Origin of the sequence: Gracilibacillus ureilyticus (assembly GCF_900111195.1) — a bacterium.
Classification (GTDB): Bacteria; Bacillota; Bacilli; order Bacillales; family Amphibacillaceae; genus Gracilibacillus; species Gracilibacillus ureilyticus.
Window position 1 is genome coordinate 115343 of record NZ_FOGL01000002.1, and the last position, 57671, is coordinate 173013.

Annotated in this window: 50 protein-coding genes and 1 riboswitch (1 of these 51 cut by a window edge); of the genes, 24 read left to right on the forward strand and 26 right to left on the reverse strand. The window is 38.8% G+C overall.

The annotated features are described in order from the left end of the window. Positions 1–525 precede the first annotated feature (525 nt). From BMW36_RS03585 to BMW36_RS03595, 3 genes are read right to left on the reverse strand one after another with little or no spacing between them, the layout of a single operon-like run. On the reverse strand, positions 526–1536 hold the full coding sequence (locus BMW36_RS03585) for an LTA glycolipid anchor biosynthesis glycosyltransferase, IagA/BgsA family (RefSeq protein WP_089739123.1): 1011 nt from the start codon (positions 1534–1536) through the stop codon (positions 526–528). Between the two features lie 41 nt (positions 1537–1577). Further along, positions 1578–2189 (reverse strand): TVP38/TMEM64 family protein, encoded by a 612-nt coding sequence (locus BMW36_RS03590; RefSeq protein ID WP_089739126.1) that lies wholly within the window; start codon positions 2187–2189, stop codon positions 1578–1580. Further along, on the reverse strand, positions 2186–3388 hold the full coding sequence (locus tag BMW36_RS03595; RefSeq protein WP_089739128.1) for a glycosyltransferase family 4 protein: 1203 nt from the start codon (positions 3386–3388) through the stop codon (positions 2186–2188). Before BMW36_RS03595 ends, BMW36_RS03590 begins: the two co-directional genes overlap by 4 nt. 300 nt (positions 3389–3688) lie before the next feature. Between BMW36_RS03595 and BMW36_RS03600 the strand changes: the two genes are divergently transcribed. After that, positions 3689–4600, forward strand: coding sequence for a glycerophosphodiester phosphodiesterase (locus tag BMW36_RS03600; protein ID WP_089739130.1), 912 nt, complete (start codon positions 3689–3691; stop codon positions 4598–4600). 277 nt (positions 4601–4877) lie between these two features. Here the strand turns inward: BMW36_RS03600 and BMW36_RS03605 are convergent, their stop codons facing one another. Further along, positions 4878–5318, reverse strand: coding sequence for a VOC family protein (locus BMW36_RS03605; RefSeq protein WP_089739132.1), 441 nt, complete (start codon positions 5316–5318; stop codon positions 4878–4880). Positions 5319–5494: 176 nt separating this feature from the next. Between BMW36_RS03605 and BMW36_RS03610 the strand changes: the two genes are divergently transcribed. The 3 genes from BMW36_RS03610 to BMW36_RS03620 all read left to right on the forward strand — a co-directional run bounded on the left by BMW36_RS03610 (position 5495) and on the right by BMW36_RS03620 (position 9754). After that, the gene (locus tag BMW36_RS03610) at positions 5495–5791 is read left to right on the forward strand and encodes a phasin family protein (protein ID WP_089739134.1); all 297 of its coding nucleotides are present in this window, start codon (positions 5495–5497) and stop codon (positions 5789–5791) included. 57 nt (positions 5792–5848) lie between these two features. Next, positions 5849–7504 (forward strand): ABC1 kinase family protein, encoded by a 1656-nt coding sequence (locus tag BMW36_RS03615; protein ID WP_089739136.1) that lies wholly within the window; start codon positions 5849–5851, stop codon positions 7502–7504. 198 nt (positions 7505–7702) lie between these two features. Then, positions 7703–9754 carry a catalase gene (locus tag BMW36_RS03620; RefSeq protein ID WP_089739138.1) on the forward strand — a complete coding sequence of 684 codons (2052 nt, stop codon included), beginning with the start codon at positions 7703–7705 and terminating at the stop codon, positions 9752–9754. Positions 9755–9819: 65 nt separating this feature from the next. Here the strand turns inward: BMW36_RS03620 and BMW36_RS20145 are convergent, their stop codons facing one another. The 5 genes from BMW36_RS20145 to BMW36_RS03645 form a co-directional block, all read right to left on the reverse strand. After that, complete coding sequence (locus BMW36_RS20145) at positions 9820–10002, reverse strand: hypothetical protein (protein WP_139180286.1); 183 nt, start codon at positions 10000–10002, stop codon at positions 9820–9822. A 168-nt stretch (positions 10003–10170) separates the two neighbouring features. Continuing rightward, the gene (locus tag BMW36_RS03630) at positions 10171–11037 is read right to left on the reverse strand and encodes an SDR family oxidoreductase (protein WP_089739141.1); all 867 of its coding nucleotides are present in this window, start codon (positions 11035–11037) and stop codon (positions 10171–10173) included. Positions 11038–11055: 18 nt separating this feature from the next. Continuing rightward, a complete protein-coding gene (locus BMW36_RS03635) occupies positions 11056–11235 on the reverse strand; it encodes a small, acid-soluble spore protein, H family (RefSeq protein WP_089739143.1) in 180 nt (59 codons plus the stop codon). A gap of 173 nt (positions 11236–11408) precedes the next feature. Continuing rightward, complete coding sequence (locus tag BMW36_RS03640; protein WP_175480345.1) at positions 11409–12029, reverse strand: SIMPL domain-containing protein; 621 nt, start codon at positions 12027–12029, stop codon at positions 11409–11411. A gap of 84 nt (positions 12030–12113) precedes the next feature. Further along, positions 12114–12827: a DUF421 domain-containing protein gene (locus tag BMW36_RS03645; protein ID WP_089739147.1), complete on the reverse strand. Its 714-nt coding sequence runs from the start codon at positions 12825–12827 to the stop codon at positions 12114–12116. Positions 12828–13114: 287 nt separating this feature from the next. On the opposite strand from BMW36_RS03645, the gene BMW36_RS03650 reads away from it, so the two are divergent. The 5 genes from BMW36_RS03650 (at position 13115) to BMW36_RS03670 (ending at position 19963) form a co-directional block, all read left to right on the forward strand. Further along, positions 13115–14158 (forward strand): TAXI family TRAP transporter solute-binding subunit, encoded by a 1044-nt coding sequence (locus BMW36_RS03650; RefSeq protein WP_089739149.1) that lies wholly within the window; start codon positions 13115–13117, stop codon positions 14156–14158. A 29-nt stretch (positions 14159–14187) separates the two neighbouring features. Then, complete coding sequence (locus tag BMW36_RS03655; RefSeq protein ID WP_089739150.1) at positions 14188–16062, forward strand: TRAP transporter permease; 1875 nt, start codon at positions 14188–14190, stop codon at positions 16060–16062. A gap of 37 nt (positions 16063–16099) precedes the next feature. Next, positions 16100–17578 (forward strand): class I adenylate-forming enzyme family protein, encoded by a 1479-nt coding sequence (locus tag BMW36_RS03660; RefSeq protein ID WP_175480346.1) that lies wholly within the window; start codon positions 16100–16102, stop codon positions 17576–17578. Between the two features lies 1 nt (position 17579). Continuing rightward, positions 17580–19169 carry a sensor histidine kinase gene (locus tag BMW36_RS03665; RefSeq protein WP_089739155.1) on the forward strand — a complete coding sequence of 530 codons (1590 nt, stop codon included), beginning with the start codon at positions 17580–17582 and terminating at the stop codon, positions 19167–19169. Between the two features lie 86 nt (positions 19170–19255). After that, positions 19256–19963: an EcsC family protein gene (locus BMW36_RS03670; protein WP_089739157.1), complete on the forward strand. Its 708-nt coding sequence runs from the start codon at positions 19256–19258 to the stop codon at positions 19961–19963. 356 nt (positions 19964–20319) lie between these two features. On the opposite strand, the gene BMW36_RS03680 is transcribed toward BMW36_RS03670, so the two are convergent. The 4 genes from BMW36_RS03680 to BMW36_RS03695 all read right to left on the reverse strand — a co-directional run bounded on the left by BMW36_RS03680 (position 20320) and on the right by BMW36_RS03695 (position 23104). Next, the gene (locus BMW36_RS03680) at positions 20320–20733 is read right to left on the reverse strand and encodes a DUF4395 domain-containing protein (protein ID WP_089739161.1); all 414 of its coding nucleotides are present in this window, start codon (positions 20731–20733) and stop codon (positions 20320–20322) included. Between the two features lie 84 nt (positions 20734–20817). Then, complete coding sequence (locus tag BMW36_RS03685) at positions 20818–21978, reverse strand: MFS transporter (RefSeq protein WP_089739163.1); 1161 nt, start codon at positions 21976–21978, stop codon at positions 20818–20820. Positions 21979–22017: 39 nt separating this feature from the next. Further along, positions 22018–22395, reverse strand: a complete 378-nt coding sequence (locus tag BMW36_RS03690) for a PilZ domain-containing protein (RefSeq protein WP_089739165.1) — start codon at positions 22393–22395, stop codon at positions 22018–22020. A 13-nt stretch (positions 22396–22408) separates the two neighbouring features. Beyond that, positions 22409–23104 carry an HAD family hydrolase gene (locus BMW36_RS03695; RefSeq protein ID WP_089739167.1) on the reverse strand — a complete coding sequence of 232 codons (696 nt, stop codon included), beginning with the start codon at positions 23102–23104 and terminating at the stop codon, positions 22409–22411. A 173-nt stretch (positions 23105–23277) separates the two neighbouring features. Further along, a riboswitch (ZMP/ZTP riboswitch) is annotated at positions 23278–23357 on the forward strand. A gap of 53 nt (positions 23358–23410) precedes the next feature. Here BMW36_RS03695 and serC point away from each other — a divergent pair. Beyond that, positions 23411–24490 carry a 3-phosphoserine/phosphohydroxythreonine transaminase gene (gene serC, locus BMW36_RS03700; protein ID WP_089739169.1) on the forward strand — a complete coding sequence of 360 codons (1080 nt, stop codon included), beginning with the start codon at positions 23411–23413 and terminating at the stop codon, positions 24488–24490. 167 nt (positions 24491–24657) lie between these two features. Next, positions 24658–25065 carry a preQ(1) synthase gene (gene queF / locus BMW36_RS03705; RefSeq protein WP_089739172.1) on the forward strand — a complete coding sequence of 136 codons (408 nt, stop codon included), beginning with the start codon at positions 24658–24660 and terminating at the stop codon, positions 25063–25065. Between the two features lie 693 nt (positions 25066–25758). On the opposite strand, the gene BMW36_RS03710 is transcribed toward queF, so the two are convergent. The 3 genes from BMW36_RS03710 to BMW36_RS03720 are packed head-to-tail and all read right to left on the reverse strand — an operon-like array spanning position 25759 to position 28311. Then, positions 25759–26232: a DinB family protein gene (locus BMW36_RS03710; protein WP_089739174.1), complete on the reverse strand. Its 474-nt coding sequence runs from the start codon at positions 26230–26232 to the stop codon at positions 25759–25761. A gap of 52 nt (positions 26233–26284) precedes the next feature. Then, positions 26285–27280, reverse strand: a complete 996-nt coding sequence (locus BMW36_RS03715) for a FecCD family ABC transporter permease (protein WP_089739176.1) — start codon at positions 27278–27280, stop codon at positions 26285–26287. After that, positions 27280–28311 carry a FecCD family ABC transporter permease gene (locus tag BMW36_RS03720; RefSeq protein ID WP_089739178.1) on the reverse strand — a complete coding sequence of 344 codons (1032 nt, stop codon included), beginning with the start codon at positions 28309–28311 and terminating at the stop codon, positions 27280–27282. Before BMW36_RS03720 ends, BMW36_RS03715 begins: the two co-directional genes overlap by 1 nt. 163 nt (positions 28312–28474) lie before the next feature. On the opposite strand from BMW36_RS03720, the gene BMW36_RS03725 reads away from it, so the two are divergent. From BMW36_RS03725 to BMW36_RS03750, 6 genes are all read left to right on the forward strand, one after another. Next, entirely contained in the window at positions 28475–29476 is a 1002-nt protein-coding gene (locus BMW36_RS03725) for an iron-hydroxamate ABC transporter substrate-binding protein (RefSeq protein ID WP_089739180.1), read from the forward strand. A gap of 97 nt (positions 29477–29573) precedes the next feature. After that, complete coding sequence (locus BMW36_RS03730) at positions 29574–31160, forward strand: AraC family transcriptional regulator (RefSeq protein WP_089739182.1); 1587 nt, start codon at positions 29574–29576, stop codon at positions 31158–31160. Between the two features lie 78 nt (positions 31161–31238). Then, positions 31239–32264, forward strand: a complete 1026-nt coding sequence (locus BMW36_RS03735; RefSeq protein ID WP_089739184.1) for an iron-hydroxamate ABC transporter substrate-binding protein — start codon at positions 31239–31241, stop codon at positions 32262–32264. A gap of 18 nt (positions 32265–32282) precedes the next feature. After that, entirely contained in the window at positions 32283–33305 is a 1023-nt protein-coding gene (locus BMW36_RS03740; RefSeq protein WP_089739186.1) for a FecCD family ABC transporter permease, read from the forward strand. Beyond that, positions 33286–34317 carry a FecCD family ABC transporter permease gene (locus tag BMW36_RS03745; protein ID WP_089739188.1) on the forward strand — a complete coding sequence of 344 codons (1032 nt, stop codon included), beginning with the start codon at positions 33286–33288 and terminating at the stop codon, positions 34315–34317. The genes BMW36_RS03740 and BMW36_RS03745 overlap by 20 nt, the downstream gene beginning before the upstream one ends. Positions 34318–34328: 11 nt before the next feature. Next, on the forward strand, positions 34329–35132 hold the full coding sequence (locus BMW36_RS03750; protein WP_245711573.1) for an alpha/beta hydrolase: 804 nt from the start codon (positions 34329–34331) through the stop codon (positions 35130–35132). An 87-nt stretch (positions 35133–35219) separates the two neighbouring features. On the opposite strand, the gene BMW36_RS03755 is transcribed toward BMW36_RS03750, so the two are convergent. Next, positions 35220–36572: a hypothetical protein gene (locus BMW36_RS03755; RefSeq protein ID WP_089739193.1), complete on the reverse strand. Its 1353-nt coding sequence runs from the start codon at positions 36570–36572 to the stop codon at positions 35220–35222. 170 nt (positions 36573–36742) lie between these two features. Between BMW36_RS03755 and BMW36_RS03760 the strand changes: the two genes are divergently transcribed. From BMW36_RS03760 to BMW36_RS03770, 3 genes are all read left to right on the forward strand, one after another. Further along, positions 36743–37498, forward strand: coding sequence for a DeoR/GlpR family DNA-binding transcription regulator (locus BMW36_RS03760; RefSeq protein WP_089739195.1), 756 nt, complete (start codon positions 36743–36745; stop codon positions 37496–37498). Beyond that, positions 37495–38412: a 1-phosphofructokinase gene (pfkB, locus tag BMW36_RS03765; RefSeq protein ID WP_089739197.1), complete on the forward strand. Its 918-nt coding sequence runs from the start codon at positions 37495–37497 to the stop codon at positions 38410–38412. The genes BMW36_RS03760 and pfkB overlap by 4 nt, the downstream gene beginning before the upstream one ends. A 63-nt stretch (positions 38413–38475) precedes the next feature. Beyond that, on the forward strand, positions 38476–40350 hold the full coding sequence (locus BMW36_RS03770) for a PTS fructose transporter subunit IIABC (protein ID WP_089739199.1): 1875 nt from the start codon (positions 38476–38478) through the stop codon (positions 40348–40350). 154 nt (positions 40351–40504) lie between these two features. On the opposite strand, the gene BMW36_RS03775 is transcribed toward BMW36_RS03770, so the two are convergent. Next, positions 40505–41260 (reverse strand): prepilin peptidase, encoded by a 756-nt coding sequence (locus BMW36_RS03775; RefSeq protein ID WP_089739201.1) that lies wholly within the window; start codon positions 41258–41260, stop codon positions 40505–40507. Between the two features lie 402 nt (positions 41261–41662). On the opposite strand from BMW36_RS03775, the gene BMW36_RS03780 reads away from it, so the two are divergent. The 3 genes from BMW36_RS03780 (at position 41663) to BMW36_RS03790 (ending at position 47882) form a co-directional block, all read left to right on the forward strand. Beyond that, positions 41663–42238, forward strand: a complete 576-nt coding sequence (locus tag BMW36_RS03780) for a Maf family protein (protein WP_089739203.1) — start codon at positions 41663–41665, stop codon at positions 42236–42238. 153 nt (positions 42239–42391) lie between these two features. Beyond that, positions 42392–44578, forward strand: a complete 2187-nt coding sequence (locus BMW36_RS03785) for a choice-of-anchor I family protein (protein ID WP_089739206.1) — start codon at positions 42392–42394, stop codon at positions 44576–44578. Between the two features lie 346 nt (positions 44579–44924). Beyond that, positions 44925–47882 carry an S-layer homology domain-containing protein gene (locus BMW36_RS03790; protein WP_089739209.1) on the forward strand — a complete coding sequence of 986 codons (2958 nt, stop codon included), beginning with the start codon at positions 44925–44927 and terminating at the stop codon, positions 47880–47882. A 122-nt stretch (positions 47883–48004) separates the two neighbouring features. On the opposite strand, the gene BMW36_RS03795 is transcribed toward BMW36_RS03790, so the two are convergent. From BMW36_RS03795 to BMW36_RS03810, 4 genes are read right to left on the reverse strand one after another with little or no spacing between them, the layout of a single operon-like run. Continuing rightward, positions 48005–48676 carry an ABC transporter ATP-binding protein gene (locus tag BMW36_RS03795; protein ID WP_089739211.1) on the reverse strand — a complete coding sequence of 224 codons (672 nt, stop codon included), beginning with the start codon at positions 48674–48676 and terminating at the stop codon, positions 48005–48007. Next, positions 48669–49790 (reverse strand): ABC transporter permease, encoded by a 1122-nt coding sequence (locus BMW36_RS03800; protein ID WP_089739213.1) that lies wholly within the window; start codon positions 49788–49790, stop codon positions 48669–48671. Before BMW36_RS03800 ends, BMW36_RS03795 begins: the two co-directional genes overlap by 8 nt. Beyond that, entirely contained in the window at positions 49790–51013 is a 1224-nt protein-coding gene (locus tag BMW36_RS03805; RefSeq protein WP_089739215.1) for an ABC transporter permease, read from the reverse strand. Before BMW36_RS03805 ends, BMW36_RS03800 begins: the two co-directional genes overlap by 1 nt. A gap of 31 nt (positions 51014–51044) precedes the next feature. Beyond that, positions 51045–52607, reverse strand: coding sequence for a DUF6583 family protein (locus tag BMW36_RS03810; RefSeq protein ID WP_139180289.1), 1563 nt, complete (start codon positions 52605–52607; stop codon positions 51045–51047). Between the two features lie 293 nt (positions 52608–52900). Between BMW36_RS03810 and BMW36_RS03815 the strand changes: the two genes are divergently transcribed. After that, positions 52901–53308: a YkvA family protein gene (locus BMW36_RS03815; protein WP_089739219.1), complete on the forward strand. Its 408-nt coding sequence runs from the start codon at positions 52901–52903 to the stop codon at positions 53306–53308. Positions 53309–53536: 228 nt separating this feature from the next. Here the strand turns inward: BMW36_RS03815 and cysC are convergent, their stop codons facing one another. The 4 genes in view from cysC to BMW36_RS03835 are tightly spaced (at most 14 nt apart) and all read right to left on the reverse strand, a layout consistent with a single transcriptional unit that may run on beyond the window. Next, positions 53537–54139, reverse strand: a complete 603-nt coding sequence (gene cysC / locus BMW36_RS03820) for an adenylyl-sulfate kinase (RefSeq protein WP_089739221.1) — start codon at positions 54137–54139, stop codon at positions 53537–53539. A gap of 5 nt (positions 54140–54144) precedes the next feature. Beyond that, the gene (sat, locus tag BMW36_RS03825; protein ID WP_089739223.1) at positions 54145–55323 is read right to left on the reverse strand and encodes a sulfate adenylyltransferase; all 1179 of its coding nucleotides are present in this window, start codon (positions 55321–55323) and stop codon (positions 54145–54147) included. After that, positions 55323–57038: an assimilatory sulfite reductase (NADPH) hemoprotein subunit gene (gene cysI / locus BMW36_RS03830; protein WP_089739226.1), complete on the reverse strand. Its 1716-nt coding sequence runs from the start codon at positions 57036–57038 to the stop codon at positions 55323–55325. The genes sat and cysI overlap by 1 nt, the downstream gene beginning before the upstream one ends. A gap of 14 nt (positions 57039–57052) precedes the next feature. Next, a protein-coding gene (locus BMW36_RS03835) for an assimilatory sulfite reductase (NADPH) flavoprotein subunit (RefSeq protein WP_089739228.1) crosses the window boundary here: on the reverse strand, positions 57053–57671 show its 3' portion. Its footprint extends 1193 nt past the window's final position; only the last 619 of its 1812 coding nucleotides appear in the window; the start codon falls outside the window, past its right edge; it ends in the stop codon at positions 57053–57055.

Here is a 57671-nt window from a genome sequence, read left to right on the forward strand (position 1 = left end):
GTGCAACTTCTACTCAAGTAAAGGTTACTTTTTTAGTGTTTTCTTTGCCATGGGGACGGCTTCACCAAGTGGATCTTCAGCTCGTCCTGTTCCTATAGGAGTCTCCGCAATCGGCCTACGCTGGAATCATACTCTACAATGGTTGTAAGAAAGGGAGGAATGTAGTAACACATAAAAATTCTCATGAACATTTAAAGCATGGATTGTTCATGAGAATTTTTAATTTTTTAAGTAAAAGAACATAAATTAATTCTTCATATGGGTGTTCCAATCGGTTATTTTATCACTGGAAGGACTAGCACCACTAAAGCGGAGGCCGGCCACGCAGACTCCTGGGGGACAGCGAGATCTGAAGATCCACTTTGCAAAGTGTTCTTCTTTGCAAAGTTAGCTGAAGACGAGCCCATGGAAAGCGAAGTGGCCGGACGGAGCGGTAGTATAGCACACTACATAATACCCCTTTATTTCATATCATACATATTATGTGTTTTATTCAGTTTAACAATTGTCCTTAATCCTGTTGCCTCATCCGCTATATGCTTCTTCCCCAATATAATATAATTCCACCAGCTTTTGGCTGATATTGCGAATATCCTTTTCCAATGCAAGCTTGTACCCATTTTCGGTTAGATCTTCTGCTTGTTGTTCGGCTATCTTTACAATCTGTTCCTTAAATGAATGAAACTGCTTCGCTTTGTAAACATGGACATTATCTGTTAACCATTGTTCATAAATAGGTATATCACGCACTAACACAGGGATCTTTGCAGCTAAGGCTTCGAGTAAGACGATTCCTTCTGTTTCTTCGTGTGTGAGAAAAAGGAACAAGTCGCTGCCACAATAGGCATCCCGCAGTTCTTCACGGCTAATAAAACCTGGAAAATGCAAATTAGGAATCTCCTGTTTCATTGCTTTTTTAATTTTTGCCGGCACAAGATTCATACTTGTATGACCAAACCAGTAAAATGTATATTCAGGCAACTGTTTCGCTAACTCGATAAAATCATCGATACCCTTTCGTTCCATAAAGTGTCCGACAGAAATGATCACTTTTTCGTTTGGATCAATTTTATATTTTTTGCGGAACCGTTCTCCTGCCGCTTTATTTCTCTGAAAGAAAGATGTATCAATTCCATTAGATAGGCTGAATACGGGACGATGTAATCCATATGTTTCAAGGATTGACTTTGAATATTCGGTCGGTGTAATAATAATATCGCCCTTGTTGTAACAATAGGAAATCCACTTTTTGAATAACGGTGCAAGCATATTGGAACCGATAAAGGAATTGCGGAAATCTTCCATCGTGGAATGAGCATAATAGACGACTTTCTTGCCATTTCTTTTCGCCCACCAGCTCATGAAAAGAGAGTTTGGGAAAATTGTATTTAAATGCACGATGTCGAAATCCTCTTTACGATCGGTAGTATGAGCAATATTTAAATGCTCCAGAGCTTTTTTCTGATGACGTATTGCCTGCCCGATCCCGCTTTTATTTACAAGATTTAGTGATCCTGCGTACAATAATACTTTCATTCTTGATTCCCCCTGTATGAATATAACTGAACGGATCCCCGCTAAGCAAAAAAAGAAACAATATAACGGAAGATTAACTCTAATCCGAAGCTGTATATAATAATCGGCAGCGGCTTTCCAACTAGAATAATTATCGTGAATTTTGTTAATGTCATTTTTGTCGTGCCTGCTAAATAGCATAGGAAGTCATCTGGTGCAATTGGTGAAAAAATCATCAGGGTGAAAAAAAGTCCAAACCTACGATCATCGACCCAGCTGCGATACTTTTTCCTCAATTTGGGCTTGAACAGGAATAACAAAACAGTGTCTCCATACTTTTTTGCAATTAGGAACGCGGCGATGGAACCTAAACAAATCCCGACATAATTATAGATCAGACCCATCACAGGTCCGAAAATTAAAATACCGCCGAGACAGCCGATCCCACCAGGCACAATTGGGAAAATAACCTGAATAATCTGGAATAATACAAAAAATACAGGTGCCCAGACACCAAACTGATTGAGAAATGCTTCTAATGCTGCTTCTGAGTAAAACAGTTCACTTTGGATTCCATAAATGAAAAAAAGGATACAACCAATAATACTAATGGTTGTCACCGTATTCCAAACCACTTTTATTAATCTTTGTTTTTCGATCTTTGTGACGGTCATTGGTTTATTCCACTTTGATTTATATAAACAATATCCTTTTTCGATTGGTGATATAAAGAGATTGCTTCATAATAAATGTTCTCGATATTTTTGGCAAATGCAACAGAAGAATATTCATCATAAGCCTTCTTTGAAGCATTTGCAGATAAAGTGTTATAACTATTTTGATCCAAAAGTATTCTTTCTATGTAGCATTTAAATTCGTTAAAGTTCTCAAACAGCCAGCCGTTTACCCCATCTTCCACAACACTTTCGAGGCATGGATCCTTCCGGCATAAAGCAGGCAGACCGCTTGCCAGTGCTTCGATATAAGTTAGTCCTTGTGTTTCACTATTAGAGGAACTGACAAAAACATCTGCGGACTGATAATAGGAAGGGATCTCTTCTGGTGAAATCATTCCAGTAAAAATAACATTATTTTCTATATTCAGTTTTCTGGCATAGCGCTCTAGAGAGGCCCTTTGCGGCCCATCTCCAACAACTAGTAAGGACATATTTTCACGCTCAATTTTTGAAAAATAGGTAAAAACTTCTTCAAGGTTTTTTTCCTTGGCAAGGCGGCCGACAAATATCAGCAGACGGTGATCGAGCGGAATATTTAATTGTTTGCGAATATGTATTCTTTGCTTTTCCGCATCACTTTTCTGATAGCAGGATAAGTCGATACCTGTTGGTATTACTTTAATTGGCTGTTTCACCCCATAACTTTGCAGCAGTTTGCTGACTTTTTCGGTTGGTGCGATAACATAGGCTGCGTTTCTCAGCACTTTCCTTGAAAAGATGGCAACCATCGCTTTTCCCCATTTTTGGTTAGGTGAGAAATAATGTGTATAATCTTCGTATACCGTATGGTAGGTATGAATAATGGGTATCTGAAGGCATTTTTCCAGATGTTTAGCAATTCGGAAAGTACTGAACTCACATTGCGAGTGGATAACATCAGGACGCCAATCCATTATTTGTTGAAGATATTTGTAATTTTTAAATAAAGTGACCCGTGCACCAGGATATATTTTACCAACACCTAATGAACTGATATAGGTTATGTCATTCTGTATGTAAGATTTTGCTTCATTGGATAATGTGAGAACACGAACTTCATGGCCTAATTTTTGTAATTCTTTCTTCAGGTTAACAATAGAAGTCACGACTCCATTAATTACAGGAGAATACCATTCCGTTGTAATTAAAATTTTCATATGTAATCCCCCAGTTTTTTACTCATGAAAACAATATGCATAATAATCCTTAAATAGTATAATTGAGTAATTTTAACAGTATATTAATTGAATTTTAAAAAAAATAAAAATTTACTAATAGCCCTTGGCATATACTAAAATGTGTGATTAGTTATATATAATTCTACTAAAATTTGATCCTATTTCCATCGAATTTACAAAATTTACATAAATTTTTTATTTTGGTAATTTGATTTCCTAGTATATATAGACGTATTTTTATGGCAAATAGTTTCATATTTTTTTTTGCAGGTGATAAAAATGAAAATTAAATTATGTGTTTCTGCTGTTTTTCTTGTGATTGTCAGTTATTTGGTCATCTGGATTATGCCGCAAAATAATGTGATTGAGAAGGCAGCATTCAGTCATAATTCCTCGGACTCGCTACTATCAGCCGACCGAATTGTAAATATTGCGCACAGAGGAGCCTCCGGATATGCTCCTGAACACACTGTGGAGGCATACGAATTGGGAGAGAAGATGGGAGCAGACTATATTGAAATAGATTTGCAGATGACAAAAGATGGTGAGTTAGTTGCAATGCATGATCCGGAAGTAGACCGTACTACAGACAATACCGGATTAGTCAGTGATTTCACCTTGGCGGAGCTGAAGGAATTAGATGCCGGCTCATGGTTTAATGAGGACTACCCGGACAAAGTCCGTAACAGCTTTAGTGGTCTCACTATACCTGCACTTCGGGAAGTATTCGAACATTTTGGATCGGAAGCTAATTACTATATTGAAATAAAACAGCCTGATGATTCACCGGGAATGGCCACATTATTAATTGAAACATTGAAAGAGTTTGAGTTGATACCGGCAGAACGGGAGGGTGCAATAATTATCCAATCGTTCAGCAGCGAGAGTTTGCAGGAAATTCATCTGCTTGAACCTGATCTACCACTAATCCAGTTAATCAGCTACACACAGCCTGCTGTTATTTCCAGTGGTGACTTAAATAAGATAAAGAAATATGCGACAGGTGTTGGTGTCAATTTCAAGTATATGAATGAATCGTTTGTTCGGGATGTCCGTGAAGCGGGCTTACTGCTCCATGCATATACGGTTAATGAAAAAGAAGATATGAAGCGGGTTTTGGAATGGGGAGTGACAGGAATATTCACCAACTATCCGGATAGACTAAATGAATTGCTGGGAAAATCATTCTGAATTAATATCATATAGTTTTGTACTTAGATGCATTATTGATGTTAGGGCTACAGCATCCCCGAAAGAACACTTTGCGTTTAATGGGGCCGTTTTTTCAGCCTCTTCAGAAAGCATAGAACGATTTCCAGTAGGGTCTTCAGAAACGTCCAGTTCCCACTAGAGTCTCTGTATTCCCCTCCGCTAAGGGATAGTTTTAACCTTCCCGCAGGTCAATCGGTCTAAACTGGAATGGTACTCTTATAGGAAGTAGAAGCTTGTTCCCACTTCCTCATCTTCCTTATATTTCCCGCATCGCGCCAAATACAATTGTATAACCATCTGGATCGTCTACATATACATTTTTAAATTCCCATTTACCATGAATAGCCGTAAATGGCTCCACGCTAATGATTGCTCCCTTTTCCCGAATTTCCTCAACAAACGGCTCCAAATCCTCCCACTCCATATGAACAAAAGTATCCCAGCCGTGATCCGGACCATGCCACTCTGTAGGATAATCCTGTCTTTTCTGTGATGCAGCATTTGGTCTGACGTCATCTCTGCTCTTCGCTTGCTGTAAAATAAATATCATATCATCTCGCTGAGCATGTCCCCAATCATCCACTGTACAGCCTAAAATGTCCCGGTAATAGGCAAGGGATGCTTTCAGGTCTGCAACCAATCTGACTTGAATGGTCAAACCAACTTTTATTCTGGTATCCTGCAAGTTTTCCAACATATCACACCACCCCTTCCAAAGATATTAAAGCACTAAATGTCAGTATGAAACTCTCACTATAATAAATTCGCTGTTACCATGGGATTTCCTCTATAATTGTTTCCCATAAGGAGATTTTGGGTAAAGGTTATTATAATGGTTATTTTAGAACGGTGAATATACAAGGAGGATGAGTGATGAGGGACACATTCAGAAAAGGTGTATCACTAGGTTTAGGGCTGGCTGCAGTTGGCAAGGAACAGGCAGAGAAGATGATTGATGAATTAATCAAAAAAGGAGAATTATCCAAAGAAGATTCGGATGATCTTTTTAACCAGATTAAACAGAAAGGTGAAGAAAGCCAGCAGAAAATGGATGAGAAAATCAATCAGAAGATTGAAAATATGCTTGATGAATACGAAGTAGTTAGAAAAGAAGACTTGCGGGCGATTGAACATAGATTAATAGCTTTAGAACAAAAATTAGATCAGTAAAGTCAGAAGGAAGAGAAAAAGGGGGTGAGTACCATTTTTAAAGGCAGAATCAGGCATATGGATCGTTACAGGGAGATTGCGGTTGCATTTTCCAGAAATGGATTCGGTTATATCGTTAAAGAGGTAGGCCTTGATCAGGTTTTTTCATTGCCAAGGAGAATTTTTGTACAAAGGCATCAGCAAAAAGACCGTAAAAGTGCTGGTGAACGAATTCGCCGCTTTCTGGAGGAACTTGGCCCAACTTTTATTAAATTAGGTCAAATGGCTAGTACAAGGCCTGATCTGCTTCCTCGCGATATTATTAAGGAATTGGAAAAGCTTCAGGATGGGCTCACACCAATGGATAATGAGGATGTAAATCAAATAATTGAACAGGAGTTAGGAGCGCCGGCAGAACAGGTGTTTCAAAAGTTTGATTATAACCCCGTAGGAGTTGCTTCCATCGGACAAGTCCATAAAGCGGAGTTAAAGTCAGGAAAGCAAGTCGCGGTGAAATTACAGCGGCCTCATATAAGAAAATCGATACATACGGATATAGAAATTTTAAAAGAGTTAACCGCAAGAGCCGAAAAGCGCACCCACTGGGCACAAAGATACCAATTAAGGGAACTTGTCGAGGAATTTTCAAAGGCAATTATCAGGGAGCTTGATTTTATTCGTGAGGGTCGTAATGCGGATATTCTGGCCAAACAGTTTGAGGAAGATAGGGCGATTGTCATTCCTGCTATTTACTGGGATTATACGACGAAAAAAGTACTAACTATGGAATATATAGATGGTATTAAGATAAACGCAAAAACGGAATTGTCGGAAAAAGGATACAAAACTAGTATATTGGCAGAAAGAGTAATGCAAGCCGTCTTTCAGCAGATTTTTAAAGAAGGGCTTTTTCATGGGGATCCGCATACGGGGAACCTGTTAGCATTACCTGGTGAAAAAATTGCTTTTATTGATATGGGAATGACAGGCAGGTTGTCAGAGGAAATGAAGAAGCAATTAGCATACTTGATGCTTGCTCTTGTAAGGCGAAAGTCTGACACCATAATAAAAACGATGCGAAAGATGGGAGTAGTACCGGAGGATGTCAATTTACACGAGCTTGGTGGGGACATTGATCAATTTTTAATAAAATACGATAACATACCGGGAAACCAATTGAGATTAGGGGAATCGATGACAGATTTCTTCGCTATTGCCCATAAACATGGAATTGCCATTCCGACAGATTTAACATTAGTTGGTAAAACGATTCTGACAATGGAAGGGGTAGTAGACCAATTAGATACCGAGGTAAATATCGTGGAAGCTGCTGAACCTTATGCGAAAGACTTAATTAAAGAACAATATCATCCGAAACAGCTGGCAGAAGATTTATTTGATCAGTTCCAGGAATATGGCGATTTACTGCATGATTTGCCAGAAGCAGTACAGGAACTAACCGGACTGATGAAACGGGGGAAGCTGCCGATTCAGGTTTCTGTTCCTGAGGCTGATTCTTTTTTTAAAAAGCTGGATAGAGTGAGTAATCGCCTGTCTTTCAGTATTGTCTTATTGGCATTCAGCTTAATTATGGTTGGTTTAATTATCGGGTCGGCACTCGGCAGACAAACCTCATTATTATGGGATGTACCCGCAATTGAGATCGGTTTTGTAATCGCAATGCTAATGTTCGCATGGATGATCTATTCCATTTTCAGGTCAGGGCGTTTTTAATAAAAATTGGAATCAGGTAAGAGTTGAAACTAAATCAAAAACCGGACTACGTCCAGTTCGGTTTTTTTTGTGTTGTTTCCAAACAGCAGTGGCCTTTCGCTGTCTCCGCGAAAAGCGCTCTTTCTAAAATAGGGTTTGTCCTCTTGCCGGAGCGGGAAGAAGGTTTGTGGATTATTTTCTAAAAGGAGGAGGCGGAAAATGAATAAAGAACGAAACATGAATGGCGGCAATGGCAAGAAGGAACAATTGGAACAATTCACAACAGATGACCGAAATCAGAAGATGACGACAAATCAAGGGGTAAAAGTTTCTGAGGATGAATTCTCACTGAAAGCCGGGGAACGTGGGCCAACTCTAATGGAGGATTTCCACTTCCGTGAAAAAATGACCCATTTTGACCATGAAAGAATACCGGAACGTATCGTCCATGCCCGCGGTTTCGCTGCACATGGAGAGTTTCAGGTATATGAATCAATGAAACCATATACAAAGGCTGGTTTCCTCCAGGATCCTGATAAGCCAACACCAGTATTTGTCCGTTTCTCAACGGTTGCAGGCAGTAAAGGTTCTGGGGAACTGGCGAGAGATGCGAGAGGCTTTGCGACTAAGTTTTATACGGAAGAAGGGAACTATGATTTAGTCGGAAATAATATCCCGGTATTTTTTATCCAGGATGCTATGAAGTTCCCTGATTTAGTCCATGCACTAAAACCTGAACCGCATAATGAGATGCCTCAGGCAGCAACTGCTCATGATACCTTCTGGGATTTTGTAGCAAATAATCAGGAATCAGCTCATATGGTAATGTGGGCAATGTCAGACAGAGCTATCCCAAGAAGTTTCCGAATGATGGAGGGCTTTGGGGTACATACTTTCCGTTTTGTGAATGAAGAAGGTAAGTCTCATTTCGTGAAATTTCACTGGAAGCCTGTGTTAGGTACCCATTCTGTTGTTTGGGATGAAGCACAAAAAATAAACGGGAAAGACCCGGATTTTCATCGTCGTGATTTATGGGAAGCAATTGAAAATGGCGACTACCCAGAGTATGAGTTAGGTGTGCAAATGATTCCAGAGGAAGAGGAGTTCCGCTTTGACTTTGATATTCTGGATCCGACCAAACTGTGGCCGGAAGAAGAAGTCCCTGTAAAATTGATCGGCAAGATGACGCTAAATCGCAATGTTGATAATGTATTCGCAGAAATGGAGCAGGCTGCTTTTCACCCAGGCCATGTAGTTCCGGGTATCGATTTTACCAATGACCCGTTATTGCAGGGGCGATTGTTTTCTTATACAGATACACAATTAATTCGACTAGGCGGACCTAATTTTCATGAACTTCCGATCAACCGGCCTGTATGTCCATTTCATAACAATCAGCGGGACGGGTATGGAAGACAGACCATTAATCGAGGCAAGGTAAGCTACCATAAAAATTCACTGGCACAGAATACTCCGGAAACTTCCACAGAGGAAGAAGGAGGATATAAGCATTATGAAGAGAAAATAGATGGATATAAAATCAGGCGCAGGAGTGATAGTTTTAAAGATCATTTTACCCAGGCGACAATGTTCTGGAATAGTATGTCTGAGGCAGAGAAAGAACATATGATTGAAGCATTCAGTTTTGAATTAGGTAAGGTGGAAAGCAAATCGGTACAGCAGCAGGTTGTAGATATGTTCGCAAATGTCAATACTGAGTTAGCCAGAGGGTTTGCTAAAGCGATCGGTGCAGAGTTACCAGAAGAAAAAGATAACAAAGTAACGAAGAAGTCGCCAGCACTTAGTCAGGAAAATACGACAAAATCACCTGCAACAAGGAAGGTTGCAGTAATATTAGGTGATGGTTTTCAGGATACCGAAGTAAAAGGGATTTTAGAAAAATTAAGTTCTCAGGGAATCCAAACAGAAGTAATCAGTGACCAATTAGGGATGGTGAAAGGGGAGAACCAGTCTGAATTAGAGGTGCAGCATACCTTCCTGACAGCAGATTCTGTATTATTTGATGCCGTATATGTAGCAGGTGGAAAAGAGGAGGACAAAACTTTTTATAAAAAAGCGGCCTATTTTGTTCAGGAAGCCTTCTCTCACTATAAGCCGATTGGTGCAACCCATGCAGGGGGAAAACTTCTTGAAGGTGCAAATATGGACGAAAGCCCTGGTGTCGTAATTAGTGAAGATGCTGAAACATTCGTGACTAAATTTACAGAAGCAGTCGCAGCCCACAGACACTGGGAAAGAGAGGTAATCTGATTCTGAATGGAAGGATAGAAAAAGCCAAAAACCTGTACTGTCAGGTTTTTGGCTTTCCCTATTAATTAAAGCTTTGATTTCACTTTTTCGATTAATCCAACTTTCCCTGTTCCCTCACACGTTTGGCAGGCAAATTCTCCTTCACCAGCACATTCTTCACATTTGTGAATACCGTAATCGATACCTTCCCCTGAACATTCCGGACAACGTACTAATCCTACCCCATCACATTCTGTACACCTCATCATAAGCTCCTCCTTTTGAGTTTTTTCATAGAAAGCTGTACTGCCAGATGGTGATAACTTCTTAGATACTTCACCCTTATACAGGGTTTCAATCGGGTTATTAATCAATACCCGATGTCCCCCTGTTTAATCCTGCTCTGGCAATCTGTAATGAGGATGTAATATTAGTCTTTAAGAAGAGGTCCAGGAACCGCCATTAATGTGAATCGTCTGGCCTGTCATGAAGGACGATTCATCAGAAGCTAACATCACATATGGCCATGCGTGCTCGGAAGGTTGTCCAGGTCGGCCCATTAAGCTGTCCTGTCCAAACTCTTCTACACTATCCTCATCAAAGGATGATGGAATTAACGGAGTCCAGACTGGCCCGGGTGCAACAGAGTTGGCGCGGATCCCTTTCTTAGCCAGGTTTTGTGCAATACTTCTAATGAATGCTGTAATTGCACCTTTTGTAGCAGAATAGTCAATTAATACAGGATGTCCTCTGTAAGAATTGATGGAAGATGTACTGATGATCGTATCACCTGCATTCATATGTCTTACAGCAGCTTTCGTTAAATAAAACTGTGAGAAGAAGTTGGTACGAAAGACTTCTTCAAGTTGTTCATTAGAGATGTCTAATATGTCTTCTCTTACAAACTGAACGGCTGCATTATTAACTAAAATATTGATTTTACCGAAATGTTCTACAGTTTTTGACACTAAACTTTCACAATGGTCAGGGTCTTTTATGTCACCAGGTAACAGAATGCATTCTGCACCTTCCTGCTCTACTAATTTCTTTGTTTCTTCTGCATCTTTATCTTCATCTAAATATGAAATAGCAAGGTTTGCGCCTTCTTTTGCATAAAGAATAGATACAGCCCTGCCAATACCGCTATCTCCGCCGGTAATTAAAGCAACTTTTCCTTTTAATTTGTCAGAACCTTTGTAATCAGTTGGCTGGTGTGGTAATGGATTCATCTCTGATTCAATTCCAGGTTGACGATCTTGTTTCTGTCTTGGTGTACTACCATTTTGCATATCTTGTGGTTTCATACTTGTCTCCTCCTCTGATTACTTTTCTTCAAGTTCCGTTACATCAACTTCAAATGTATCATTGGACTGTTTTTCATAAGCTACCAGTGCTTTTTGTGTTTCATCGTTTACATCCAGAATGTATACGTATTTACCGTTATGAACAACTTCTTTCATCACAGGGTCGTCTTTAATATCTTTTGCTCTCATAAGATTCATTGAAATACCTCCACTGGAATTTATTATTTTGCTTATGTAAATTCCATAACCGTATTTCCGATTGTATAAACATTTAATATGAAAATGATAAGCTTATGACAACGCTAACGCCTGGAGTATCATTAATAATCTGGAGAATCACTTTATCCAATAAGGAGACAATCGCCTTGATATCAACAAAAACAATAAAGCATTTCAACTCTTGCCTGCACTTCTATTTGTCCGGGGGAAACCGGGGTATCTATGTTTGAGGCAAAGGATTGATAAAGTACAGGGGGCTGGGGTTCTATTTCTCTCACACTATATGGTAATGGACAGCGATAACTTGCAAGTGTCTGAGCGATGACTGCCGCTTTCTCTGCTCCGTTGGACAATGCAGCTTGTAATGCCTGCTTGTAATAATATTCTTTATTTGATAATTGAAAACTGATATTACTGATTCGATTCGCTCCATGATTAACTGCAGTATCCAATATTAATCCCAATTCAGATAGGTCGGTTATCTGAATAGCGATCATATTTCTGGCTTGATAACCTTTCCATTTTTGCGTGCCATCAATATAATCATATACAGGGTTGATAGATAGTTCGACAGTTTGGATATTCTCCTTAGGGATATTCATTGCAAGCAGAGTGTGATAAAGTTGTGTCATTATCTGGTTATTAAGCTGCTGAACTGCTTGTGCATTAACCCCCTCATTTAATACTCCCAATTGGACAACAGCGAGATCTGGGCTTGCTGAAATGCCGCTGCTGCCATAAACAGCCATGCCTGAAGTCTGAGATGGATTCATTCTACATCTCTCCATTCATTGTAAGATTATATTAGTTATTTATGGCAGTAAATGATGTTTTATGTTAATTATCAATCATTTGTATTAGTGGTATACTGGCGGTAGTTTCTCTGGTATCTCTTCATAGGAACATATATGCAACTCGTGTACGGAATTAACACTTGCAAAAAATACGTCTTCCAGCTGGAGGTTTTTTCTATGTAATTGTTCAGTTAACCATGCTTCTTCTAATTGCCATGCTTCTAAAACACTGCTGTCAATGGACCCTTCGACAATTACAGGATATGAGATAAGTGATTTTGCACCAGCGATTTGAAGATCTCCCAAGGTTACTTCTCTTTTTTTCTGCTTCTTCAATACACTTAGTGATCCGTTTGCTTCTATAATAGCTGTTTCTACATCGCGAATATCAAACACATCTTTTTCACGAAGCATTTGCAGAATATTATCAATAGAAAAACCAATCTTTTTAATGTTTTGCTGGATCAGCATCCCCTCATGGATTACAACAGTTGGTTCAAGAGTTATCTTGTGACCGAATTTACGATTCGCTAGTTTCAGATAGGATACAGCCTTTTGCAAAATTCCTATTGCAATAATTGCCACAAGTGTAGGTAAATGATGAATGTTAGGGTCTGCTATATCTGCGCCTACAACAGAGGCCAGTGTAATAATGATCAGAAAGTCGAAGACAGGCAGTTCCCCGATAGCGCGTTTCCCCATGAACAAAGTGATCATTAACATGATAGGTAAAATGGTAACAATTCTGCCGATAACTAATAAAAGATCCTGTAACATACCGCATTCCTCCTACAGTCTACGTATTTTCTAGCATGTGTTAATCATACAAAATCATACAAAAAGTATTTGACTAATTAGTTATTGATAGGCATGATTAAAACAGAGGAGTAATGAAATGAGATGAAACAGTAAGTATAACCTAGTAAATCGCCACAATATTCCTCTGAAAACCTTTTAAAGTGATTATTTTGGACTACTTATGTATGGTTGTGATAAAGGTTTCTGACAAAATTTATGCTATTATTAATTAATGTCTAGGTCTTTAGAATTAAGGGGGAGAATGAATGAGAAAGGCAAAAATTCTGCTGGGATGTTTGCTGCTGACAAGTGTTTTTATTAGTTTAGTTACAGGCTGCAGCAATGGTTCTAATGAGAAAGCGGATACAAGGTCCGCAGGGTCAGATCAATTGGTGATACATACAATGGGACCGGGAACATGGCCGTATGTATCATCAGAAACGCTTACGCCATATTTTAAGGAAGTGCTGCCGGAAGGATTTCAAATAGAGAAATCACCGATAGCAACAGGGGATATCAGTGGGGTGTACTTATTAAGAGAGAAACAGGGTGATCTGACAATGGTGTCAGATTTACCGGCTGAATGGGTATGGGACGGAAAACCATATCCTAATATTGACAAAGAATATCAGCAATTTAGAAAACTGCTTCAAGTCGACTCATATGGCGGGATCGGTTTTCTTGTATCGAGAAAAATAGTTGAAGAAAACGGGTTCGAAACAGTAGGTGACTTATTAACAGCAGACGTTCCGCTGACGATTGCTACACTTCCTGCAGGATCTTCCAGTTTGATTATGACAGAACAAATAATGAAAGGTTACGGAATTGATAGTTTGGAGACATTCGAATCAGCAGGTAATACAGTATTGCAGGGAGGAACACAGGATATTGTTAAATACATCCGTGACCGCCAGGCTGACGTTTATGCAGGTCTGATTGTAGGATATAATTTCCCGATGGTTGAAGAAATGACAACAAGTATCGATATGGTGATCCTGCCTTTTGAACAGGACAAGCTTGAACAAATATCTGATGAGTTTGGATTCCACTCGTTTACAATACCTGAAAACTCATACAAAGGAATGACAAATGATACAACCATTCTAGGTCTGGGCGGTTATATTATTGTTCGGGAAGATATGTCAGATGCTATCGCTTATGATTTAACGAAAGCAATGTATGAGAATTGGAGCGAGATTCAGCAATCAGATCCGTACTTTTCGATAACAGAAATGCACTTCAGGGAAACGGTCGTACCATTTCACCAGGGGGCAGAGAAGTATTTAAAAGAAATTGGAGAACTGGAATAATTAAAGTTTGATGAAACGGGTGATTCAAAGTGCGAAATAAGCTGATAGCATTAATCGCTGTATCCTGGGCATTAACTCAGATTTTTTCATTGTACTTTGTTAGTCTTGAAGCAATGCAAACCGTTATTCTGCATCTGGGATATGCGGTAGCACTAACTTTTCTTTGTACACCGCTTCAAAGGTTTAGAGGAAAGGATCAGGGGAAATTAGCAATCGATATGGTTATGGCCGGTTGTATATTTGCTGCAAGTATTTACTTCATTATGGAGTATGATCGTATTAGAAACCATATGCTGTTTGTGAGCTCCGTCAGTCCCATAGACATTATTGCCGGAGGGGTAACCATCTTATTCACGCTTGAAGCCACTAGAAGGGTATTAGGCTGGCCGTTAACCGTATTGGCAATAATCAGTCTTGGTTACTTGCTGGCTGGGCCGTATTTACCTGGTATATTCACGAGCAGAGAGATTACGGTTAACGAGTTTATTGAGTATAATTATTTCACAACAAATGGATTGCTTGGAGTTGCATTACAAACGTCCGCAACCTATGTCTACGTATTTGTATTATTTGCTTCCCTACTTAATATCTCCGGATTAGGCCCTAAGTTTATGGATATAATTATATCTTTTGCTGGTAAATGGAGAGGGGGACCTGCGAAAGTGTCCGTACTGAGCAGTGGTCTGTTTGGAATGATTACAGGCAGTCCCTCATCCAATGTGGCGTTTACCGGATCTTTTACCATCCCTTTAATGAAAAAAACAGGATTTTCTGCATCTTACGCTGGAGCAGTCGAAGCTGTAGCCTCCTCTGCCGGGATGATTACACCGCCATTAATGGGGACAGCTGTTTTCTTAATTGCCCAATATACACAGACGGAGATTAGCAGCATTGTGATAGCGGCGATAATCCCTGCTTTATTATACTTTGCTTTATTGTTTATACAGGTTGATCTGGAAAGCGCCAAAATGAATATGAAACCAATTGAAAAACAGAAGCTGCCGTCATTCGGGATATCTTTAAAATCTGGCTGGCATTTGATGATACCTGTTATAGTAATTATCATCATGCTCTTAAATGGTTACAGTCCGCAATTAAGTGCACTTTTTTCTATCATCATAGCAATCATACTATCCTATTTAAAAAAGGAATCCCGTTTGACGATAAATAAATTAATAGCAGCATGTATTGAGACAGGGAAAACGATGACAATTATTGCTGCCGCCACAGCAACAGCTGGGATCATTCTTTCATGTATCACCTATACAGGAATGGAATTTAAATTAACTGGATTTTTAGTCTCGGCTGCTGGAGACAGTCTGCTGTTATTAGTTCTATTTATTGCTATTCTCTCGTTTATTTTAGGAATGGGAATGCCTGTTTTACCCGCATACATGATCGTCTCTATTATTACTGCACCTGTCCTGGTAGACTTTGGTGTAGATATGATAACAGCCCATCTATTCGTATTTTATTTTGCGATGATGTCACTATATACCCCGCCAGTCGGACCTGCATCTTTCGTTGCTGCAGGTATAGCGGAAACCGGCCCATTCAGGACAGGATGGGATGCAATGAAATTAGGCATTGGCGGCTGTATTATTCCATTTTTATTTGTCTATCATCCGGTATTGTTGAGTTTTGCTCCACTCGATGATTTTCTATTATCGATTGTTCCGGTTCTTACAGGAATCTATGGAGTGGCCGTCATTGTTTCTGGCCATATGGTTCGAAAGCTTTTTATATGGGAAAGAATCTTGTTTATTGCAGTTACTTTCCTGCTGTTTTCACCTAATAATTGGATACAATGGTCAGGTGTCATTCTTTTTGTAATAATATACTTCATAGCTAAACGTCTATATATCCCCAATGAGCAAAAGATTCGTCTCAGGGAGGATTCATAACAAGTTGGAGAAGGAATTAGAAAGGAGTCAGGCTAAGGTGTCAACATTTTATGATTGGGTATTTGCCAATAAAAAGATTGATAAGGATAAACCTCTATTAGCGGACCATCATCGTCACTATTGCTTCCGTGATATAGAAGAAAGTACTGTCTACTATCTTTCCATCCTGAAAAAAGAAGAAATTCAAGGGAAAAAGGTGGCATTAATTATTCCTTCTTTGCTAACACATCTATCATTGTTTTTAGCAATAAACCGGTTAGGTGGTACGGTGATTCCGTTAAGCTGGCAATTACGGCATAATGACTTAACGAACATACTTAAATCACTTGATCCCGGTATTGTTTTCACTATTTCCTTTTACAATAAATTCGACTTTGCCGGGGCAGTAAACAGCTGGGCTAAGTTATCAGGGAAACATACAGTCATTTACCTAAGCAGGGGCGGCAACTGGGAAAGAACGGTTTATGAAGGAGAAAAAAGAGATTTAGAGAATGATAAAATAGAGTTAATCAGCTGCTCATCCGGCAGTACGGGCACGCCAAAAGGAATTATGATTAACAGTGACTCAATGATCCATTGGGTAAAATGGCTGGAAAATATCTCGCAAATCAAAGGAACAGACCGTGCGATGTCGACTGCACCAATAAGCACAGCATATGGTGTCATGTGGCTGTTTATCAGTATCAGAAATCAGGCGTTTATCGTATTCAATGAATCATTTGATGTGATTTCAACAGTTCAGACTTATTATGCAAATCGCTGTACGAAGTTAATTACATCTCCATCTGTTTTCAGAGTATTCCACCAATTTTTCAAACAAGTTTATCCTGAAACGTCAAATCAGCTAGAATTAGTACTGCTTGGTGGTGAGTTAGTAACCTCTGAGTTTGTTCAAGCCATCTCTGATGTAGAAGACGCCCAAATTATTAATGCGTATGGATTATCAGAAACTGGCGGTATTATGGTTAATGATAAAGTACTGGAAAAAAACAGCTTTTTCATAAGAGGAGATGCTAATTTTAGAGTAGAGCCGGAAGAAGGAAGTGAAGAGGGCACTGGTGAATTAGTTGTCAGGCTTCCGGGGATATTTTCCGGCTACTATAAAAGACCCGATTTAACAAAACAAATAGTTAGTGAGGAGAACTGGGTATATACAGGAGATTTAGTAAAACAAGTTGGACAAAGGGAAGTTGAGGTAATTGGCAGAAAGAAAGATATTATAAAAAAAGGTGGACAAGTCATCATTCCAAGTGAAATTGAGGACTCTTTAACACAGGAGATAAATGTAAAGCGTGCGGTAGTGGTAGGGATTCCGCATCAGGTATATGGTGAACAGGTTGCTGCTTTTCTCCAATTGGAGGGAGAAATAAGCATGGAGCAGATAAGAGCAAATTGCCTGTCTCAATTAGCACGTTATAAAGTTCCAGACAGGATAATCGTTATCGATGATTTTCCGATGATACAAGGAAAAATTGATAAAGTAAGCTTAAGACAACTAGTGAAGGGGCGAATTTAATGTGGGCGGATATAGAAGACAATCGTTAAGGAGACAATTTACCATCAGAGTGCTTCTGGTAATGTTAATTGTTGTACTGATTACTGGAGCATTCCAACTATATTTTATTAATGATCAAATACAGAAGGATATCGAAAAGCAAGGAGATATTATTGCGAGCAGTATTGAACAGGGGATTAAGGAGACGCAGGTAGCAAGTGAAGCGATTGAGCATCAGATTGATCTAAATCTGCTGTCCCTCTCGAGGTATATTGGCGAGTTGCTAGGTGATCAAAGTATTGATGAGATAACAAACGATGAATTACGCTTGATCAAAGAGGAACTTGGATTAGCCGGAATTTCATTAGTAGTTCATGATGCGAGTGATGACATTGTTGTGGCAAAGTCGACAGACCCGGAAGAAGTCGGCTACAGTTTAAAACAATTTCCCGGAGTTTATGAGAATGTAATGGCAATTTTAAATAATCAGTTACCACCAGCAGCGGAGACACTCAGTTATTATACAGAAGGTGCGTATATTCTTCCTGTGGCACAGTCGGGGTCACATGAAGGGGAACCGGTCTTCTATAAATATGCCTATTATCATGAACCGGGAACAGATTATGTGATTGATGCCTTTATAGAGGCGAATGAAATGAATAAGTTCACCAGTGAAGTTGGACCAGATGCGTTAATTGATGAAGTAAACAAGGCAAATCCTTATGTGCTCGAATTAGCTGTATTAGATCCGCTTGTATTTGAGGATCCCAGTCTGGAAGGGGGGCTTTATCCTCCTAATAAAAAAATCCTGTACGGGGACTACACATTCTCCCAGGAGAGAGACTCAGAAACGCTCATAAATATGATAAAACAGCCAGAACAGGTTTCATATAATGTGAAGGCGGATGGGGAAAAAGTTTACAAATTATTTATTCCTGCAGATACAGGTGAAGTAATTTACATTGCGTTGGACTACGGCGAGCTGAGCGGCCCGTTGTACAGGCATTCTATCTTATTAGTTATTGCCGGACTGATTTCCATAGTATTACTGTTTGTACTGACTGCAAGGTTCTTTCACCGTGTCTTCCTCAATATTCAGGGAATTAAAGAGCAAGTTCAAATGCTGGAAACTGGTGATTTCACAGCAAGAAGTAATTTAAAAGATAATAATGAGTTCGGCCAGCTTTCCGAAAGTGCCAACAAAATGGTAGAAACATTAAACAGTGTGCTGGAGGATACGAATAAAAAGGCACACCAGACCCAGCGGTTAGCGGTGCTGTTAGAAGCAGATGCAGCGAAGTCTGTAGAAAAAATGTATACATTATCAATGGAAAAAACAGCCCAGGTGCGCGAACAGTTAGAAGATTTCAATGATTTTCTTGATATGTTAGAAGATTATATGAAAAAGACAGAGCCAAGTTCTCATGGGAGTTCAGAAGAAATCTATGAAAAAATTAACAAGATGCGCGAAATGGCAAAAAACAGAACGGCATCCACCACTGATACGACACTGGCTCTCGCTGATTTAATGAAATCTTTACATGGCCAGTCTTCGGAGCTCTCTAACATAGCAAACAGCCTGCTTGAACAAATGGCACGCTTTAAATTGTGATTAATAATGACTTGGATTCCTTCTTTTAGAAACTTTTCTTCACATCATTCGTATAGTTAGTAATGAATGATAGAGGAGCTGTAATAATGGATAATTATGAAAAGAAGGCATATAAAGAAATGCTCGAGTGGGAATTGAAAATTTTAAAAAACAAAAGCCTTGTCCAGTCTTTATCAAAGAAGGCGCAAAATAAAATAAACAGCTATATACCTGAGAAAGCTCATCAAGTTGTCACTGAAGCCATTAAACAAATGGTGAAAGCGACATTGGCAGGTTCGGATTTTACAACTGTCAAGGGAAGATCGACTGGGTTAAGTTTAGAGGAAAAAGAAGAACTGGTTGAGGAAAAGTTAAATTCCTATCGCAAAACAGCGGCAGTGGAGGGTGCAGGAACAGGTGCAGGGGGGATTCTGTTAGGATTAGCAGATTTCCCGCTGCTATTATCAATTAAAATGAAATTTTTGTTTGAAGTTGCCGCCATTTATGGATATGATACAAAAAACTATGAAGAGCGGTTGTTTCTTCTTCATGTATTTCAACTTGCTTTCTCCAATGATGATAAAAGACGTGAGACTTATCATCTGATAAAACACTGGCAGGAGGAAAAAGATAAACTGGCCGATATGGATTGGCGCAGCTTTCAGCAGGAGTACAGAGACTATATCGATTTAGTGAAACTGTTTCAAATGATACCAGGAATTGGAGCTGTAGTTGGTGCATACGCCAATTATAATTTACTGGACCAGCTTGGTGTGACAGCAAAAAACTGTTACAGATTAAGATTGTTGAAATAATAGCTTTTTTTGTAAAAGATGCTGGAACGTAACCAGCTAGAATAGTATAAAAATGGTTTCGAGCAATGAACGTTGCAGCAGTCTGTAAAATGTCTTCATTCCATGAATTTCATTCTCCGTTTTCTGAGAAAACTATTTCAATAAATCCAAACATTTCTTCGGATTTTCAAAAAATTACTTGCGAGATTCGTATAAGACTGGACGAGAAGCTTCTCCCTTTTACATCTTATTTAAAATTTGGAGAAGAACTTATATATCGGCCAAAACGTTCCACATGCTGTCTTTACTATCGATTAGAAAAACATCAGAATAAAGTTCGTTATTGTCAAAATTGCCCATTGAGCAAATGAGGAGATTCATTTGCTCGCATGGGCTCTTTTATATCGCCACATCATATAGCGATAACGGATTGTACAGCCGATACAGAAACCAAGTAAGGCAAGTCCTGAAGCAATGATTACCATGACACTGAAAGCATAGGCCGGAATGGTAATCTCAAGCGAGAAAAAGATGACAGAAAGACCAATGCAGACTGTAGCAATCCACTGATTAAATATTTGTTGCTGTTTATCCTCCTGTGGATATTCTTTTGGAGCTTTTTGTAAGAAATGTTTGCTAAATAATATAATTGGATTATTTTTTGTGATCAAAGTAAATATACCCACAGCTAGTGGTAACAGTAAGATATATGGCGTAATCAGCAGTCCTGAAAGAACGGTAACTAAAATAAACAGTTGATTAATTTGAACCAATGGTTTTGGAATGGACACACTTAAACCTCCTTTAATAATCCAATTATACACAGTATTTTACTAGGAATACAGCTAAATGTTTATAAAAAAACAAGCATGAATTCAGCCCATGCTTGTTTTTACTTGCTTCACGTAAATATAATAGATCACCAATGCAATGACTGATAATACTATTCCTGTAACATATGGCAAATATATTGCTAAACCGTACAATAATCCTCCAAGTGGCGGACCTATTATTCTCCCTAGTGAGTCGAAAGAAGACAGCAAACCAGTAACCTGGCCATAGCCGGATTTAGCTTGCTTTGTCAGCAGGGAAGAGACACTCGGTCTGATCAGGCCATTCCCAATTCCGAAAACAGAAAGGAAAATAGCAGCAGTAATAAAATTGGTGACAAACAGTATTAATGCAAAGCCGATGATGGAAGTGATAATTCCAATCTGAATTACATTTCCTTCACCGAGTTTCTTTGTCATTCTACCAACCAAACCGCCCTGAACAATAGCGCCGGCAAAGCCCATTATCATAAAAATGTATCCAAGCTGTACCGTTCCCAGACCTGCTTTATCAAAAGCAAAATAGGCAAATGTTGCTTCTAGCCCTGCTAATGAAATGGAGACAAACCATTGTAACAGAAACAATGGAGAAGCAGGCTCTTTTAATGCCTTCAGTAATGATGGGCGTTTCTTTTGGGCAGTTTCACTGTTGTCAGACAAAGATTCTTTTAAGATAAACATTACTAAAAAGAAGGTAATAATCGACGACACACCTGCTAAAAGAAACGGTGTAGATAGGTTTTCTTCAGAAAAGATACCGCCAATTGCCGGACCAAATATGAAACCGAGCCCAACAGATGCGCCGATTATCCCCATCCCTTTACTGCGGTTTTCTTCGCTCGTAATGTCAGCAACATATGCCATCACTGTCGGCATATTAGCGGCTGACAAAAAACCGCCAATAATTCGAGCAGCAAACAGCATCCACAATTGTGTTGCGAATGCCATCAGGAAGAAAGATAAAGAGAGACCGGCAATCCCTGCCAATAAGACCGGCTTACGCCCGATGCGGTCAGAAACCCTCCCCCACATAGGTGAAAAAATAAATTGCATGACTGAATAAACAGCCATCAATAAACCGAGCTCGGCAGGAGAAGCACCAAGCTCCTCTGCATAAAAGGGCAGGACGGGAATAATAATCCCAAAACCGACCATTACAAGAAACATGACAGCAAACAATACTGCCAGGGTTTTTTTTGAATTCAAAATTAAGTCACTCCAACTAGAACAAATGATTATGGTAGCCTATATATTTGATTTATCTTTATGAATTAAATGTTTTAAATCTTCAATAATATTATCAGACTGCTGATCATCAATGATAAGATCAATTCCATAATAACAGCTCTTATTAATATAATTTTCCTGCCAGACAACCTTCCCGTGCACCGTATGCTCTGTTACGAGTGTAAAAGACAGCTGGACAATAATTTCTTCCTTTTCTTTAAGCATTAAATCAAATCCTGTTAAAATTTTCATCCCTCTTGGACTGATATTATGGATTTCCATCTTACCAGGATTACTTTCTACATTTTCCCCGTCCACCTGTATGATCTGAAACTGGCCAATGGAGGGCTGATTAAATGTGTAGCGAAATGTTTCATCACGTCTGTATCTTTTCATGTTCATACCTCCGTTATGTAAAGATAGGTAAGAGATCTGCGGGAGTATCAACTGTATAGTCTGCCTGCCACTCCGGTTCTTTGATTTTTCTCCGGCGGTGATTGAACCAAACCGCTTTCCATCCTGCCTGTTTGGCCCCGGCTATATCGTTCTCATAAGAATCACCGATATAAACCGTCTCATCTTTAACTAACTGAAGCGCATTTTCAATATGCTGAAATACTTTCTGGCTTGGTTTGGAGTGTCCAATCGCACCAGAGACAAATATATGATTCTCAGGTACCCAGCGTTCTAATTGAAGCTGTTTCACTTTCATCATCTGATGGTCATGCACACCATTTGTTAAAATAGCTATTTGCCTTTTTTCATTTGAAAGTTTTATTAATAGCTTTTCTATCTCTGGAAATAATGTAATTTGCTGTTGGTATCTTAAGTAAGAGTCCTGAAATAGTTCTGCATCCTCATAAGAGATGGTGAGACCGAACTCTTCACATGCTTTCCTAATCCGGTAAGTTTGAAGCTCCAATGCAGAGATTTCTCCGCTCATATGTTTCTCAAAAACTTCATCACTGTATTTTCGGCTTGCTACGTATAATGAGATAATCTCAGAATTAGTAAAATCATGATCAATTTGTTCTTTAACAGCATGTGTAAATGGTAATAATTGATCATAAAGGGTATCATCAACGTCGAATATTACGGTTTTCATGAATGTATTCATCCTTGCTAACAATTAGTATGACATTATTCTATCACAACACAATACAAGGAAGGAATGTATATACAATGATTTCCTTAAGAAAATAGTTACAGTTTACTAAAGTTTTAAAAATTTTAGATTGAAAAACTTTAGAAATATTGTTAAAATAATCACAAAATTAAAAGGCTATGTGTAACTGGCGAGATACGGATAACCGTAAGGGAGCACATAGTATCGATAGCCGCTCGCCTGGGCAAAGGTAAGGATTTATCCTTACCTCTTTCTGTTTACTAAAAATGAGGAGTGTGGTTGTAGATGAAGAGAGTATACAATTTTTCTGCTGGTCCTTCTATGTTGCCTTTAGCAGTTTTGGAAAAAGCACAAAGAGAGCTGCCTGACTATAAAGAATCTGGTATGTCTGTGATGGAGCTGAGCCACCGTTCTGGTTTATTCACAGATATTATAACAGGAGCTGAGGACTTGCTTCGTGAATTAATGAACATTCCGGATAATTACAAAGTCCTTTTCGTTCAGGGTGGGGCGTCCCAGCAATTCGCAATGGTTCCCCTGAATTTAATGAAAAATGGAAAAGCTGATTATGTTAATACAGGTTCATGGTCTAAAAAGGCGATGAAGGAAGCAAAGAAATATGGACAGGTTAATGTGATCGCATCATCTGAAGAGGATAATTTCACTTATATTCCTAAATTAGATCAGAACATGTTCGATCCTGAAGCAGATTATGTTCACATTACAACAAATAATACAATTGAAGGGACAGCTTTCCGCGAGGTCCCTGATACTGGAAATATCCCTCTGGTTGCAGACATGTCTTCGAACATTCTCTCAGAGGAGATCGATGTATCAAAATTCGGTATTATTTATGCTGGGGCCCAAAAGAATATCGGTCCGGCTGGTTTAACTGTCGTCATTATTCGTGAAGACCTTATTGGTAATGCTTCAGATATTTGCCCGACAATGCTTGATTACCAGACACATAGTGAAAGCGGCTCTCTATACAATACACCGCCAACATACGGCATTTACATGGCTAAATTAGTTTTTGAGTGGATTAAGGAATTAGGGGGTATTCATGCAATTCAGAAACGGAATGAACTGAAAGCAAGCCTGTTATATGACTATATTGCAAGTTCTGATTTCTACCAGTCACCTGTGGCAGAAGACAGCCGTTCTATCATGAATATTCCTTTTGTCATTCCAGGGCTAGATTTAGATGGACAGTTTGTAAAAGAAGCAAAAGAAGCTGGCTTGGAGACATTGAAGGGACACCGTTCAGTAGGCGGTATGCGTGCAAGTATCTACAATGCAATGCCTGTTGAAGGAGTAGAGGCACTTGTTTCCTTTATGAAAAAATTTGAAGAAGAGAATAAGTAAAAGTAAAACAGGAAGGTGCTTCATGCTTTCCTGTTTTTTTGAGGGGATTCTTATTTGCAATTATGATAGGTTTTGTTATACTATCTAAGGCTTATGCCATGCAAATACAGATGATTAGTGAAGCAGTTCGTAACCATCCTGCTCGATCAAAACTAGGGGGAATATAAATGTCAGAGAATTACTATCTGCCAAGGTCTGGTCCAATGCCACGGCCGGAAAGTGTAGAAGAAGGAAGAAATGTATTAAAACAAGAAGCATTCGATGCGCCAAATGTACAAAACATTACGTTTCGGGCATTGGAATTTACGGCAGTGTGTCCAAAAACAGGTCAGCCTGATTTTGGTAAAGTGGAAATTTCCTATACACCGCGCAATAAATGTATAGAATCAAAGTCACTGAAGTTCTATTTATGGTCATACCGTGATCATGGAGCATTTTGTGAATCATTGGCAGCTCAAATAGCTGATGATATAATGTGGGCAATTGAAGCAGCAACCGTGAAAGTCACCGTTTACCAAACAGCAAGAGGCGGTATTGAGTTAACAACAGAAGCAATAAGAGAATATCAAGCATAAAACTACTCATACCTGAACCCGAACGATCAGGTAAATCACTCAGAAAAAGCTAGTTATTGCATATAATATGGATTATATGCAATAAAGGGGTATTATGTTATGGGCTATACTGCCGCTCCAACCGGCCACTTCGCTTTCCGTGGGCTCGTCTTCAGCTAACTTTGCAAAGAAGAACGCTTTGCAAAGTGGATCTTCAGATCTCGCTGTCCCACAGGAGTCTGCGTGGCCGGCCTCCGCTTTAATGGTGCTAATCCTTCTGTGATAAGATAACCGTTTGGAACACCTCACGAAGAATTAATCTAGCTTCTTTAATTCATAATTAAAAATTCTCATGAACAATCCATGCTTTAAATGTTCATGAGAATTTTTAATGTTACTCAATCTTCCATATCTTACAACAATTGTAGAGTATTATTCCAGCGTAGGCCGATTGCGTAGACTCCTATGGGAACAGGACGAGCTGAAGATCCACTTGTTGAAGCCGTCCCCGCGGCAAAGAAAACACTACGAAAGTGATCTTTACTTGAGTAGATGTTGCACTTGTACCCTTGGGTGAAAGCGAAGCATTCGGACGGAGCGGCAGCCTTGCACATTAAATGATTCAAGTGTTTAGTGTTATTGCATAATCCATATTATATGTTTTCAACATTTGCATTTTGGGTGGGACATGATAGTTATGTCCCACCTGCTTTGTTATTGCTGGCTTTCTTCTTTTGTTGGTCCCATAATACCAGGGACAGGTAATCCTGCCTGGCGTAAAAGCACGGTCATTTGCCCGCGGTGGTGTGTTTGATGATCGATAAGTGTCCGTAACATAGCACCCCTTGGTATTTTAGCGCCAAAACTGTCTACTTCCTCTAATAGTTGCTCATCTGTCAAAGTTTTAGCGTGAAAATGAATATCCTTTGCAACTTTTTTGTATGCCTCAACAATGGTGAAAGCACTGTTTGGAACCTGTCCTGAATCTTCCACTTTCACATCAAGTCCAACCACCCCGGCAAAAAAACCTGGAGCTGTAGCTAAGTGCCAGCCTAACCAGCCAAGTGTACTGTGATCTTCCACAATTGCCTGGTCCAATTTGTCATCTGTCAGTGATTCTAATACTTTAATCGTAGCTTCTGCGCCATTATCCCAATCAGAGAGAAAATCCGATACTTTACGGTACATTTGCAATCAACTCCTAAAGTTATTTTGTCTTCCTTAAAATAATAAAGCCTTGTCAAGATTTCATCAATAAATATACAAAGTAACCTCCGCCTAATAATGAAACAACTAAGCCTACAGGTATTTCAGACGGAGAAAGGATATTCCTTCCAATTGTGTCTGCTGCAAGTAACAGAAGTGCACCTAGCAATGCGGTAGTAATTAGCGAATGGCGGTGACGGACACCAACTAGTTTACGTGCTAAATGGGGCGTGACAAGCCCAAGAAATGCAATCGCTCCACCTACTGATACGCTAGCACCAGCAAGAGCAACAGCTGCTAAAAGCAACAGCATCCGTTCTTTTTCCACGGCTGCTCCTAACCCTTGTGCTGTTTCATCCCCTAAGTTTAATGCATCAAGGGTACTTGCTTTATATATAGTGAATGGAAGCAGAATTAGAATCCACGGCAGCAGTGCTAATGTATAGCTCCAGTCTGTTCCTGATATATTACCAGATAACCATATTGTTGCCTGGGTGAAATTATCAGGATCCATTCGTAATTGAAAAACAATAATGAGCGCAGAAAAGGCTGCATTAATCCCTATCCCGACTAAAATTAACCGGATGGGAGTTACTCCATTTTTCCAGGAAATACTGTAGATCAGGACTGCGGCAAGCACCGCCCCAACAAGTGCAGTTAAGGGTAAAACAAAAACCGTTGATACAGGATTGTTATGAGTTAAATAAATAAATAGCACTACAGCAAACCCGGCCCCACTGTTAATCCCTAATATTCCTGGATCTGCCAGTTCGTTATGTGTCACACTTTGCAAGATAGCCCCGGAAATCCCCATTCCTGCACCAATTAATAAGGCGATAATCATTCGAGGTAAGCGGAAATCAAACAGAATTAATTGATTTTGCTCACTTCCATTCCCAATCAGTGTTTGAAAAACTTCTGCTGGTGTGACACGCATTGTTCCCATGTTTAAGCTGATAAGAAGGGTGGCAATAATAGCAATGAACAGACCTGCCATGATTAACCGGTCTTTTTTTGAATGTGATGTCATTACAATCCTCTCCCTTCTTTTCTAGCTAAATAGAGAAAGAATGGTACTCCAACCAATGCAGTCACTGTCCCAACAGGTGTTTCAAAGGGCGGGTTAATCATTCTGGAAGCTGTATCTGCCAGTACTAATAACAATGCGCCGAGAATCGCTGAGCCAGGGATTATCCAGCGATAGTTCACTCCAACGAGAAATCGGGTAATATGTGGAATAACAAGTCCAATAAATCCGATCGTTCCAGCAACTGAAACGGCAGCACCTGTTAAAAGCAGTACAACAATGATTGCAATAACCTTTACTAAGATCGTCTGTTGTCCAAGTCCCTTCGCAACATCATCCCCCAAATTCAAAACGGTAATTGATTTTGCGAGAAAAAGAGAGAGGATTAAGCCGATGATCATAACAGGGGCGAGCAGCTGAACATGGATCCATTGAACACTGGCCACACCACCTGCATACCAGAAACTCAAATCTTTAGCAATATTGAAGTGGATCGTAATCCCCGAAGATAAGGCGCTTAACATTGACGTAACTGCCGTACCGGCGAGTGCCAGTTTAACAGGGGTAAGGCCGCTTTTGGAGATAGATCCGACACCAAAGACAATACCCGCACCTAATCCTGCACCGGCAAATGCCCATAACATCATTGTGAGGGTGGATGGCTGGGAATTGATAGCCATAGCAACTGCCATCATAAATCCTGCACCGGCTGTTACACCCATAATGGAAGGAGATGCGAGTGCATTTCTTGTCATCCCTTGCATGATTGCACCAGATACTGCCAGTGCTGCACCAATTAAAGCAGCAGCCAGACCGCGGGGAATGCGGAGATTACGAATAATCTGGTGTGCGGATTGGGCCGGATCATATTGAGTAAGGCTTTGCCATATTGTTAGTAAATCAATATCTGCAGCACCATACAAAATCGACAGTGCCATCGATATAATAAGTAAAACCAACCCGAAAGTTAAAATCAATCCAGCAACAACGGGTCGGGAATTATGTCTGTTTTTTTGTTGAGTACCAATAGCCATTGAAAATACTCCTTTTGAAATATGAAAACTTTTATCACATTAGTATAAAATAATTATCAGAAAATTGATAGTATGACATACAAGCTACTTGTAATTGATAATGAAAATTGTTATCATCATTCTAGTAATATTGTCTTAAATGATATAAGGGGGCTTTTACAAAATGAAAAAGATTATAAATAAATGGATGCTTTTTACAGCAATGTTAGCTTTGTTGTTCTTGGCGGCTTGCGGTAGTGATAATGAGGAAACAGAACCAAATGAAGAGACAGAAACAGGTGCAGAGACTGCAGAAGAAAATACAAATTCTGAAGAAGAAGCAGATACTGAAAGAACATTAACAGATGCGATGGGAAATGAAGTAACCATTCCAGCAAATCCAGAGCGTGTAATCGCTTCTTATTTAGAAGATTATCTGGTAGCGCTCGGGATTACTCCTGTTGCACAATGGTCTGTAAGAGACGGTTCGGATGTCCAGGATTACTTACAGGATTCTTTAGCAGATGTACCGACAATTCCAAGTGAACTGCCATTTGAAGCGGTGATGGAATTTGAACCGGATTTGATTATCATGGATTCAGCGGCAATGGTAGAAGATAACAAATATGAGCAATATAATAAGATTGCACCGACGTATGTAGTCGGTACTGAAGAGAACAATGACTGGCGTGAAGAATTGACGACAATTGGTGAAGTCTTCGGCAAGGAAGACCAGGCTGCACAAGTATTAGCAGACTATGAAGCAAAAGCAGAGGACGCAAGAGAACAGATACAGTCAGCGATAGGTGATGAATCAGTTGCAGCCCTTTGGTTATTTGCCGATACTTTCTATATTGTTAGTGAAAATTTATCAAGTGGTGACTTGTTATACAATGATCTGGGCTTAAATGCACCGGAGGTGGTATCAGAAATTTCAGAAGCTACGACTGCCAACTGGTCTGAAATCTCTCTCGAGAAACTGGCAGAATTAGAAGCTGAACATATTTTCTTAGTAAACAGCGACGGTGAAGGTGCAACGATGCTGGAGGATCCAATCTGGCAAAATATCCCGGCAGTCCAAAATGGTAATGTGTATGAATTCGATCGTGGTTCAAGCTGGCTATATACAGGACCTATTGCGAACAGCCAAATGATTGATGATGCATTAGAGAGCCTGGTCGAATAATTTTAAGAAACTAGTGGAGAGAGATTTCTTTTCTCCACTAGTTTTCTTTTTATGGTATATTTATCATTAAGAATGATTCTCATTTAAAGGAGGGATTATGGTGCAGCAAATAAAACAGGTAGAAGCAGACCCTGTTTCCATGAGAATACTAAAGGTGGAATCAATAACAAAGCCGAATGACTACGAGCATGCTCCTGCATTAAATAACAACTATCTTCTCATCTATATTCCAAAAGGCACCGGCTATATTTACATAAATAAAGAACGAATACTGGTAGACAAGAAAGAACTGTATTTATGTAAGCCGCAGGAAACCTATTCCATCCACTTAAAATCAGAGGTAGAAGTGTTTCTATTTACTTTCATTATGGAATCAAATTATGCGGAGAGCTTTAACCGGAAATGGCACATAGATAATTTTGAAAAAATCGAGAGTTACTGCCATCAGTTAATTGAAATGGATCATCCAATGGAATTCGCAGAGGCGCTAAAGTTACAAATCACATTTCAGGAATTAATATATTTCATGTTGAGTTACCGAATTGCACCAGATCAGGCACTGGAAGGAAAACTACTAAAAGTAAAAAAATATATGGAGACTCATTTCAATAAACAACTCCAGATCGAACATTTGGCCCGTATGGTACAGGTCAGTGAACATTATTTTGTACAATTATTCACGGGAAAATTTGGTTACAGCCCGATTAAATATCTCCATTTGCAAAGATTAAAAAAAGCAAAGAAACTTTTAATTCATTCAGAGTTGAAGCTGCGGGAAATTGGACAACAGATTGGAATAAATGATGAATATTACTTTAGCAGATGGTTTAAGAAGAAAACAGGCTTATCGCCGAGTGAATACAGAAAAAAGCGGCAAAAAAAGATAGCTGTTACGCATAGAAACTATATAGGGCAATTGCTGGCGTTAGACATTGTCCCATATGCAGCACCACTTCATCCTAAATGGGCACCATATTATTATCATAAATATCACGAGGAAATTCCACTGCACCTTAGTGCATACAAGATTGATGCCCGCCATCAGTCAAACCTGGAAAAGCTGATTGAACTTCGCCCTGAATTTATCATAGCAAGCCAGCAAGATAAACTGGATATAGGCGAAAGGTTAACTGAAAGTACTAAGATAGTTAGTATACAGGATGAACAGAAAAACTGGCAGGAACAGCTTATGATGATTGCAAAGTATTTGAATAAGACAGCCAAAGCAGATGAATGGATTAAACAGTTTGATATAAAGCTTAACAAAACTAAATCCATATTACTGCAAACCTGTGAAAACAAATCATTTCTGTTTATTAATAAGTATAAACAAAACTTTTATCTTAGCTGCAGCCGTTCGATGAAAGAGTTATTTTTTGGAGAGCTCGGTTTAAAACCGGCGATAGAAATACCGGAAAACGAACGTGCCATCACATTGGAGGAAATTTCAGCTGTCGAACCGGATTTTATTATGCTTATGGTCTGCCAGGAGCAGGAAACTTTAGATGACTGGCAATCAGTACAGAAGTCTGCTGCATGGAAGAAATTAAAAGCTGTAAAAGAAGATAATGTCCATCTTCTGGCAACAGACCCGTGGTTTGAATATTCTGCTATAGCGCATGACCGCATTCTTGATCAGCTTGTATCCATCCTTGTGGAACATTGTCCAAATCTACAACAGTAAATTGTCCATGGATTAGATCTTTTTTTTACCTTATCATTGAGAATGATTATTAATATCGATAAAAGGGGAGAAAAAGTGATGATAAGAAATGCAATTTATATTTTGTTACTAACATTTGTTTTGTTGTTGGCAGCTTGTGGACAAACAGATGAGGATGCTAATGCTAATACGACAGAAGAAGAGAGTACTGGGAGTAGTGGAGAAAGTGAAACAGCAGGTGAAACTCCTGAAGCAGAAAGCGAATCAGTTGAGCCTGAAGGTGGAACATTGAATATCAACTATTTAGGTGAGACATATGAGGTGCCTGCTAATCCGTCTATCGTTATCACAGGAAGTTTAGAGGCAATGGAAGATGCCCTGGTATTAGGTGTTGAACCGATTGGAGCCATTTCAGTCGGCGGGGAATTCCCAGAAATATTCAGCAGTATTGTTGGATCAACAGAGTCAATCGGAGAAAAAACACAGCCGAATATTGAGAAGATTCTCTCATTAAATCCGGATGTTATTCTAAGTACAACGAAGTTCCCTGAAGATGTCAGTTCTAAACTGGAAGAAATCACCACAGTCATCCCTGTTTCCCACATTTCAACTAATTGGAAGGAAAACCTGTTATTGATGGGTGAATTATCTGGTAAGAAGGAAGAAGCAGAAGCTATATTAGCAGATTATGAATCCCAGTTAACCAAAGTAAAAGAAGAGGCTGGTGAAAAACTGGCTGATAAAACGGCAGTGGCAGTCCGCATTCGGGGTGGCAATATTATGATTTATTCAAAAGATACGGCATTTAATCCATCATTGTATGATGATTTAGAGTTACAGGTACCAGAAATTATCGATGGAGCAGGAGCGCAGGAAGCCATTTCCCTCGAGAAATTCAGTGAACTGAATCCTGATTATATTTTTGTCCAGTTTGCCGAAACTGAAAATGCTGATAATCCAGAGGCATTGACAGATTTGGAGTCAAATCCGATCTGGCAGAGTCTTCAGGCGGTTAAAGAGGATCAAGTATATGTCAATGTAGTAGATCCATTGGCACAGGGAGGTACAGCCTGGAGTAAAATGGAATTTTTGAAAGCATTTGAAGAAACTGTGATAGAAGAATAATAAAGGAGCAGGAGCTCGATGCATAAGATAAAGTCTATTCTACCTGTTCTGTTTTTCTTAATAGCTCCAATTCTTATTTTATTAAGTATGATCTGTTCCATTTTGTTTGGATCAAAATCCATCCAGGCTGATATAATATTTGATGCTTTACTGCACTTTGACCAAAATAATGTTGATCATCAAATCATTCATTTTTCCAGGATACCGAGAGCAATTGGTGCATTTCTGATAGGGTGTTTCCTCGCAATATCAGGATCTGTTATGCAGGGGATGACAAGAAATTATCTTGCATCTCCTTCTATTATGGGTGTCTCTGACGGTTCGGTACTTATGATTACCTGTTGTATGATTTTCTTTCCAAGTCTATCAAACTTAACGATGGTGATATTCTCATTTATCGGCTCCGCCATAGCGGCAGGGTTCGTTTTTCTTCTGGCATCATCTTTACCTGATGGAATGCAGCCGGTGAAAATGGCCATTATCGGGACAATCATTGGTACTTTTCTAAGCAGTGTGGCAACAGCGCTGGCTACCTATTTTCAAACATCTCAAGACTTAAGTTTCTGGTATAATTCGAGGCTCCATCAAATCGATCCATTGTTAATAAAAGTTGTGGTACCATTTGCCATCATTGGACTTACTCTGGCGATCGGTATCTCCAGACAAATTACTGTGTTATCTTTAGGCAGTGATGTAGCAACAGGTCTTGGTCAAAAAGACTGGCTCGTTAAGTCGCTGGCAATATTAGTTGTAGTTATATTGACAGGCTGCTCTGTTGCATTGGCGGGGAATATTGGTTTTGTCGGTCTGATTATTCCGCATATCAGCCGTTTTCTTGTAGGGGTTGATTACAAATGGACAATTCCGTTTGCAGGGATACTCGGTGGTACATTTCTCGTTTTTGCTGATATTGGCAGTCGATTCTTAAACTATCCGTTCGAGACTCCTATCAGTGTGGTGACGGCTGCTATTGGTGTCCCATTCTTTCTCTATCTGATCAAAAACAGGGGAGGAGGATCCTATGTCACGAGAAATAGTTAAACAGAGGAAGTTTATCCAACTGGCTTTTATTTTATTAATTTTGTTATTCACCGGTATGTATGTCAGTTTAACACATGGCGAGTTTACAATGACCATATCTGATGTTATCCGTACTTTGATAGGTATTGATCAGAATCGGGAACATCAATTAGTCATTTTTGAATTTCGGTTGCCCCGTGTGATCATAGCTTTATTTGTCGGACTGGGCCTGGGAATTGCCGGTGCAGTTATTCAGGCTTTAACTCGTAATGAACTAGCAGATCCAGGAATTCTGGGAATTAATGCAGGAGCTGGTGTTGCGGTTGTTATTTATATGTATGCTGTCAGCCGGATGGATGTAAGCAATGAACTTCTTTCCACATTCTCTATGCCTTTCTTTGGCTTAATCGGCGGCACGATAACAGCCCTCTTTATATACGGATTCTCATGGACTCATGGACGTCTTGATTCAAACAGATTATTGCTGGTAGGTATTGCTGCAGGATCGGGACTTGGAGCAATAAGCCTGTATATTTCTTTAAAAATGAATCCGCAAGATTTTGAAGCAGCCACAATGTGGATGACAGGAACGATCTGGAATGCGAATTGGAATAAAATTATATCGATTCTTCCATGGTTTTGTTTTTTGTTACCGATCATGTTTCTTCGGGCAAGTCACCTAGATCTTTTTTACTTAGGTGAGGACACAGCGAAAAATGTAGGGGTATCAACAGAACGGGAAAAAAGTATCTGGCTGCTTGGCAGTGTTGGTCTGATCAGCGCATGTGTCAGCGTTTCCGGGAGTATCGGGTTTATCGGTTTACTTTCCCCGCACATTGCAAGAAGTCTTGTCGGTTTACACCACCGGAAAGTACTGGCAGTGTCTGGTCTGATCGGTATGGTATTAGTTACTTTTGGTGACTTTATTGCAAAAACTGTATTTTCACCAGTGGAATTGCCTGTAGGTGTAGTGATTGCAATTATCGGAATTCCTTACTTTATCTACTTACTGAAAAAGAAATTGAACAAATAGGGGGTGGTATCGTGGAAGCTGTTGTTTTACAAAACGCTGTTCAATTCAGTTTAAAATCAAGGGAAGGACGAAGTTACAGGATTTTTGTTTATCAGCCTGATGTACCTTTTCCTGAAAGCGGGTTTCCGGTCCTTTATTTACTTGATGGAAATGCGGTATTTGGTACTGTAGTTGATGCAGTGAGATTACAGTCACGACGACCGGAGAAAACGAAGATTCAGCCTGCTGTCATTGTTGGAATAGGCTATGAAACAGATGCTCCGTTTTCCAATGAGCGTTTTTACGACTACACACTCGCATCTCCGGAAATAGATGTCCGCTCAAAATGGAAAGGTGAAAGTTTACCGGAACATGGCGGTGCAGAAGAATTCTTATATTTTATTGAAAAAAAGTTGAAGCCACTTATTGAGAGAAGATATCCCGTCAATCAGAAGAATCAGTCTCTATTTGGTCATTCATTAGGTGGCTTATTTGTGCTGAATACTCTGTTTGTAAAAAGTCATGCTTTTCAAAATTATATTGCCGGAAGTCCTTCTATTCATTGGAATGAAACTATGTTATTGGAAAATAGAGATCAATATCTGAACTCTGTAAACAGTTTGGATAGTTCTAGATCACTGTTTATTGGCCTGGGTGAATTAGAAAGGAACCATACAACATTTATGATTGAAAACGCAAGAAAGCTCGCAAATGGTTTAATGAGGGAGACTAGTTTACAAATAGATTTTAAAATCTTTGAAAATGAGAATCATATATCCGTTCTCCCTCCACTTATCAACAATGCAATCAAGAAGGCACTCAACACAAACGACTGAAAAACTTGAGTAGATGTTCCACTTGTGCCCTTGGGTGAAAGCGAAACAATCGGACGCAGCGTTAACGTGTCCACTTATATATTTTTGTTATATCACCCAATAGGCTGCTATTATTCCAACAGTTCCAAATACAAACGAATAAATTAAATTATAATAAGTGATTAAATACGGACTTTGTTTTAAACTCATTGATGTAATGGTTACTACAAGACCGTAAGTCCCGACAGGAATGGTAGATACACTGGCAGTAACTAATATGATCGCTAAACTAAGCGGACTTAGTATATCCATCAACAATGGGCTGATACCTCCGAGCACACCCATTGTTGCAACAGGGTGAACGCCAAACATACTCAAAAATATAAAAAGCAGCTGAATCATGATTAGAATTAGAATAGGGTAGTCTGCAACGAGCAGAACAGGCTCCTGAATCATCGTTAATGCTGGTGATTCATTTAAGCTCCCCGTAAAGAAAGCAAGTGTCACAAATAATACGATAAAATTATGCATATTGTTCACACTGTTTTTCCACTTATTCCATCCAATCGTCCAAAAGCTCTTCCCTCGTTTTATCAACACTGCCCACAATGCCGCAAAAGGAAATACCAGGATAGTGACAACAAAAATAAACTCCATGTCAAATAATTTCCCTAGTAGGATTACAAGTGCAAGGAAAGAGACTAAAGCAATAATTAACTGAAGAATCTTTGATCGAATATGAATGTTTTTACTTGCAGCTTCCGCCTCATTTTTCTCCGGATATGGAATTTTCCCGAAGTAATATCTGCCCCATAAACTGTCAATCAAGTACATGAAAATGGTAATCATAATCATCCATGGCAGCAGCTCGCCATAATTCACTCCCGTAATAAATATCGACATTGCTAAAAGTACTTCCAGCGGGCTCCACGGTAATGCGAGCGAATAACCACGCAAAGTTGTCATCATAATAAACTTATTGGCTATTTTCTTTTTTACCGGTTTCAAATTATCAACAAGGACATCTTGAGCAATCGTTGCAGAGGAAACATTTAAAAATGCAGTTAATGACATCATTGCTGTTGTACTGCGCTGATAAAGAGAGCCGAGATGTTTCACATTACCTCTTAACAACGTTTGCATTAATTTATCGAATCTTCCAGCAGTTACTGCACTGTTCATCCATGGCAAGACAGCGAGAAGTGTGAGTAATGATAAATTATCTGCTAACATCGGGATAATATCCATAAGCTCCAGGTCAGTTGAAAGGAAGAAGAGGAGCCCAACTACTGTAAAAGCAATCCCCAGTATTTTAAATAATTTCGATGCATTGCGGAAACTTAAAAGAAGCATAACAAAAGCCAGCAACCCTAATGCATATTGTAAGCGGTCACTAGGGAAAAGTACGTTTAGAATATGTAATAAAAAGACAAATGTAAAAAAGATATAACTGTGTTTCAAAGGTAACCCTTCTTTCTATGCAGTTATAACTATAATAGCAGATCCTGTCATTATAATACATAAAAGGGATTGGTTGAAAATGCTCATTTATTGATTGAATATGATTGACTTTGGTTGTTTGTGATTGTATAATCTCTGTAAGCGATTAAAAGAGATCGAGGGGGATGGGAATGTTAACAATTGAACGTCAGGAATTAATTTTAGCATTGTTAAAGGAAAAAGAGATTGTCTCCGTCCATCATATGTGTGAGGAAACAGGGGCCTCTGAATCAACCATTCGCCGAGATTTGACCGAACTGGAAAACAAGCAGCTGATCAAGCGAGTTCATGGCGGTGCTTCTTTATTAAAAAAGAAAAGAGAAGAACCTACATTACTGGAGAAAACGACTCAGCATCAGCAAGAGAAAGAACTAATCGCTAAAAAAGCTGTAACATTTGTAGATGATGGTGACTCGATTTATTTAGATGCCGGAACTACTACTATGTCTATGATTCCGCACCTAGCGGATAAATCAGTAGTTGTCGTCACAAATGGAATACCACATGTACAGCTGTTAATTGAATATGGAATCGAAACATATGTAATCGGCGGAAAAGCTAAAAAAGGAACAGCCGCCCTAATTGGTACAAAAGCGGTAGAAGCTATCGGAGAATATCGTTTTGACAAATGCTTCCTGGGGATCAATGGCATTCATATGTCCCGCGGGTTTACGACCCCCGATCCGGAAGAAGCAAATGTAAAACAGGCAGCCCTGAGAAACTCCCAAAGCTGTTTTGTACTTGCTGATCCGACAAAATTTGGCGAGGTATCTTTTGCAAATGTAGCGAATATCGATCAGGCTGCGATTATTACAACAGAGGGCATATCAACAGAACAGTTTGAAAAAATCGCCAAACTAACAACATTGGAGGTCATTCCACAGTGATATATACAGTGACATTAAATCCGGCAGTAGATTATGTCGTCCAACTAGATAATTTTAAACCTGGACAGATTAACCGCAGTAACTTTGATTATAAAGAAGCTGGTGGTAAAGGGATTAATGTTTCCCGGGTTCTGAACCGGTTTAATACATCCTCGACAGCATTAGGATTTATTGGAGGTTTTACTGGTACATTTATTGCAGATTATTTATCGGAAGCAAATATCTCTCATGATTTTATCCAATTGGAAGAAGATACACGGATCAACGTGAAATTAAAGTCAGGCAATGAGGAATCAGAGGTTAATGGCAGGTCCCCTGAAATAACTGACAATGCTTACAGTCAATTTTCAGCAAAACTGAAAGGACTATCAAGTGAGGATATCGTTGTGTTAGCCGGAAGTCTGCCAAGCTCACTCCCTAAGGATACGTACCGTTCTTTAGTAGATATGCTAAACGCTCAAGGAGTGACGGCAATATTAGATACAAGCGGGGAAGCATTGGCAGAAGCAATTAAAGCAGGGCCTGCGTTTATCAAGCCGAACAACTTTGAATTAGCGGAACTCTTTGGTGAAGAAGTAAAGACAGATCAAGACATTATCAGACTTGCGAAGCGGCTGCATGAAGAAAATAATGTTGATCATGTGCTTGTTTCCATGGCGAAGGAGGGAGCCATTTATGTCGGTGAAGCTGGTGTGTTGAAATTGAGTGCACCTAAAGGAAAGGCTATTCATTCTGTAGGTGCGGGTGATTCGGCTGTAGCAGGCTTTATTTATAAATGGCAGGAAACGAAAAATGCAGAGGAAGCAGCAAAGTATGCAGTAGCTTCAGGCAGTGCGACAGCTTTCTCAAAAACATTATGTACAAAAGAAGAAGTAGAAAATTTATTAAAAGAGGTTCATGTAACAAAAATATAAATAAAGGCTCTGAGTGGCTAGCTCAGAGTTTTATCACACATCTTAACGAAAGGATGAGGGGCTATGAATATAACAGAGTTGTTGAAACAGGATATCATGATTTTGGATCTTAATGCAGCTACAAAAGATGATGTAATTCAGGCAATGTCAAACAAACTAAATGAAGCAGGACGGTTGCACGATAAGGAAGCGTTTACAGAAGCGATTTGGAACAGAGAAAACCAAAGCAGTACAGGTATTGGAGAGGGCGTTGCCATTCCGCATGCCAAAACGAATGCAGTAAAAACTCCTTCTATTGCGTTTGCGCGTTCTAAAAAAGGTGTAGACTATGAATCATTAGATGCTCAGCCTGCCCATTTATTTTTTATGATTGCAGCAAGTGAAGGGGCAAATAATGATCATCTTCAGACACTTTCCAGATTATCTACATTACTAATTGACGAAGATTTCCGTCAGCAGTTAATGGATGCTAATTCTGAGACAGAGATTTTAACCATTATCGATGAGAAAGAGAAGGAAAAACTGGGTAAGGAGGAAGCGGAAGCAAGTGCCCAGACATCTGGTCCGGAGGTATTAGCTGTTACTGGTTGTCCAACAGGAATCGCCCATACTTATATGGCTGCAGATTCATTAAAAGATACCGCAAAAGAACTTGGAGTTTCTATTAAAGTGGAAACAAATGGATCTGACGGTGTAAAGAACCGCTTAACAGATGAAGAAATTGCGAGTGCAAAAGCAATTATCATTACGGCAGATACGAAAGTAGAAATGGAACGATTTGCTGGTAAAAAAGTGATCAGAAGAGGCGTAACTGATGGTATCCGTAAACCAAAAGAATTAATCGAATCAGCAATGAAAGGTGAGGCACCTGTTTATGAAGGAGACGGCAGCGGTGCGAGTGCAAGCACTGGCGGAAGCCGTTCCGGTTTTTATAAACATTTGATGAATGGTGTTTCCAACATGCTTCCATTCGTTGTTGGCGGCGGAGTATTAATTGCGATTTCATTCTTTTTCGGAATTCACTCTGCTGAACCAGATCATGCGACTTATAATGAATTCGCCGCAGCATTAAAGGCAATTGGCGGGGACTACGCATTTGGTTTAATGGTTGCAGTGCTTGCGGGTTTTATCGGGATGAGTATTGCAGATCGTCCTGGTTTTGCTCCAGCAATGATTGGCGGGTTTATGGCATACGCTGGTAATGCTGGTTTCCTTGGTGGCTTAATTGCAGGTTTCTTAGGTGGATATGTTGTTGTACTTGTAAGAAAGCTGTTATCTGGTTTACCAAAAGCTTTTGATGGTATAAAAACGATTCTATTTTACCCTGTCATTAGTATTTTTGTAACAGGCTTGTTAATGTATTACGTAATTATTGAGCCGATTGCAGCAATTATGTCTGGATTGGAAAACTGGCTTGGCGGTTTCACCGGAGCAAATGCTCTGTTGTTAGGACTCATTCTAGGTGGTATGATGGCGATTGATATGGGAGGACCTATTAATAAAACGGCATTCACATTCGGTATTGCCATGATCGAAGCAGGAAACTTTGGCCCGCATGCTGCGGTAATGGCAGGTGGTATGGTTCCTCCATTAGCTTTAGCGTTAGCAACAACCTTGTTCCGCAATAAATTTACGAGAGAAGAAAAAGATGCCGGAAAGACAAATTATGCGCTAGGTGCTTTCTTTATAACGGAAGGGGCGATACCTTTTGCTGCAGCTGACCCGGGGAGAGTCATTCCATCTCTTGTAGTAGGTTCAGCAGTTGCTGGTGGATTATCGTTAATGTTCAATATTGGCTTACCAGCACCACATGGCGGTATATTTGTTATACCAACTGTTGAAGGAAGCGGACTGATGTATATAGTTGCAATCCTGATTGGAGCAATTGTCTCAGCCTTAATGATCGGTTTCTGGAAAAAGCCATTAGAGAAAAAATAATAGATAAATGAAAAAGCTGCCTCGCGACTCATGCAAGGCAGCTTTTTTTGGAGATTGAGTGTAAAACGAAATCCTGCAGGAATTTTTCGGATGTAACTATGTAGCAAATTTGATAATAAATTTCTCTTGAAAAGTTCACAAACAGGTTTATTCGCTAGTACAAAGAAGTTATATACCAGTTAATTATATCATTACCATAAAAATAAGTGATTAATGCACTTCCACAAATATATGGCCCAAATGGTATGGGGTACTTTCGATTTATTTTCTTCAATAATATTAAAAGGATAGAAACAACTGTGGCAAGTAATGTAGAGAAGAGAAATGTCAGCAATATCCCCTGATAGCCAAGGACTATACCTAATAAAGCGAATAGTTTCATATCCCCACCGCCCATTCCACCTTTACTAATTAGAATAATTAGCATTATAAAAACGAAACCGATAAACGATCCTAATAGGGAAGACCACCAGGGATCTAACGGGAGAAATATACGTAAGATAAGAAAAATAGGAAGGAAAAAGAGCATTATTTTATTTGGTATAAGCATATAACATAAATCTGTTACGATCAGTATGACACCTAATGAGGACAATGTAAGGGCAACTATTAGCTCTAAAGTAAATCCGTGAACGGAAAAACTGAAGGTAAATAGAAAACCAGTCAGCAGTTCCATAATCGGATAAATCATTGAGAGCCTTGTTTTACACAGTTTACATTTTCCTGATAGAAAAACATAAGAGAGGACCGGGATTAACTCATACCAATGTAGTGTTTTGTTACAAAAAGGGCAATGTGATCGTTGAGACTCGAATAATTTGTTTAAAGGTACCCGTATTCCTATGACATTGCAAAAAGAACCAAATACCATACCGAAGATAAAAAAAGCAATTTGATAATACAGTTCCATTTTCCACCCCTAATAGAAAATCTACATGATATTTTTCGTTTGTTGTTTGAAAAGTATTTTCATCATGACTTGGCGGAAGTTCACCTATTTATGAATGTTTGTCGAATTGTCTGTCTATGACTTTATGGATGATATTAAAAAACATCTTATTAGCCCTCCCCTATATATAATAGACTTAATATATACCGAATGAAGAATATTGTACATTATACAAATAGGAGATTTCGACTTATTTATTAACGTATTAATGGATGTTTTGCTAGGTTTTTATAAATTATGCTTCAGGGCAGCATTATAAAGTAAATATATACAATTGATGACCAATAATTTTTTGTAATATCAAACAAGACTGGATACAATAGATTCAGAAGGATTAACAAATATAAAGAAAGAGGGGACTTTATGGAAAATCAGCTTATTCTTGCCTCTTCATCTCCAAGAAGGCAGGAACTTCTGAAACAGGTAAAAATCCCGTTCACCGTTAGAATTCCTGCTGTAGATGAGTCACTTAATAAGACATTAGATCCCCATGAGAAAGTGGCACAACTGGCACTGTTAAAAGGAAGGCATGTAATGATAGAGAATGAGAAAGAAGTAGTTTTGGCTGCAGATACTATTGTAGCTTTCCAAAACAGGATTTTTGAAAAGCCGGAAAATAAAGAAGAGGCGAAAGAGATGATTACAGCATTAAGTGGAAAAGTACATGAGGTATACACAGGGGTAGTGATAAAGAGTAATCAGAAAGAAAGGGTATTCGTGGAAAAAACAGAAGTAGAATTCTGGCAATTGCATGATGAGGAGATCAATTCTTATATATCGAGTGATGAACCATATGACAAGGCAGGCGGTTATGGTATTCAAAGTATTGGTTCGATGTTTGTGAAAGGAATAAAAGGTGACTATTATAATGTCGTGGGACTACCGGTTTCCTGGGTAGTGAGAGAATTGCAGAAATTCTTAGTATATCCTGATTTTTAATCTGACTTTTAGAAATGTTATCATGAGATAAATGTCTGTAATACTGTCACCGGTCCAAGTTATCTTAACAATAACTTAACATAAAGTTATCAGAAAATTTATAGTTCATCGGTATAATTGCCCTCATAGGATAATAGGAGGAGGCAATTATTAATGAATTTTAAAAAGAAACTGATCACAGGAGCCGCAGCTGCTTCTATATTTTTCACGGCAGCCGTTCCATTTAATGTACTGGCAGAAGAACCGCCATTCTTTCAGTATGAAGGGAAAGATATTTTATCGGTCTCACAAATAGGGCAATATGACAGCGGTTTAGGAGAAGGCGGCACGGAAATTATGGCTTATGACCATTCAACAAGAACTGCATTTGTCACAAATGGGACAGCAAAAGGATTTGATATTCTGCAATTTGGAGATTTAGTATCTGGGGAATTCAAGGATATTACAACATCGAAAAGAGTATTGCTTTCATCCTTTGGAATTAATGGTGTTGATGATATAACAAGTATTGCGGTAAATCCAGTGATGGATGTTGTAGCAATTACGGCTGTAAGTGACCCGAAGACCGATCCCGGTTATGTCATATTTACTAATAAAAAAGGGGAATACATAACTCATGTACAAGTAGGGGCATTACCGGATATGGTTACATTTACACCAGACGGTAACAAAGCTATTGTCGCTAATGAAGGGGAGCCGAGCGATGATTACTCTATGGATCCACCAGGTTCTATATCCATCATTCATGCTGGTCTCAGTGTGAACACACTGGAGTTTACAGAATCGCAACTTGATGAGAAAGTGCGGACAGATTCGGAAGGAACTGTTTTAGAACAGCTGGAACCTGAATATGTTACTGTATCAGATGACAGTACCACTGCGTATGTGTCCTTACAGGAAAATAATGCGATTGCAACAATAGATTTAGTAAATGAAGAAATAATTGAAGTAAAAGGGCTTGGTGTCAAGGATCATTCTGTCTCTGGTAATGAACTTGATGCGATAGAAGATGGTGAGGCCGACTTAGCGAAACAGCCATTGCTTGGTTTTTATATGCCTGATGCAATTGATACAATTGAATACAATGGGAAAACATTTATTCTAACACCAAATGAAGGGGATGCCCGTGACTATGAGGCATACTCTGAAGAAGGCAGCGTTGGAGATATTATCGATCAAATCGATTTAAATGCTGAATATTACCAGGGCTATACACAGAAAGAACTGGATACAGCAGTAGAAAACGGCTTACTGGATGAATTGGAAGGTACTGATATTACGTTAGAACAAGGTGAAAATTCAGAAGGTGTATATGAGGCTCTATATTCATACGGTGGCCGCAGTTTCTCCATTTTTGATGCCGAGACGATGGAGCTTGTTTACGATAGCGGCAGCGACTTTGAAGAAATTATTTTAGAAGCTATTCCAGAGCACTTTAACACCAATAATGATGAGTTAGAATATGATGGCAGAAGTGACAGTAAAGGTCCAGAGCCGGAAACAATTATAAGTGGAGAAATTGATGGGAGCACATATGCTTTTGTAGCACTTGAGCGATTTAGCGGAATTATGATATATGATTTATCGAATCCTGTCGCACCAGAATTTGTTTCATTAATCTCCAGTCGTGACTTCAGTGAAGATGTGAAGGGTGATGTATCTCCAGAAGGGCTTCAATTTATTGCGGCAGAAGACAGCCCTACCGGAAAACCGTTACTGGCAGCAACACATGAGATTTCGGGTACTGTTGCCATATATGAATTTAGTGGTGGCATCCCGGAGGCGATTGAGACGATAACATTTAATGATATTCAGGGGCATTGGGCACAGGATTCCATTGAATCTCTAGCAACACAAGGAATTATTTCAGGTTATTCTGCATTTGAATATGGCCCGGAAAAAAATATATCACGTGGTGAAGTTGCTGTATTGATCGACCGTGCGCTTGAGTTGGAAAGCAATACGAGTGATTCTCTGTTATTTAAGGATGTAGAGGACACCTGGTATAAGGACAGTGTTGATAAGGCAGTTAACGCAAATCTATTAGCAGGATATGATGACAAAACGTTCCGACCTCATGAAGAAATGTCCCGCGAAGAAATAATTACAGTAATTGCACGTGCATATGAGTATGCGGAAGACGTGAAAACAGATGTTAATACAGAAGAAATCCTTGCTGATTTCGTTGATGCAGAAAGTATTTCTGACTGGGCCAGACAAAATGTAGCTGAAGCAATAGAAGCGGGCCTTGTTTCCGGTGTGAAAGAAAATGAAATACAGCCAGAAAAGAATGTAACAAGAGCAGAAGCAGCAGCGATGATCGAGCGGTTGCTGCAGTAATTATTGGATGAGCGCCTTAGCTGATAAGGTGCTCTTCATATTTTATATTTAAATTATTCCAGGAAAAATGGAAATCTATTTATCTGTTGGAAGAGCCATATAACTGTTGGTAATACCCTATAGTGGAGGTAATTAAATGTAACTTTGCTAGACCCCTTTTTTTCTTTCCGTTTACTGTTATACTGTAGTAGTGGCTAAGAATTATGGGTGTTAGAACACCCTTAACGAATTAGCATCACATAGATTTAGAACTTATTTTCTATTTTTCTTATACGTACATAAAATTAGATTGCTAGTTACTAATTAGTTGTACAAAAATAAAAAAACATCAGGGGGTACCTTAGTTATGGGTCGAACATCAAAGAAAAGTAAAAAAATATTTGCATCAACAATGACTGCAGCAGTAGTTGCATCTGTTGTTGCACCAACTACAGGATTTGCAGCATCTAATTTTACAGATGTACAAGCAGATAATTTCTATTATGATTATGTTACTGCATTGTCAGAAGCTGGAATTATCCATGGTAAGCCAGACGGATCATTTGATTTATATGGTGCTGTAAAACGTTCAGAAGCAGCAAAAATGATCGCTGGAATTATTGGACTGGATACAGAAAGTGCACCATCAGCTGATTTTACTGATGTGAAAGAAGATTTCTGGTATACAGATTCTATCAACGCTCTTTATGCAGCAGAACTTATCCATGGGGTAAGCGAAACTGAATTTGCTCCGGATGCTTCATTAACTCGTGCGCAATTTGCTAAACTTGTAGTAGATGCATACGAATTAGAAATAGATGAAAATGCTGAAGTACCATTTACTGACCTTGAAGAAGGTGCTTGGTATGAGAAATATGTTAAAACACTTTATGCTAACGAATTAATCGCTGGTACAACACTTACAACATTCTCACCAGACAAACCAGTAAAACGCGCAGACTTTGCAAAACTTCTAACAGACACAGACTGGAAACTAGGTACTACTTTAGAAAAGCCAAACGCTGAAGAGACAGTAGCAGTGGAAAGTGTCGTTGCAATCGATGATATGACTATCGAAGTAACATTTGTTAATGGTGAAGTTGTTGAAGTTACTCTTGAAGAGGCATTAGTTGATGGTGAAAATGAAGTTACTTTCACTGTTGAAGGCGTAGAATATACTGAAACAGTAAATTATGAAGTACCTGCACTGGAAATTACTTCTGTTAGTGCAATTGATGACATGACAATCGAAGTAATATTCGATAATGGTGAAGTTGTTGAAGTCACTCTTGAAGAAGCACTAGTTGATGGAAAAAATGAAGTTACTTTCACTGTTGATGGTGTAGAATATACTGAAACAGTAAATTATGTAAATTCTGAAGTACCTGCACCGGAAGTTGCTTCTGTTAGTGCAATTAATGCTAATGAAGTAAAAGTAGAGTTTAATACAGAAGTGCTTGAATCTTTAACTGAAACAATAAGTAACTACACGTTTGAGACTGAGGCACCAGCCGTAGCAAGTACTATTACACCAACTGATATTCAATTACAGGAAGATGGCAAAACTGCAATTGTTCGCTTTGCTGATGGTGATTTAGTTAATTCTACAACATACAAAGTAACTGTGGAAAACGTGTTAACAACTGACCATGAAGAAGTTTCAAAATTCGAAGACACATTCTTGTTCAGTGGTGACAACAAAGCTGCTTCATTAAAAACTGCTAAAGTAGAAGGTTCAGATCTTCTTTTAACTTTTGACGAAGAAGTTGACGTCACAAATGCGGTTTTAAAAGTTGATGGAGTGACTGTATCAGTAGCAGCTGCAACAGAACCAACAAATGCTGGTGAGTATGCTTATAAAGTAGATGTGACTGGCTTAGCAGCTTTAGAAAAAGGTACACACAACCTTACTCTTGTTGGTGTTGTAGATTTTGCCGGTAACGAATCTAACACATTGACAACTTCATATACAGTAAATGAGGATACAACTGCACCAACTATTGATAAAATTGAGGCAGTTGACAATGATACTTTCAAAGTTACTTTCTCTGAATCAGTTACTCAACCAAGTGTAAAAGTACTTAAGGGTACTACAGAATTTGCAGCTACACCGGTGGAAGCTGGCCCTGCAAAAGAATACACATTTGATGTGGCTGCAACAGCTGGTGATAATGATCTTTATGCTGAAGATGAAGAAACTGTTAATCTTTCAGTAGAAATTTCTAATTACAAAGATGGCGTTAACTTATACGGAGACACTGTTGAACAATCTGTTACGTTATCTCAAGACACAGATGGACCTGTATTATTAAACAGCTCATTAAATACAGTGGAAGAAAGTACGGGTAATACTGTAGTAACTGTACCTTTTAAAGGTGATGATGTTACTGTTGCTGATACTACTAAGGTTAAAGTAATTGATCCAGATGGAATTGAGCTTACTCCAGCCACAGTGCATGAGACTAATGCTGTACCTACAGATGATAGTTCAGAAGTTGCTGTTACTGTTACTGGAACACCAAAAGAAGGTACCTACACTGTAGTGTTTGAAGCTGGCGCAATTATAGATGGTAATTCTAATGATAATGATAAAATCACTACAACTGCTGACTTTAGTGCTGAAGAGTCTTATTTAACATTTGGTGGTACTATAACTCCAGGTACAAACAATGCTATTGAAGTAGATTTTGGTGTTGAAGTATCATCAACTGCTTTAAACGTAGACAACTATAAGTTAGATAATGCTGCACTTCCAGAAGGTTCAACAGTTGTTTATACGGATGCTTCAAAAGAGATCGTTGAAGTACGTCTTCCTGAATCTTTTGTAGTTGTTTCTGATGCAGATTATAAGTTTGAAATTACTCAAGATGTTAAAACTGCTGCTGGCGACATCATTGTAGCAGATCAGACTGCTGATACAAAAACAAATCATGCAGAAAACATTACGCTTACTGATAATGTATCACCTGAATTAGTTTCTGCACAATTTGCAGTTGACTCTACAGATGACTCAACTTCTGATAGTATTGTATTAACATTTAGTGAAGAAATTTCTTTAAATGGCGGAAATGACTTATCAGATGACCTTGTATTAAAAGTTGGTTCGAATGAGGTAGATCTATCTGCGGTAGCTGGTACTGTTGCAGGTAATGAATTAACTATTACTATTCCAGAAATGAATATTAGCCAAACTACTACTATTACAATTGTATCTGAAGGATCTGAGAACGAAGCAGTTGAGATTACTGATGCATCAGCTGGTTCTAATGCCGTAATACCTACTACTATAAATGTTAATGGCGTTGTAGTTGTAGTTACTCCTTAATCAACAAACGAAACGTTACTTTATAAGTTCATACTCTAGAATATGAATGAAAGAAGTATAGTTCAAGAACTAAAGTGAAGAAATTCGTCAACATATGAATATCTCATAAAAAAAGGCTGTGCTTAGAAGGATAATACCTTCTTGCCAGCCTTTTTTAATAGTTCTGTATAAAATGGATCTTCACCGATGGTAATGACCCGGTCACATAATTCTTTAATTTCATCCATATCATGGGAGGTATAGATAATAATTTTACCATTTTCTGTGGCTTGTTTTCTCAAATAAGACCCAATTTCCTTACGGGATTTAAGGTCAATCCCGACAGTCGGCTCATCGAGTAACAGTACAGTAGGGTCATGAATCAGACTTATTGCAAGATTGAGTTTCCGCTTCATCCCGCCTGATAAATTTTTGACAGGATCATGCCACCGGTCTAAACTCATATCCATACATATTTCCTGGAGTTGTTGCTTCGACCTGTTCTTCCATGATAGTTTTTCGAAAAAGACCATATTCTCCTGAACGGTAAGCTGGTCCCAAATGGCTATATCCTGTGGAACGAAACCAATATGCTTACGGATTGTTTTGATGTCTTTGCGATAATTCGATTCATTGAGATAGATATCCCCAGCTGTTGGCTTCATTGTTGTTGCCAGTATATTTAACAAAGTGGATTTACCTGCACCGTTTTCTCCAACCAAACCGACAATCTCTCCAGCTTCTGCCGTAAAAGACAAATCGTTAATTATTTTTTTCCTTTTAAAACTCTTACTGATAGATTCGATACTAAGCATACTTTTTCTCCTCCCAAACATACCATATCAGTACACCTGTCAGGCATAAACCGAGCCACTCCATTGTCCATTCTCCTGATAAAAAACGGGACAAAGGATTCAGCAGATTCAGCCACTCTTTGGTAACACCAATTCCCCCAAAGGGTAACAACGCTCCGCTCAACACCACCAATGTTAGAGTCAAAGCAATTGCGAGAACATAACTGACATATGTCTTTCTTATCAGACAGACAAGCAAGAAGGAAAATAAACAAATGGTGATACGGTAGGAAAGCAATGTTATCAGATTAATAGAATTCTGATATAGCAAGTAAAAGGCAGCAGCTGTAAGCAAATCAATGATGAAAAGCAGAAGGATATAAAAACTTAAGCTGTACAGCATATAGTTAGAAAATTTTATTTTAGCAAAATAGAATCTGATACCAACAATGGCATTTCGCTCTTTTATTACCCAGTCAAATAAGAAAAGGGTAAACAGCATTGCGGCAAAGGCCCAGATCATCCACGGGTTCCACTCTATGCCGGAATTGCTACTTGAAAACTTATCTCCCAAATAACGAAATTCATTATTTAACAGGTCTTCTTCAGCCTGAATTTGATTGGACTTTGTAATTATCTCCGTTTTACTCCATTTTTGTGACCCGCTTAATTCTTTTTCAAGTGCCATCACCGTATTTGCTGCTTTTACTCTGCCTGTTTCTTGCTGGATAATCGATACAATCATCTCTTTTACTGAATTATAAGCAAACGATCTGTCAGAATAATAGCTTTCTAGTATATTTCTTCTGTCTCCGGACTCAATGGCTTGTTCGTACCCCTGTTTCACAATAAACACACTGTCAAGCTCGTGCTGTTCAACTTGTCTAATTGCATCATGTTCTGATAAGAGGGATACAGTCACCAATGGAGATTCCTTCATCTCTTCATATAGTTCAAGAGCAGAGTTTGTTTCTTCTTCCAATACAAGTCCTACCGGTACGGTAAAGTCATCTTCCACTGTATTTGCTGTAGCAAGAAAGGCGATAGTAACAGCAATTGGAGCAAGCAGCCAAATAATCAAACTGATTTTATTCTTCTTAAGTAACATAAAGCGTGTAATAAAAACATCTTTCATCAATGCACACGCTCCTTCCAGAATGAAACGCCGGCCAATAGAATAAGTCCAATGATCAGTGTAATAGTTAGTGGTTGATACTCTGCGTAAAAGCGCCCATTTAACGCAACCTGTTCGATCCAGTAGAAAGCCTGATGGGAGAAAATACTATTAGAAAAATTTTCAGCATATACAGGGAAGTATATCCTCGGAATAATCGCTCCACTAAGAAGAATAATTGTTCCAGTAAAAGCTGTTTGTATTAACAGTGTTAACTTTTGGGAACGAATCAACCAGTTGAGTAAAATTAAACAGATGATAAAAATTATACTATGTAATATCATTAGTAACCCAATGCGTAGGTAATTCTCTTCAGCGATTTCAAAACCTGGAATGAAGGATTGAATTCCGAGGAAAGATATTATAGCAAACACTGCTGTGAGAATAAGGGTTACTAAACCAACAGAAATAGCTTGCTGAAGATCTGTGACACCATATAACTGCATTCTCTGTTTTAGATTCTCACTACTGTCGCGGTATAAAATGATGTAAAAGATATACAGCCAGATTGTAACAATCGCAAACCAGCCTGCCAAGCTGAAATAAACGACAGGGGAGGCAGTAGCATTGTTAATTAGTTTATCCTCCTCAAGGACTTTGTCACTACCCAGTACATAGAAGAAATAGTCCGTGAATTGCTTAAATAGAAAATCATTTCTCTCTGCATTATCCATATCTAATTGTTTGGCATAATAGTTAATTGTCAAAATATTCGCCTGGGATCCGCGAATATGTCTTGTAATTGTTTCTACTAACTCATTAACTAACTGGCTCTCGAGCGGCCGCTTCGGATTACCGATAATTGATAGTTGGGAGCTATCACCATCCATTAACTTTTGAATGAAATGTGCGGGGAAAGTGATGTATGCACTTAACTGGTTTTCTTCAATCCCTGAAACAGCTTCATCTTCCGTCATTCTGCTCATAGCAATGACATCGCCAAGCTGAGAGGACTCTTCCAGTAATTCTACAATAATTTCTGTCTCTTCTGATTGATCGAAGTCAACTAAGCCAACTTTAATGGTTTCCGTTTCGCTTATATCCATTATTGATATGAACATAATTGTAATGATACCTATTAAAATAATCGGAAACAGCAAAAGAAGAGGAAGTGTAAACCACTTCCTCCCAAGCTGAATAAAATTATTTTTTGTAAACAAGGCGATATGTTTTATCGACTGCATGTATAGCACCAACTTTATTTACAAAATTTATTTAGAATCCAGTGCCCATCATATTCATCATCCAACCTTCAAATTGACTCATAACATCTGTTTCGAAGTATTCGATAATTTCTTCACCGCTCATATCACTTAAGTTTTTCACTTGATCCGGGTCAGGAATCTCTACTTGATCAATTGTTGAACCGGTTTCTTTCACAAAAATGGATAGAGTATCCTGGTTAATTGTTGCGCCATCCTCAACAAAGAAGGTGTGATCAGCTGTCATCTGATCTTCTTCATATTTCGCTTCTCCTAACCAGTGCAGAGACAAGTTGGATACACCATCTTCTTCAAATGAGAAAATGTGTTCAAAGCTTTTGCCGCCATCTTCTAGTTTACTTTGATTTGCTTCAATTGTAATGACAATACCGCCAGCAGAAAATGTGACTATATCTTTTGACTCTCCATCTTTATGAGAAAGATCTGCAGAGAGATTAACTGTTTCTTCCGAAGTCTCATCAGCAAATGTAATGACATAATCTATTTTTTGATCAGTATCTGATACAGCATTCGTACCTTCGACTTTAATAGTTGCTGTTGAGTCATTCTCAGTGCTCTCAATTGACAGAGTTAAGTCTCTTTTCACAATAATATCATCTTTCACCCAAATGATTGATGTAAAGCCGTCTGGAATTTTTAATTTCTCAATTTCATCCGCTGCTTCTTTTAAACCAGAAACAAAGTCTTCTTCAAATGTTGCTAATTCTTCTTCAGGCAGCTCTACACTAGCGAAATTCATGTATGTCGCCTGGTCGATAATGATTTCTCTTAATCTTTCATCGTCTGCCATCTTGTTAAATAGATCTTTAAGAATTGCTCTAACTTCTTCCTCAGATAAATGGAAGGTTATTTTTTCTGCATTTACTTCATTACCGTCAACTGATACTTTTTCACTTGCAGATTCAAAAGCTTCTTCCGGAATTTCATTATATAAATATTTTACATATTCCTCTTCAAGATACTCTATATCTTCTGTTACGAGTGAACTGTCACTAAAGAAATCAGTGAAGTCAATATTTTCTTCTCCCGTGAAAGTCATTGGATCAATTTCGTGAAGAATTCTTCCTAAGTCATCTCCATTTAATTGAATAATATCATTTATGAATGGTAAACTGAAAGATAACTCATTCCCATTTATATATCCTTCAATCCCGTTTAATTCAATACCACTGAAGCCTGCTGATATGTTTGCTGAAGCTACTTCTTCTTTCATATCCATTGCAGATTCGATAGTTATGTTTGCATTGTTTATAATCTGATCATAACCCATAGCGGCGAAATCAGGATTGTTCGTTTCACCGGTAATTTCCAACACTGATTCCACGGCATTTTCTTTACTGTGCTCTACCCATGCTAACTCACCTTCATATCTTTCCTCTAAGGCTTCCTCTAATTGTTCAAATGTCTTCTTTTCAGCTAAGAAATACTCTTCTTTGCCGGAAGTTTTAAGTAAAGCTTGTGTTGTAATAATTCCCGCTATCAAAATAACTGCGACAGCAACGATTATGGGAATTATTTTATTTGTCTTTTTTTTGTTTTCTGTACCTTCCATCATTGTCCCTCCTTGAGTTAATGAAAAACTCACCCTATAATATATTAACATATATTTATATCCGCAAATTGCCTAAAATGTTATGCTGTTTATATAGATTCATAGTTTTGCAAATAACAATATGCAGAAATCAATACAACTAATAAAATACCATGATGGAAGAGTTTAATCCATACCTTCGACATTAATAGACACAAAATGGTAGGAAAGCGCTAAGCAGTGATATACTCTTATTTTACTTGGAAGTATAATTGAATAAAAAGACCTATGCTAATTATGAAAGGAGGTTGTACAGCTTGGTAACTGCAAAGAACTATAAGTATGGTTATAGGAAGTATTTATCCAGAGCTAAAGAATATATAGCTGATAAAAAGAAATCTGGCACTTTGTTGAAGGAAGCGGCAGAAAAGGCAGAATCGAAACAAGGTATGCTGGGAGAGGTATGGGAAAAACTGCAGTTATTGTTTGAAGTTTTTCGTGCATGGATAAAAGGTGAGTATAAAGAAATACCTAAAGCATCAATCATTATGATTGTTGCAACGATCATTTATTTTGTAACACCAATCGATTTAGTGCCGGATTTTATCGCAGGTTTAGGTTTTTTTGATGATGCTGCAGTAATTGGTTTTGTCATTAAGCAGATTTCAAAGGATTTAGATACATTCAAAGATTGGAAAGAAAGTGGGCCAAATGAACTTGAATAAGTTGCGTTAAAAGTCCTAATTCGAGAACAGACAAGTCCATAATATACCTAAACTTACATAAAAAAAGTCTATGATTATACCCCGGTTAAACAGGGAAGATGGTGGGGGAGCAAAAATACACAGTGTAAGGTTACATTTATCAAAAAATAAAAATGATTTAGACACAGTAGTGCCTAAATCATTTCGTGAGTTTTCTTTATCACAGGCTGCCTAGCATCCTGATGAAGTTCACTTTATATAGTTTCTGGTTTTTAAATACTGAATAATATTTGCCACAGATTGCTCTACCGTATTTTCTTCTGTATCTACCGTTAACTCAGGATTAACCGGTTGTTCATATGGTGCATCAATTCCGGTAAATCCTTTGATTTCGCCTGCGCGTGCCTTTTGATAAAGTCCCTTTGGATCACGCTGCTCGCAGCCTTCTAAACTGCATTTTACATAAATCTCAATAAAATCACCATCTGCTAATAACTGACGAACATTGTCACGATCCTCCTGATATGGAGAAATAAAAGCAGTCAATGTAATTAATCCGGCATCACTCATTAATTTGGCTACTTCACCAATTCGGCGAATATTCTCTTTTCTGTCTTCCGGACTGAAGCCTAAATTATTATTTAAGCCATGTCTGATATTATCACCATCTAAACGGTAGGTTCGAATACCTTGGTCATACAGTGCTTTCTCTAAAGCTACTGTTAAAGTTGATTTTCCTGAACCTGACAGCCCTGTAAACCATAAAACAGGGCTCTGATGTCCATTTAATTGCAGTCTGTCTTGTTTTGACACAACAGAATCATGCCAAACGATATTGGTTGCTTTCGTCATGTCTCTTATCCTCTCTGTAATCCTTTGATTAAAATTTCCGCTACCTCCGGACGGGAGAACTGTCGTGGAAGTGGTTCTCCGTTACGGAGTTTCTCGCGCACTTTCGTTCCACTAAGGTGAACGTGATCTGATTTGTCGTGTGGACATGTTTTTTGTGTTGCCATGTTTTCACATTTAGAACAGTAAAAAGCATGCTCAAATTTAAATATTTGAATGCCGAGTTCATCTTCGAATTGGGAGATGAATTCCTGTGCTTCGTATGTGCCATAGAAATCGCCAACTCCGGCGTGATCACGACCAACAATGAAGTGGGTACATCCGTAATTTTTACGAACAAGTGCATGTAACACAGCTTCACGTGGACCGGCATAGCGCATTGCAGCTGGATAAATAACCAGTCTTGTGCGGTCTTTTGGATAATAATGCTTTAGAATGGCTTGATAGCTCTCCATGCGGATATCTGCAGGAATATCATCAGATTTTGTTTCCCCAACTAATGGGTTTAATAATAAACCATCAACAGACTCCAGTGCAATTTTTTGAATATATTCATGAGCACGATGGACTGGGTTTCTTGTCTGGAAGCCTACAACTGTTTTCCAACCGAGATCTGCGAATAATTGTCTAGTTTCAATTGGATCTAAATAAAAATCTTCGAATCCTTCATGTTCCGGACGGTTTACCAGCTGAATCGGACCTGCCAGATAAACTTCCCCTTTTTCATAAAGTTTTTTTACACCAGGGTGGCTGTCATCAGTAGTTCCGTAAACTGATTGTGCTTCTTTTTGTTTATCATAGTAAAATTTCTCTTGTAACTCTAAAATTCCGTAAAGTATGCCGTCTTCTCCGTAAAGAGAAACAGAGCTTCCAACCGTTAATTTATCTGCTTCTTGTTCTGTAACAGCTAGTGTGATAGGAATACTCCAGACCGTACCATCTGCCAGGTGAACATTTTCTACAACACTAAGGTAATCTTTTTCCCCTAAGAAGCCTGTTAATGGACTGAACCCGCCGATAGCAATTAATTCTAAATCTGATATTCCCCATTTATTAATTGTCAAAGATGGATAGTTTTTAGCTGCTTCAATTGCTTTGTCACGCTCTGAACCTGTTAATTCTCTGTTAACAAGTGTACCGCCGTGAGCTGTAATTGTTTCACGTTGCTTCTCAATAACTGTTGTCATTATAAAACTCCTTTCGTTTCTCTATGAAAATTCTGGCCGTCGTAAACCGCATCGACATAGCCTTTTCTAACAACAAAATCACCAAAGTATTCATTTTCTTCTCTTTCTGTAGCATATACATGGATAATATCTTTTAATGTTGCCAATATTTCTTCCTCACCGATATTTTCACGGTACAGCTGGTTTAGCCTGTCGCCAATAAAGCTTCCGCCTAAATAAAGGTTATATTTACCTGGTGCCTTTCCAATAAAGGCAATCTCAGCAAGACCAGGACGAGCACATCCGTTTGGACAACCTGTCATACGGATTACAATTTCTTGTTCTTTTAATCCTTCTGCTTCTAAAAGTGCTTCAATCTTATCGATTAATGATGGTAAATAACGTTCTGATTCTGCCATAGCTAGACCACAAGTTGGCAGGGCAACACATGCAATGGAATTCCTTCTTAATCCAGAGTAATGCTTGCCATCTGTCAGTCCATACATATCAATGATTTCCTGGATTTTCTTCTTTTTCTGTGTAGTTACATTTGCGATAACCAGGTTCTGATTTGGCGTAAGACGGAAATCACCTGTATGAATATTGGCAATCTCTCGTAATGCTGTCATTAATTTATAGTCATCTGTGTCCTTTACACGGCCATTTTCAACAAATAGAGTGAAATGCCATCTGTTTTGTCCTTTAATCCATCCGTATCTGTCACCATTATGATCAAAGTGATACGGTTTTGCTTCTTCTAAAGAAAATCCGAGACGGTTAGCTAATTCTTCTTTAAACCACTCTAAGCCGTAACGATCAATGGTGTATTTAAATCTGGCATTCTTTCTGTCAGAACGGTTTCCGTAATCCCTCTGAATAGTTACTACCTTTTCAGCGACATTGATAACATCTTCTTTAGCACAATAACCAGCTAATTTACCTAGCTGTGGATAAGTATTAGTGTTCCCATGTGTTGAACCCATACCGCCTCCGACAACAACATTAAATCCCTTCACTTCGTTATCTTCAATAATTGCAATGAAACCTAAATCCTGAGAAAAGACATCGATATCGTTAGAAGGTGGGGCAGCAATACCAATTTTGAACTTTCTCGGTAAGTATGTCTTACCGTAAATTGGTTCTTCCTCTTCTTTCGAATCAATTATTTTTTCTCTGTCTAACCATATTTCATGATAAGCGCCCGTTTTTGGTGACAGATGATCACTAATTTTTTGCGCCCAATCTTGAATTTCCTGATGAACTTCTGATTGATACGGATTTGGGTTACACATTACATTACGATTCACATCACCACATGCAGCTATGGTTGTCATTAATTCATCATTGATTGTTTTGATCGTATCTTTCAGGTTCCATTTCAAAATGCCGTGTAACTGGAACGCTTGCCTTGTTGTAAGCTTGATCGTATTATCACCATATTTTTGTGAAAGATCATCAACTGCCAGCCACTGTTTCGGAGTTGCGACACCGCCGGGAATCGCTACACGAAGCATGAATGAGTACGCTGGTTCTAGTTTCTGTTTTCGACGCTCATCACGAATATCACGGTCATCCTGCTGGTAACTGCCATGGAATTTCAGTAATTTAGTATCATCGTCTGAAATAGATGAAGTTATCGGATCGTTTAATCCATCTACAATCGTTCCTCGTAAAAACCGGCTGTCTTCTTTTAATTTTTCAATTGGATCAAGTTTTTTCTGTTCATTACCTGCCATGGAAATCCCCCTAATCAATATACGTCTCTTTGATAACGTTTTTCTTGTTTTAATTGATTGATATATGATTCTGCTTCTTCTTTGCTAACATTCTTTTGTTCAGAAACAATTTGTATTAATGTCTGGTGGACGTCTTTTGCCATCCTTTTCTCATCACCGCAAACGAAAATATGAGCCCCTTTTTCCAACCAGGCAAATACGTCTTTCGCATTTTCCAGTAAACGGTTTTGAACATAGATCTTTTCTTCAGTGTCTCTGGAGAAGGCCACATCAAGCTTTGATAAATAGCCTTTCTTTAACCAATTTTGCCAGTCAACCTGATAAAGGAAGTCTGAACGGAAATGCTGGTCACCAAAGAATAGCCATGTATCTCCTTTTAAGTCTAATTCTTCACGTTCTTCGATATATCCTCTAAATGGTGCAACACCTGTTCCTGGACCGATCATGATAACAGGAGTTGACTCATCAAATGGAAACTTAAAGTTCGGATTGCGGTGGACATATACATCCAGCACATCTCCTGGTTTTATACGGTCAGCAATTTCCCCGGAGCACACCCCTGTACGGTCTCTGCCACAGCTGTTGTATCGGACTGTTGCAACAGTTAAATGAACCTCATCCGGATTTGCTTTC

What these genes read in the sequence shown, in the direction of transcription:
- BMW36_RS03585 (WP_089739123.1), bottom strand. Translation starts at nt 1,536, where the DNA reads ATGAAAGTATTATTGTACGCAGGATCACTAAATCTTGTAAATAAAAGC.
- BMW36_RS03590 (WP_089739126.1), bottom strand. Translation starts at nt 2,189, where the DNA reads ATGACCGTCACAAAGATCGAAAAACAAAGATTAATAAAAGTGGTTTGG.
- BMW36_RS03595 (WP_089739128.1), bottom strand. Translation starts at nt 3,388, where the DNA reads ATGAAAATTTTAATTACAACGGAATGGTATTCTCCTGTAATTAATGGA.
- BMW36_RS03600 (WP_089739130.1), top strand. Translation starts at nt 3,689, where the DNA reads ATGAAAATTAAATTATGTGTTTCTGCTGTTTTTCTTGTGATTGTCAGT.
- BMW36_RS03605 (WP_089739132.1), bottom strand. Translation starts at nt 5,318, where the DNA reads ATGTTGGAAAACTTGCAGGATACCAGAATAAAAGTTGGTTTGACCATT.
- BMW36_RS03610 (WP_089739134.1), top strand. Translation starts at nt 5,495, where the DNA reads ATGAGGGACACATTCAGAAAAGGTGTATCACTAGGTTTAGGGCTGGCT.
- BMW36_RS03615 (WP_089739136.1), top strand. Translation starts at nt 5,849, where the DNA reads ATGGATCGTTACAGGGAGATTGCGGTTGCATTTTCCAGAAATGGATTC.
- BMW36_RS03620 (WP_089739138.1), top strand. Translation starts at nt 7,703, where the DNA reads ATGAATAAAGAACGAAACATGAATGGCGGCAATGGCAAGAAGGAACAA.
- BMW36_RS20145 (WP_139180286.1), bottom strand. Translation starts at nt 10,002, where the DNA reads ATGATGAGGTGTACAGAATGTGATGGGGTAGGATTAGTACGTTGTCCG.
- BMW36_RS03630 (WP_089739141.1), bottom strand. Translation starts at nt 11,037, where the DNA reads ATGAAACCACAAGATATGCAAAATGGTAGTACACCAAGACAGAAACAA.
- BMW36_RS03635 (WP_089739143.1), bottom strand. Translation starts at nt 11,235, where the DNA reads ATGAATCTTATGAGAGCAAAAGATATTAAAGACGACCCTGTGATGAAA.
- BMW36_RS03640 (WP_175480345.1), bottom strand. Translation starts at nt 12,029, where the DNA reads ATGAATCCATCTCAGACTTCAGGCATGGCTGTTTATGGCAGCAGCGGC.
- BMW36_RS03645 (WP_089739147.1), bottom strand. Translation starts at nt 12,827, where the DNA reads ATGTTACAGGATCTTTTATTAGTTATCGGCAGAATTGTTACCATTTTA.
- BMW36_RS03650 (WP_089739149.1), top strand. Translation starts at nt 13,115, where the DNA reads ATGAGAAAGGCAAAAATTCTGCTGGGATGTTTGCTGCTGACAAGTGTT.
- BMW36_RS03670 (WP_089739157.1), top strand. Translation starts at nt 19,256, where the DNA reads ATGGATAATTATGAAAAGAAGGCATATAAAGAAATGCTCGAGTGGGAA.
- BMW36_RS03690 (WP_089739165.1), bottom strand. Translation starts at nt 22,395, where the DNA reads ATGAAAAGATACAGACGTGATGAAACATTTCGCTACACATTTAATCAG.
- BMW36_RS03695 (WP_089739167.1), bottom strand. Translation starts at nt 23,104, where the DNA reads ATGAAAACCGTAATATTCGACGTTGATGATACCCTTTATGATCAATTA.
- serC (WP_089739169.1), top strand. Translation starts at nt 23,411, where the DNA reads ATGAAGAGAGTATACAATTTTTCTGCTGGTCCTTCTATGTTGCCTTTA.
- queF (WP_089739172.1), top strand. Translation starts at nt 24,658, where the DNA reads ATGTCAGAGAATTACTATCTGCCAAGGTCTGGTCCAATGCCACGGCCG.
- BMW36_RS03710 (WP_089739174.1), bottom strand. Translation starts at nt 26,232, where the DNA reads ATGTACCGTAAAGTATCGGATTTTCTCTCTGATTGGGATAATGGCGCA.
- BMW36_RS03715 (WP_089739176.1), bottom strand. Translation starts at nt 27,280, where the DNA reads ATGACATCACATTCAAAAAAAGACCGGTTAATCATGGCAGGTCTGTTC.
- BMW36_RS03720 (WP_089739178.1), bottom strand. Translation starts at nt 28,311, where the DNA reads ATGGCTATTGGTACTCAACAAAAAAACAGACATAATTCCCGACCCGTT.
- BMW36_RS03725 (WP_089739180.1), top strand. Translation starts at nt 28,475, where the DNA reads ATGAAAAAGATTATAAATAAATGGATGCTTTTTACAGCAATGTTAGCT.
- BMW36_RS03730 (WP_089739182.1), top strand. Translation starts at nt 29,574, where the DNA reads ATGGTGCAGCAAATAAAACAGGTAGAAGCAGACCCTGTTTCCATGAGA.
- BMW36_RS03735 (WP_089739184.1), top strand. Translation starts at nt 31,239, where the DNA reads ATGATAAGAAATGCAATTTATATTTTGTTACTAACATTTGTTTTGTTG.
- BMW36_RS03740 (WP_089739186.1), top strand. Translation starts at nt 32,283, where the DNA reads ATGCATAAGATAAAGTCTATTCTACCTGTTCTGTTTTTCTTAATAGCT.
- BMW36_RS03745 (WP_089739188.1), top strand. Translation starts at nt 33,286, where the DNA reads ATGTCACGAGAAATAGTTAAACAGAGGAAGTTTATCCAACTGGCTTTT.
- BMW36_RS03760 (WP_089739195.1), top strand. Translation starts at nt 36,743, where the DNA reads ATGTTAACAATTGAACGTCAGGAATTAATTTTAGCATTGTTAAAGGAA.
- BMW36_RS03770 (WP_089739199.1), top strand. Translation starts at nt 38,476, where the DNA reads ATGAATATAACAGAGTTGTTGAAACAGGATATCATGATTTTGGATCTT.
- BMW36_RS03775 (WP_089739201.1), bottom strand. Translation starts at nt 41,260, where the DNA reads ATGGAACTGTATTATCAAATTGCTTTTTTTATCTTCGGTATGGTATTT.
- BMW36_RS03780 (WP_089739203.1), top strand. Translation starts at nt 41,663, where the DNA reads ATGGAAAATCAGCTTATTCTTGCCTCTTCATCTCCAAGAAGGCAGGAA.
- BMW36_RS03785 (WP_089739206.1), top strand. Translation starts at nt 42,392, where the DNA reads ATGAATTTTAAAAAGAAACTGATCACAGGAGCCGCAGCTGCTTCTATA.
- BMW36_RS03790 (WP_089739209.1), top strand. Translation starts at nt 44,925, where the DNA reads ATGGGTCGAACATCAAAGAAAAGTAAAAAAATATTTGCATCAACAATG.
- BMW36_RS03795 (WP_089739211.1), bottom strand. Translation starts at nt 48,676, where the DNA reads ATGCTTAGTATCGAATCTATCAGTAAGAGTTTTAAAAGGAAAAAAATA.
- BMW36_RS03800 (WP_089739213.1), bottom strand. Translation starts at nt 49,790, where the DNA reads ATGAAAGATGTTTTTATTACACGCTTTATGTTACTTAAGAAGAATAAA.
- BMW36_RS03805 (WP_089739215.1), bottom strand. Translation starts at nt 51,013, where the DNA reads ATGCAGTCGATAAAACATATCGCCTTGTTTACAAAAAATAATTTTATT.
- BMW36_RS03810 (WP_139180289.1), bottom strand. Translation starts at nt 52,607, where the DNA reads ATGATGGAAGGTACAGAAAACAAAAAAAAGACAAATAAAATAATTCCC.
- cysC (WP_089739221.1), bottom strand. Translation starts at nt 54,139, where the DNA reads ATGACGAAAGCAACCAATATCGTTTGGCATGATTCTGTTGTGTCAAAA.
- sat (WP_089739223.1), bottom strand. Translation starts at nt 55,323, where the DNA reads ATGACAACAGTTATTGAGAAGCAACGTGAAACAATTACAGCTCACGGC.
- cysI (WP_089739226.1), bottom strand. Translation starts at nt 57,038, where the DNA reads ATGGCAGGTAATGAACAGAAAAAACTTGATCCAATTGAAAAATTAAAA.